The organism is Thalassotalea eurytherma, assembly GCF_030161415.1.
Taxonomy (GTDB): Bacteria; Pseudomonadota; Gammaproteobacteria; order Enterobacterales; family Alteromonadaceae; genus Thalassotalea_G; species Thalassotalea_G eurytherma.
Genome location: NZ_BSSU01000011.1, coordinates 56,785 through 114,455 on the forward strand (window position 1 = coordinate 56,785; position 57,671 = coordinate 114,455).

A 57,671-nucleotide genomic window follows, 5' to 3' on the forward strand; every position below is an offset into this window, starting at 1 on the left:
AACACTTGTCATGTCTTGTTGAGCAAGTGCTTGTATTTGTTTTATTTCCATTGCAGATGTTAGCGCTTAAAAACAGCAAAATTGAGCAGATAATAGTGATGAAGTTTACACGAAAATTAGTGTAAAAGAACACTCCAAATTGAATCGTAAAAAAAATACACAAAACATGTGATTTATACTTGCGATCATCTAATCCTTCGCGTAGAATTCGCGCCCTATATTTTTAAATTTAAAGCGTCTTTATTGTACAAAGTAAGGCGCAGTACGGAGTAGCTATGTACGCGGTATTCCAAAGTGGTGGTAAACAGCACCGTGTGACTGAAGGCCAAGTGGTTCGCTTAGAAAAGTTAGAACTTGAAGTTGGTTCATCAGTAGATTTTGATAACGTTTTAATGATCGCTGACGGCGAGAACATCAATGTAGGCGCACCTTACATTGCTGGCGGTAAAGTAACAGCTGAAGTTGTTACTCAAGGCCGTGCAGACAAAGTTAAGATTGTTAAATTCAAACGTCGTAAGCATTCACGCAAACAAGCGGGCCATCGCCAATGGTTCACTGAAGTGAAGATTACTGGTATTAACGGCTAATTTTAGGAGCATTTTAAAATGGCACATAAGAAGGCAGCAGGTAGTACCAAAAACGGTCGTGATTCAGAAAGTAAACGCCTAGGTGTTAAGCGCTTCGGTGGTGAGACTGTTTTAGCAGGTAACATTATCGTTCGTCAACGTGGTACTAAATTCCACGCTGGTACTAACATGGGTATCGGTAAAGACCACACTTTATTCGCTTTATCAGATGGTAAAGTTCAGTTTGAAGTTAAAGGTCCTAAAAACCGTAAGTTTGTTAGTATCGTAGCTGAATAAGTTTCGAAACTGTATGAAAAACCCCGCAGTTGAGCGGGGTTTTTTTTTACCAGTAAAAAATGAAACTGGCAGTTGAATACAAAAGCCTACAAAGATCTTTTAGCTAAGTTATTAAGATCGCTTATAATAGGTGAGTACAAACAATTTTGGAGTGTCTTAAAAGACCATGAAATTTGTAGATGAAGTAGAAATCAGAGCAGAAGCTGGCGATGGCGGTAACGGTATCGTAAGTTTTCGTCGTGAAAAATATATTGAGTTTGGTGGTCCAAACGGCGGCGACGGCGGCGACGGCGGTGATGTATATCTCATTGCTGATGAAGGCTTGAATACGTTAATTGATTATCGATTCGAGCGTTTCCATCGAGCAAAACGTGGTGAAAATGGCCAAAGTCGAGATTGTACTGGTAAAAGTGCAGATCCTTTATACCTCAAAGTACCTGTTGGTACGCGTGCGATTGATGTTGATACTGGTGAGCAAATTGGTGACTTGACTAAACATAAGCAAACCTTAATGGTTGCTAAAGGTGGTTGGCACGGTCTTGGTAATACGCGTTTTAAAAGTTCAACAAACCGCGCACCACGTCAATGTACAAAAGGCACCCCAGGTGAAATTCGTAATATACGCTTAGAATTATTATTGCTTGCTGATGTTGGCTTACTTGGTTTGCCAAATGCAGGTAAATCAACGCTTATTCGCAGTGTCTCTGCAGCCAAACCGAAAGTCGCTGATTACCCATTTACAACGCTAGTGCCTAATTTGGGTGTTGTGCGTTTAGACTCTCAGCGTAGTTTCGTTATCGCTGATATCCCCGGTCTTATTGAAGGTGCGGCTGATGGTGCAGGTTTAGGGACTAAATTCCTTCGTCACTTAGAGCGTTGTCGTATTTTACTTCATGTTGTTGATGTATTACCTGTCGATGGCAGCGATCCTGTCGACAATGCAAAAACGATCATCAATGAACTAGAAGAGCATTCACCAAAGCTTGCAGCTAAACCTCGTTGGTTAGTGCTTAATAAACTTGATTTGTTACTTGAAGAAGAAGCACAAGAAATAACTGAGCGCATTATTAAAGAGCTAGATTGGCAAGGCGAAGTTCGTTCTATTTCGGCATTTGGTAAAATGGGTACAGATGATTTGTGCCAAAGCTTAATGACCTTCATTGAAACATTGCCGACGGTTGTCGAAGAAGAGCAAGACGAAGAGTCTGTTGAGTTTAAGTGGGATACTTACCACGAAGAAACAATTGCAGATTTCGACGATGATCTCGATGATGATGATTGGGATGAAGACGAATACGACGTAGAAGTTGAATATCGTAAGTAATTAATTAAACTTTCGATATAAAGTATTAAGGCGCAATTACTTTGGTAATCGCGCCTTTTTGATCGTGTCTGCTTTTGTTAAGATGCGTGCAGTTTTTATTTATTTTAGCTTTTATATGACAACTCTATCTATGATCGTTGCGCATGCCAGCAACCGCATAATTGGTAAAGATAACGATATGCCATGGCACTTGCCAGCCGATCTGGCGTATTTCAAACAAACGACTTTAGGTAAGCCTATCATCATGGGGCGTAAAACCTATGACTCTATAGGTAGGCCATTACCAGGTCGAAAAAACATCGTCATTTCACGCGATACTGCATTAACTATTGAAGGTGTTGACGTTGTACAAAGTGTTGAGCAAGCACTGGCATTAGTTCAAGATGTTGAAGAGATAATGGTGATTGGTGGTGGTGCTATTTATGCGCATTGTATGCCTAAAGCTGACCGACTTTATATTACTCATATTGATGCAGATATCGATGGTGATACACAATTTCCTGCCTATGATCTTGCTCATGATTGGCAACAACTCAGCACCGAATTGCGCACAGCAGATGAGCGCAATGCCTACGATTTACGTTTTAACGTTTACCAACGAAAATAAGCAGTTAAGTTAGTATATAAGGCATAACCTTAGGGGTTATGCCATTCTCTTCTTATATCGCCATTCATGACCTTGCTCAGGTGTTTTTGGGATAAGTATCGAAAGCATTAGTGAGCAAGCGGCAAAACCGGCACCGACATAAAAGACGAGTGAACTGTCTACCATCCAAACGGCGCCTAATATCGCAGGAATAACAACTGCAGCAATATGATTAATTGAAAAGCTGACGCCGGCTGTTGCGGCGATATCTTCAGGACGGGCAATTTTCTGGAAGTAGGTTTTTATGGCAATTGCCAAGGCAAAAAATAGATGGTCGACAACATACAGTATAGCCGCCGCCATACCCGTTTCGACCAGGCCGTAAGCAATAAACAAAATAATTAAACCGACATACTCAAAAATCAATATGTTGCGTTCACCAACCTTGCCAATTAACTTTCCTATGCGGGCTGCAAATATCCAGTTAAATACATAGTTAATTAAAAATAACGCACTGATATCAGCAACAGAATAATGAAACTTTTCAACCATTAAGAAGCCTGCGAACACAACAAAAATTTGTCTTCTAGCACCGCTGAAAAAGGTTAACGCGTAAAATAACCAATAATCTTTTCGAAGAATGAGCTTTTTAGATTGGCTGTGCGGTTGTTCAAATGACGAGAATGCAAAGTACATTAATAACGCCATAACGAGCGCGAAAAAGCCAAATAATGCATAGGTTGACTGATAACTCCAGCCGGCATAATCCATGAGTATCCAAACACTGCCATAAGCTAGCAATGACCCAACAGACTTGGCCGAAAGTAAACGCCCCATAAAGTGAGCCGTTTTTTCTTTGTCGATCCATTGAAGTGTTAGGGATTGATTGACTGTTTCAAAGTAGTGAAAACCCGTCGACATTAATAAGGTTGTTAAATACAAGCCATAAGTTGAAGGAAAAAAACCTGTTAAGCCAACGCCTAATGCTGTGACAGCTAAAGAAATAATTGCTAACTTTTGTTCTTTTAAAAACAATAATAAATAAACTGCGGTAAACGCTAAAAATCCTGGTATTTCACGAATACTTTGTAAAATACCTATTTCTTCGCCGGTAAAACTTGCTTGCTCTATAACGAAGTTATTAAGCAATACCATCCACACAGAAAAAACTAACGGCATCGTAAAGGCCATTGCCATGAGTAAGACTTCAGGTTGATCGTATTTTTTGGCTAGTTTCATTGATATTAGCTTTGAGAAGAAAAGATTATTATGACAATAAAAAAGGCTGGTGAATACCAGCCTTTTATGAATTTACGTTTAGCGTTATAACTTAAATTCTTGTACCGACTGTTGAAGTTCTTCAGATAAGCGAGCTACCTCAGAACTTGATGAAGCGGTTTGTTTCGAACCCGCCGTTGTTTGTTCAGCAATCGCCACAATTGATTCTAAGTTTTCACTGATTTCGTGAGCAACAACACTTTGCTCTTCTGCTGCGGTCGCAATCTGGCTAGAGCGGTCGTAAGCTTCATGCACTGCATGCGTAATAGTTTCAAGGGCTTTATCGGCCATTTCTGATTGCTCTACACAGTTAACAGCTTGTGCTTTACCAGTGTCCATAACTGATACCGCTTTCTGTGCACCTGTTTGTAGCGCTTCAATCATGTTTTGAATTTCTTGCGTTGACTCTTGCGTACGACTTGCTAACGTTCGCACTTCGTCGGCAACAACGGCAAAACCACGGCCTTGCTCACCGGCTCGTGCTGCTTCAATTGCTGCGTTTAGTGCAAGTAAGTTCGTTTGCTCAGCAATACCTCGAATAACATCCAATATACCACCGATAGACGCACTATCTTGTTGTAGTTTATTAATAACTTGTGAGGCAGATTCAACTTCGCTCGCCAATGCTTCAATGGTTTCACGGTTTTTATCTGAAATACCTTTAACACGTTCAGCTTCATCATCCGCTTGTTTGATCTCACCTAATGCGTCATTAGCACTTGATAGTACGCTTTGTGAAGTAGAGCTCATTTCGGTTGTTGCAGATGCAGCTTGTTCTACTTGGTTGCGCTGCTCTTCAATCGCTGTTGTACTTTGGGCAGTAACTGCTGAGGTTTGCTCTGCCGCAGCCGCTAGTTGAGTTGAGCGACTCACGATACCTTGAATCAAGCTTCGTAGGCTATCAATTAACATGTTACAGTTGCTAGCTAGCGTTGCAAATTCATCTTGACCACTGTCGTCTAATTTGTGAGATAAATCACCCGATGCAACAATCTTAAGCATGTCATTAACACGGCCTAGTGGGCGTATGATGCTCATTAAGGTGAAAAACGAAATAATGATAGCTAAAGTAATAGAAACAAGCATAATCACGATAGTTTGTGTTGTACCTGAACTTACAGCACCACCAACACTCTTAGCTGCTTGAGACGTTGTTCTGTTTGCTAATTCAACTTGCTTGCCAAGAATACTATTTGCAGCATCAATTAAATTTTCAGATTCAATTAACTGCGCTTTAGCTGAGGCTTCAGTGTTTAACTGGCTATTCTTAACATTGATTAGGCTATTTGAACCGTCAAGTATGTCGACAATCTCGTTAATAAGGTCGTTTAAATCATCAGCAATGTCAGAAACACCCGCATCGACTAAGTTACTTGAAATGTAACGAACTTGAGCTAGCATCTCATTTTTTGAACTACCTAATTCACGCGTAATAAAGTCAGCCGTTTGCGTTGATGCAGTATCACGATATTCGTATGCCGAAGATACGATAGCATTTAATACTGTTTCAAGGTTTTCACCAGCAGAAATTGAAGATGCTAACTTGGTATCGGCAAGGTCATGGTCAGCTAAATCAAGCAAGATAGTCGCTGCGTCATCGGCCTTTTCTTCGAGAATATCGACTTGATCAACTAGAATTGACGTTAAATTGATATTTTCAGTTCGAGAAGCAAACACTTGGCTTGTCGCACTTTTTAACGACATAAATGATGATTCTACACTTTTCACGTTGCTGGCTAGTTGAGGCTCAGATGAAACTGTTGATTTCAAGCGCTTTAGCGTCTTAGTAAAGCGATCTTCAATTGCTTGATACTCTGTCTTGTTAGCATTTATTGATTCAAGATCAGATTGATAAAATGCTTTTAACGTGACGTTACCCATTTTAGCTATCGCGGTTGCTAACTCGTTACTACCTTGAAGCGTAGGGGTTGCAAGTTCATTTTGTTGTTTTGCTGAATCACTAATTGTATCGAGATTCATAATCGACATTAAACTTGTGATGACAAGTAGGAGAGATAAAATGGTAAAGCCACCAATTATTTTCATCGCTACAGTTAATTTCATAGATACCACCAATTTTAAACGCTAACTCAATGAAGGATATTATAATTCTCTAAAATTACTTATCGGTCCATTTGAAAAAATATTTAGAGCTTTTTGCAGATTATAACAACTGTTGTGAGTTTTACACCTTTAGTTACAAATTGCCGAAGGAAAATGTGTGTTTAGTTTAGAGATATGAATTTTGTGTTAATAACTTGCCTGATTTCACTTTGATCATCGTAAGATGGTTTCCCCAGACACAGCCAGTGTCGAGTGCGATAATATTCTTGAGTCCTGTTTCACCCATTAAGGCAGCCCAATGACCAAAATACCATGTGATGTTTTTCTGCTCTTCGGTCAATAACGTAAACCAAGGCTTAACATCTTTTGGAGCATCTTCAGGGGATGACTTGCAATCAAACTCTAAACTGCCATCTTGATAACAAAATCGCATGCGGGTAAAGGCATTGACAGTAAACCTAAAGCGCTCTGTTTTCGTCGCTACTTGGTGCCAACTATTTGGCGTGTTGCCGTACATCCGAGTCAACCACTTTTCTCTGTCTTTTGCACGCAGTCGCTTTTCAACAAACTGAGCGTTTTCGATGGCTTGGGTTAGTGTCCACTGTGGTGAAATGCCGGCATGAGATAAATATGATTTACCATCGGGTAATGGCAGCATTAAAGGGAATTGGGCTAGCCACTCGATAATACTATTAATGTTTTTGCTTGCTAGTAGGTTGTCTAATTTGTCAGATTTTTTAGCTTTTTTTATGCCATAATAAATCGACATTAAATGTAAGTCATGGTTGCCCAAAACACTATTAAAGCTATCGCCTAAACTTTGTAGGAATTCAATAGTGGCTAGCGAATCACTTCCTCTGGCAACAATATCGCCAGCTGACCAGAGCTGATCCTTATTTTTATCAAATTTTGCTTTTTCAAGCAGCGCTTTTAATTCTTTATGGCAACCTTGAATATCGCCAACGATATAAAGCGCCATAAGTTAATTGATAATGTTAGGCATCGCTAAGGTAAACACCTTGATAGGTGCTTTAACTTTTGTGCCGTCTTCTTGAATAAAAACGTAAAAGCCTTCCATTGTGCCAAGTGGGCTCTTTAATATACAGCCGCTGGTATAGGTATAGCTTTGATTAGGTTGAAGAATGGGTTGTTGTCCTACAACGCCGTCACCTTCAACCGTATTGGTTTCGCCTATTGAATCGGTGATGAGCCAAGAACGAGATAATAATTGGCTGCTATGCTCACCACGATTAGTGATAGTAATGGTATATTGAAACATATACCTATCTTCACTTGTCAGCGACTGTTCAGGTAAAAATTCAGCGTCTACCTGAACGTCGATCCATGTTGTCGTTTCCATATCTAGCATAAGATTAAGCTTGCTGTTTTTGTTTGGTGACGATATTAGCTAACGTAATAAATTGATCAATGGTCAAGTTTTCAGGACGTAATGTTGGATCAATATCATGGTCAATAAGTATTTGAGCATCAATTAGCTTTTTAAAGCTATTACGAATCGTCTTGCGACGTTGATTAAATGCTGTCAAACACACTTGATTTAAGTCTTCCAATGCCTCTACTGGATTCGCTATTTCTTTATGAGGAATTAAGCGAACAATGGCTGAATCAACTTTGGGTGCAGGCGTAAATGCCTCTGGACCAATTTCCATGACCGGGATAACCTGACATTGATACTGAGTCATGATAGATAGTCGACCAAAGGCTTTCGTGTTAGGTGCCGCAGCCATGCGATCAACCACTTCTTTTTGCAACATAAAGTGCATGTCTTGCACACTATCTTTAAAGCTCAGTAAATGAAAAATAAGCGGTGTTGAAATGTTATAAGGCAAATTACCAAAAATTCTTAGGGGCTTTTCTTCGGTCGCTAATTCTCTAAAATCAAATTTTAATGCGTCTATTTCATGAATGGTTAGTTTCGAAGCCAAAAATGGGTGGTGACGTAAACGATGAGCTAAGTCTCTATCTAATTCTACAACGGATAACTTGCCTGCACGGTCGACCACGGGCTCTGTTAATGCACCTAAACCTGGGCCAATCTCTACTAGATTTTCACCTGGTTCAGGGTTAATAGCATCGACGATGCTTGAAATAATGGCATCATTATTCAGGAAGTTTTGGCCAAAGCGCTTTTTAGCTTGATGACCTAAGTGACTATTTTTACTCATGATTTGTTTTGACTTAATAATATGGCGCTATCGATTGCAGCTATGAAACTGCCATTATCTGCTTGGTTAGTGCCGGCTAAATCAAGAGCAGTACCATGATCCACAGAGGTGCGAATAAATGGTAAGCCAAGTGTGATATTTACCGATTGTCCAAAGCCTTTGTATTTTAACACAGGTAAGCCTTGATCATGGAACATTGATAAAATCGCATCGGCATCTTCTAAATATTTTTCTTGGAAAATGGTATCGGCAGGTAAAGGACCTATGATGTTAATGCCTTCTGCACGCAAAATATCAAAGGTTGGATTCATTACTTCAATTTCTTCTTTACCTAAGTGACCGTCTTCTCCCGCGTGCGGATTAATGCCACAGGCATAAATTTTAGGGGATTGAATGCCAAACTTAGTTTGTAAATCATGGTGAAGTATTCTAGTGACTTTACTTAAGCGCTCTGGCGTAATCGCTCTAGAAACATAAGCTAAAGGAATATGCGTTGTCACTAATGCAACACGTAAACCTTCAGTTGCCAACATCATGACAACATCAGTGCAGTTTGCTTGCATCGCAAAGTATTCAGTGTGGCCACTAAATGCAATACCTGCTTGGTTAATTAACCCTTTATGCACTGGGCCTGTGACAACCGCTGCAAACTCACCAGACATATTTTTTTCACTAGCAATGCGTAGTGTTTCGACGACGTATTGGCCGTTATTGGGGTTTAATTCGCCAGCTCGGCAAGTATCACCTAAAGGCACATCTAAAACAGTAATGACGCCGGCAGAAACGGCGTCACTGTTGTCTGGATCATAATCAACCAAAGAGATAGGCAGGTTAAGTAGCGCTGCGCGCTCAATAAGTAACTGCTTTGATGCAACTACAACTAGCTGGATAGGCCATGCTTGTTGAGCAATATTGATGATTAAATCGGGGCCAATACCTGCTGGTTCGCCAGGTGTAATTGCAATTCTAAGGCTCATTCGTTATTCCTGATCGAAAATTTCTATATAAGCTTCGTCACGTGTTTCTTTAATCCAACGCGCACTTTCCATACCGAATTTACGGTTGTAAAGCATTTGATAAGCCTTGTTTTCATTCATTTGTGCTGTAGCATCAAGCATTCTTCTGCCTGTTAATTGGGTAATATGCCAACCAAATGAACTTCGAAACGGCTTACTGTATTCGTCAATGTCTAAACTTGCTAAGGTGTCTCTAAATGCTGGATCGTATTTATTTGGATCCGACCACCCTAAATCACCACCACGCACAGATGTAGGGCCTTCAGAGTGCTCTTTTGCTAGCTCAGCGAAATCAGCTTCACCCGCTGCAATTTGATCTAAGAAGCCTTGTAGCATCTCTTCTGCTTTTGCTTCACTTAAAATGATAGTTGGTTTGATAAGAATATGACGAGCCTTAACTTCTTCCACTTCTACAACTTCACGGCCACGAACATCAAGAATTTTTACAATACTAAAACCTAACCCTGTGCGGATTGGCCCGAATACCTCACCTTTTTTCTTACCGTCGATAACTTCTGCAAATAATGTAGGTAATTCATTGATTGTTTTCCAACCTATACTACCACCGTCAAGTGCATTCGCATCACCTGATGACGCAATAGCAATTTTACGGAATTCAGAACCGTTATTGAGTAACTCAATAACTTTATCAGCACGTTTTTTCGCCGCATCTAAATCAGCTTGCTTTGGCTCAGGTGGAAACTCAATTAAAATGTGACCGATATTGTATTCTTCATTTTGGCTCGTTTGCTGTTTCATTGTTTCTAGCAAATTCGCTACTTCTTGGGGTGAGATATAAATACGACGACGAACACTTGCTCGTCTTACTTCACCAAGCACTAATTCGTTACGTACACTTTCTCGGTATGCTTCATAGCTCATACCGTCATTGACGATAATTTGGCGAAACTGCTCTAAAGACATGTTATTTGATTTTGCTAAATTCAGAATTGTTTCATCTAGCTGCGCATCACTAATTTGAACACCCATACGGTCACCTAATTCAAGAATAAGTGCTTCGTTAATGAGTTTGTCCATGACTTGTACGCGAATAGCCGTATCAGAAGGTAAGGTCTGGCTCTTCGCTTTAGCTTGCGCTTTAACGTTTTTAATCATGTCTTGTACTTCTGATTCAAGTACTACCGTTGAGTTAACAATCGCAGCAACGCGGTCAACTTCTTGCTCGGCACTATGACTTAAAGACGGGCTTAATGCACCAATACTCAGCAGTGCAACTACTAATAAGCTTTTTAAAGATAATATTGTTTTCATTAATTTTCGTTCTAGTTAATTTTTAAGAAAATACGGTTTTTTATAGCCAAAGATGCTCGAATTTAACATATCTTGAGCTGATAATGATGACTTATTGCCACTTAGGCCTGTTATCACTAACTGTAACACAAACCCGCTGTCGAATTCATCGCGGTTTTGGTTGTTAATGTCATTATCATCAATCGTTGTATTAATATGCCTATGATAAGCAAATCTAACAGCCCAACAACAACTTTGATATTGCACACCTAAGTAACTTTCTAAGCTTCGGTTTTTACGCATATCTTGCGTAACACGGCCAACTAATTGCCAGTTTTCTGAAACTTTGGTCGTGCCAAGCAAAGAAAGTTGTTCGAGTGTTTCTGTTGAGACATTGCGAATGTAACGATGGTTCAATTGAATTGAATGTTTTCTGCTAGGCAGGTAATCAACGCTAAACTGACTTTTATTGGTTTTTTGATCATGGGTGTCGTATTGAAGGTCGCCACTAAACTGCCATTTTCTATGTAGTTGGAAGTAAACATCTGCTGCTAAGGCTGATGTTTCATCGTCGACAATTAAGCCATTTGCAGTTACGCTTTCCTGAGCATCAAAATAGTTAATTTGACCTATACTTGCGCGAAATACTTCATTAGAGCTTGGATCTAAAATACGTGATGTTACACCCCAAGATAACTGGTTAGCAGCGGCTATTCTGTCTAAACCACTCCAGCGTCTATCTCTAAATAATCCGTCATAATCGTCTTGTAGTGGTGCTGAATCGTATATGCCAATCGTACTTTGGTCTTCATCGCCAACATACAGATATTGTAATTGCGGTTCTAAAGTTTGGGTGTAACCGGCTTTGCTCATAGCGCGATCAAAGTTAATACCACCGTGAATACGCGCTTTGGGTAAAGTTCGAGTCACTGACTCACTCAAGGTGCTATCAGGCGTTAAGTTGTCTTGTTCGTAATGGGTTTGCAATAACTTAAATTCAGAATTTAAAAAGTAAGCAGGGGTCGCGATAGGGAATGTCATACCCGCTTCAATATGATAACGATCAGCTTCAGGTAGTGAGCTATCTCGATTAGTAAATCGAGAATATTCAGAGTAGAGCTCAAATACTCCGCCAACACTATCCATGTCGAAGGCGCCATCAAATTCTATTTGAGGTAAGGTTTTGTAGCTTTGAATATAATTACCTAAAACCTCAAAGTCTTGGGTTTTAGCTGTTAGTTGCCAGTCTTTGGCAAAATAAGAGATTTCACCAATTTGATATAAGTAGGCGTCAGACGAATTGTAATGTTCGCTGCCAATATCAACTAAATAATTGTCATCACTGATCGATGTGTAATCTACGTAAACGCGAAAGTTATCGTTAAATGTCCCGAAGTGTTGAAAACGCCCTAAATAACGCGCTTCTTCGCCGGCAGCGCCTGTTAACTCTTTATCTTTATTTAAGTATTCAAAATTAATAGCACCTTGCTGCTCACCTTGAAGGTAACGAAATTCTGAATTCAATAATAAGCCACGCTTAGACATATAATGAGGCGTAATCGTCGCATCCATATTGGGTGCTATGTTCCAATAAAATGGCGCTTCAACTTCAAAACCAACGTTGCTTGATGAACCAATTTTAGGGTAGAGGAAACCAGTTTTTCGTTTGTTAGTTACAGGAAAGTTAAAGTAAGGTACGTATAAAACAGGTACATCAAAAACACGCAAAACGGCATTGTATACTTCACCCACATTATCTTGTTCAGAAATATAAATTTGGCCTGCTGAAATTTGCCAATCGGGTACTTCGCCTAAACAAGTCGTGTAGGTTGAATCAACTAAGCTAAGCGAACCATCAGCATTGACGTATATGATACTTGCGCCACCATGGCCAGGGTTGCTACTTAATTGGTAGGAAGCATCACTTAACGTTGTACTTAAGTTTTGTTTGTCAGCATTTAGATGCTCAGCAAATACATTAACGCCTTCACTTTGAAAGTGAATGCTACCCGATGCGTCTAGGCTTTCGGTTTCGCGGTTAAAGGCTAAGGAATCTGCTTTGATTGACTGACCATTTTGGCTCATCAGAACATTGCCATCAAACTTGGCTAAACGATTCTTTTCAATAAACGCATGATCTGAGCTAATTTGAATGAAGTCTTTGGGTAGCATATCCGATACTTCCATGACTTTTGCGTACGATGGAATTGGGCATGTCAATTCTTCACTTTTTTCGGTAGTGTTTGCTGCGTGTGAGAAACTAGAGAAGAACACACAGCTAAACGCCCATTTTAGGAAACGGTTACAGAGCATCTAATATCCGAAATAATATAAATTCTTGGGTTATTGTTATAATTTTTGCATTATAACACGAGTTTATTCGATTAAGCGTTTATCTTAGAACAATTTTTACCAATTTGTTAACAGAAATTTTATTCGCAATGTAGGAAGAAATCGCACGTGGCGACAGATCGTAGTTTATTGTTTAATGCTTGGCTTTTTAAGCAGTTAAGCCAGTTAAAACAAACCCATATTAGTAAAGAAAACGTAGAAATTGCCTCACTTACAGGCGATGCCGGTTTCAGGCAATACTTTCGTATCGTTTTAGCACCTGATGATTCTTTTATCGCTGTTGATGCGCCACCTGCGTTATCTAATAATTGCGCATTTGTAAATGTCGCCAATGCCTTAGAAAATAATCAAGTGCCTGTGCCATCAGTGCTCGCGTTTGATGAAACTAACGGTTTCATGATGCTTGAAGATCTAGGTGATAGACAATTCTTTGATGTGATTGCACAAGAGGAATTATTACCTTGGTATAAAAAAGCCATTGATGAGTTAGTCAAAATAACCACACTAGATTATCAAGGTGCATCGCTTGAACTCCCCGAATATAACGATGCTTTTGTCTTAACTGAGCTCTCTATTTTCACTCAATGGTTAGTCGGTGAGTATTTAGCGATTGAGTTAACGCCAGAGCAACAACAGCATATTGAGCATACTTTCAATGTGTTAATTCAAAACGTTGCTGATCAGCCTCGGGTGATGATGCATCGAGATTTTCATAGCCGAAATTTAATGGTTCAACATGATCAAATTGCAATAATTGATTTCCAAGATGCAGTGCAAGGCTCAATAACCTATGACATTGTTTCTCTTTTGCGTGATTGTTACAAACAGCTTTCTTGTGAGGAAATCTCAGCTTTATTCGATTATTATTTATCGAAAATCAGAATAAATGAGCAACTTGCGGTACAGACCAAAGATGTCGACAAATCAAGATGGCAACGCTGGTTTGATTTGATGGGAATGCAACGCCACATAAAAGCCAGTGGTATTTTTGCCCGCTTGTCACTTCGCGATAACAAACATGGCTATTTGAATGATATCCCACTAACCCTTAGATACATTATTGAAGTAAGTAGTCACTATCCAGAGCTGGTTTGGTTTGGCCGTTTTGTTGAAAAAGACATTTTACCTCAAGTGTTGAGGAAGCTTTCATGAAGGCCATGATTTTAGCGGCGGGAAAAGGTGAGCGTATGCGCCCTTTAACCAATCAATGCCCAAAGCCTATGTTGAAAGTTTTTGGCAAGCCTTTACTTGAACATCACCTTATTCAACTAAAAAAAGCAGGTGTTACAGACGTTGTCATCAACCATGCATGGTACGGTGAAAAAATTGTCGAGTACTTTGGTGATGGCAGCCAGTGGCAAATGAATATCCGTTATAGCAAAGAAGAGGTGGGAGCATTAGAAACAGCAGGTGGCATTATTAATGTTTTATCGACATTTAATGACGAACCTTTCTTATTAGTTAACGGAGATGTTTTCTGTTTACTTGATTATACCAAGTTGAGTTTTAACGTTAATGCTTCAGCCCATATCGGTTTAGTGAAAAATCCCGAGCATAATCTCACCGGTGATTTTCAGTTAGTTGAAGGGCAAGTCGTTTTGCCTAAAAATACTGATGATGAAACCTATACTTATTCAGGAATTGCGGTGTTACGAGCTAAACTCTTTACACCATACTTGCATCATCAAGGGCCATTGTCTTTAGGGACAGTATTAAAGTCGGCCTGTCAGGAAGGGCTGGTTAGTGGACAAGTGATTGAAACACCGTGGACCGATGTTGGCACGCCTGAGCGACTAGAACAACTTAATCAACAAGCCCAAGAAAACGGCTTTAAGGAAATTTAAACAGTATCATGAGAGTTTGGGGCAAGGTTTTTGGCTTTTTATTTGGCTTTATGCTGTCTAAGAATATCTTTGGCGCATTATTGGGCTTGTGGTTAGGGCATAGTTTTGATCGTCGCCGCCATTTAAATTTTAATTTTCAGTCAACTGATGGTGATTTAAATGCGCAAGCAGCTTTTCTTTATACAACCTTTTCAGTGATGGGTTACGTTGCTAAAGCAAAAGGGCGTGTAAACGAGCATGAAATAAAGTTTGCTAGCCAATATATGGATAAAATTGGCTTAAAAGGCGAGTTGAAGCAACAAGCGCAAGATGCCTTTAGAGAAGGTAAATTGGCTGGCTTTCCGTTAGAGCAGCGCATCGCAAAATTTATGGAAAGTGCCAAAGGTCGTCATGATTTGATCTTAATGTTTCTTGAAATTCAAATTCAGCTAGCACTTGCTGATGGTGTGCTGGTTACAGAAGAAAAAGATGCACTGCGCCAAATAGCAACATTACTCGGCGTTTCGGCTCAAGAGCTTGATCGATTGCTTGATATGATTAGCGCTGGGGCTCAGTTTCACGGTCATCAAAGTGGCCGTTCATCGCAGCCTTCGCCGAAGCACCAGTTGGCTAGTGCTTACAAGCTATTAGGTGTTGAAAAAGGAGACGATAAGAAAACCATTAAGAAAGCTCATCGTAAACTCATGTCTCAACATCACCCAGATAAACTTGTCGCGAAAGGTCTGCCGCCTGAAATGATGAACGATGCCAAGCAAAAAGCGCAAGATATACAAGCGGCGTATGATTTGATTATGGCAAATGTTGATTAACGAGAGCATGAATAAGGAAGGGCTATGGAAGTTTCTTTATATACCGAAAATGAGCTAAATGACGTTGTTGCTGTATATGTTGAGGCCTTTAGCAAATCTGAAGGTGAGAACGAAGGTCTGGTTATTGGTGAGTTAGCCAAAGCGCTATTAGAAACAACGCCTAGCCAAGATATTTATTGCTTTGTAGCTAAGCAGCATCAACAAATTATTGGTGTCATTATTTTTAGTCGTATGATATTCGAAGAGCCACTTCAAAGCTTTATTTTGTCACCGGTAGCCGTTAATTCACTGTCCCAAAAACAAGGTGTCGGGCAGCAGTTAATTACCGAAGGCATTGAGTATTTAAAAAAACAGGGGGTTACGCTCGTGTTTACTTATGGTGATCCTGCCTATTACAGCAAGGTGGGTTTTGACGTGATCACGGAAAGGCAAATTAAGGCGCCACAGCCTTTATCTTTTCCTCATGGTTGGTTGGCTCAAAGCCTCTCAGGTGATGATATTCCAATATTAACAGGCGACAGTATTTGTGTCGCTGCGCTAAATAAAGCGCAATATTGGTAAAGCCTACCAGCCCATTGATGCGAGCCAGCCTTCAATCGCCTTACGCGTATTCTCTTGTGGATAGTAGCCGGTAGCAAAGTTATTCAGTTTGTATTGACGGTATTCAACTTTGAGATTTCGCGTACTTTCTTTTTGTCTCATCTTAACGCTTGGCTCTACTCTCATATTGTCATGCTTGAGGTATAGATCTAAGGTCGGCAGTTCACTCTCACTGACGGCTTTAGCAAAGGCTAAATCTTGTTGGTCGGTTAGTTGATAAGCACTCAACATAATGAATGCTTGTGGCACTGGGATAGCCGCTTCTTGATAAAGAGACATTAAGAAGCCTGCGTTACTGCCTGCAGTCGCAACCAAAATAGCGCCTTGTTGTTGTTGCGCTTTTTCCATGACATTTACCATCAACGCCTGTAACTGACGAAGGTAATCATCCAATAATGCTTTATTCTGTGTTGCTCTTTCTTCTTCAGTAATAGCGGTTGAAGGGTAATTCTCAGGCATGGCCGGCGGTTGAATACTGATCGTGGTATAACCCATATCAGGCAATGTTTTTGCTAGATACGCTAAATGTTGTGCAGGTGCGATAAAGTCATGCCAATCAGGCAGCAACAATACCGTCCCTTTATTGATTGGCGTATTACTTTTTTGCTCAAGTAGCGCATGTGATTGAGTACCAATTAAAGTTTCTGTGACTTGATTTAAATAGTGTTTAATATCATCTTGCTGTTGGCTGAAGTAGTCGGCAGGTGGCACTAAAACACGTTGTGATTCATTCTTATTTGCTTCTGAGTCTTGCGCCACTGCAGGCAACATAAAAAACAATGTAACGCTTAATAGAAAAGCTAAATAGATCAAAGATTGGTTTTTATATTTTGTCATCACAGGTGCCTAATTGTGCTTCAATACTACATCGGTATACTTGTCAAAAACTTGAGTGATAGTTAACGAAATTTAAAAAGGACAAGGTGCTTCTAACGATAGTTTTTCATTAGTAACGGGGTGATGAAAACTAATTGTATAAGCATGCAATTGCAGTCGTTCACTTAGTGCTAATGCACTATCATGTGCATATAGGCGATCGCCAATAATAGGGTGTCCTAGTGATAACATATGTACGCGTAATTGGTGCGAGCGCCCGGTAATTGGTGTTAATTCGACTAAGCTGGTTTCTTCTTCAATTGCCAGTACCTGAAATTTGGTTATTGAAGGCTTACCATGTTCATGGTCAACTTTTTGTTTAGGACGGTTCGGCCAATCACAAATAAGCGGCAAATTCACTTCACCTTCAGTTTTATCAAGGTGCCCATACACGCGGGCACGATACTTCTTACTGACTTTGCGTTGTTCAAATTGTCTTGATACATGAACATGGGCAGGCTTATTCAACGCCATGATCAGTAAACCTGACGTTGCCATGTCGAGTCGATGTACTATGGTAGCTGTTGGTAATACTGACTTTACTCTATTTTCTAAGCAATCTTGGTGCTCAGGCAAACGCCCAGGCACTGAAAGCAAACCGCTCGTCTTGTTTAATACGACGATGTCATTATCTTGATAAACGATATCAAGGTAAGGCGACATTGGCGGTCGATAAATAAAGTCAGGATTAGCTACCATAATATTATTGACCCGCTACGATTAAACGAATAGCTTCGAATTTCAACATCGCATGATCAATAAAGTGACTCAGTTGCTCTTGTTGCTCTTTGATAAAGGCTAATTCAGATGCACGAACATTTGGGTTAATTTTTGATAATGCAAATAAACGGTCATATTCTTCATTAAGTGATTCGTTCATTTGCGCTAACGCTTTTTTCTGAATCGCATTTACTTGCTGCTGTGCGTGCTCTTCAGCTGATGACACTAAAGGCGATACTTGAGATTTAAGCGCCTTCACTAACTGTAAAGCGACTTGTTTTTTAACTGGTGATAATTGCTTATCAAACACCTTAGATGGCACTTTGTCAGCCAAATCATTACCGTTTTTATCCACTAAAATGCGAATAGGTGTTGTTGGTAAATACCGTGGTAATTGCAATTGGCTTGGCGCGGTAGCTTCAACGGTAAATATGCACTCTAAGAAAAAGGTACCCGCTGGGATCGCTGGGTTCTTTAATATACCTATGCTTGAGTTACCAATGTCGTCAGATAGAATTAAATCCATTGAGCCTCGAACCATTGGGTGATCCCAAGTGAGCAGCTGATAATCTTCACATGCTAGTGCAGTGTGACGGTTGAAGGTCACGGTTGTACCGTCTTCTGGCAAATTAGGAAAGTTCGAGTTCAACATGTGCTCTGTTGGGTGCAAAGCAATGGCGTTATCGGCTTTGTCATCTTGCTGTACATTAAATACGTCGAAAACATTAAACATAAAGCTAGGTAACTCAATGCCTTGATCTTGCTCATCAATTAATGAAACAAGTTGTTGCGCACGACCTTGGCCTGAAGAATTAAGCTCTAGCAATTTATCTCGGCCTGATTCTAAATCGGCTTTTATTTCTAAGTGTTTTTCATGGCTGTCAGCAATGAATTGATCTGCTTGAGCCGATTGCCAATTTGCTGTTAATGCTAATTGGACAAGCGTTGCCCCATATTGCTCATAAACAGCGCGGCCGGTAATACAAGTATGTTCAAAGGCATTAAGGCCTTTATGGTACCAATTGAACAATAGTGACTGCGCTGATTGTTCAAAATATGGGACATGTAATTTAATTGTTTGCGTTTGACCAATGCGGTCTAAACGGCCAATACGTTGTTCGAGTAGATCAGGGTTACTTGGTAAATCAAATAACACGAGATGATGCGCAAATTGGAAATTTCGGCCTTCACTGCCGATTTCAGAACACAATAATACTTGGGCAGAGTCTTCGTCTTGCGCAAAATAGGCAGCAGCTCTGTCGCGTTCAATAATTGACAAACCTTCGTGGAATACAGCTGCGCGCATACCTTCTTTTGTTCTTAAGGCATTTTCTATATCAATTGCTGTTTGCGCATGAGCACAAATGACTAATACTTTTTCTTTATCAAGTGATTTTAATAAATCAATTAAGAAGTCAACGCGTGGATCAATGTCGTACCAAGGGTAATCATGATGGTCGAGTTCAAATAGTCGCTCTGGCGTATTGAGCCACTGGCTTTGTTGTGCTGTTTTTAGCGTTTCAATGTCGTTTGATTGAATGTACTCAACAATTTTATCCTGATAATCGTCAGGCATTGTTAATGGCGCAGCCTTTAGCTGTCGCTCAGGGAAACCTTTAATCGTGTTTCGAGAGTTTCTAAACAAGATACGGCCTGTACCATGGCGATCAAGCAACTGTTTCACTAAGCTTTGGCGGGCTTCATCACGCTCTTCATCATCACTATTTGCTAGTAAAAGTAAATCTGATACGTCGCTTTCTTTTAATAGGCTCGCTAAGGTGCTGATGTCGTCAGCAAAGAGTTCATCGTCACTGAGAAGTTTGTTGGCACTTTGGGCGACGTCTTGGTAATGGCTTTCTTCTTCTACGAATTTTGCATAGTTAAAGAAACGGTCAGGATCGAGTAATCGTAAGCGAGCGAAATGACTTTCATGACCTAACTGATCCGGCGTAGCAGTTAATAGCAAAACGCCTGGAATTGTTTGTGCAAGTTGTTCAATGCATTGATACTCAAGGCTCGGTTTTTCTGGCTGCCAATTCAAATGGTGTGCTTCATCAACGACCATTAAATCCCATTCTTCGGCAATAATCGCTTCATACCATTGTGGGTTTTGGCAAACAAAATCTAAATTAACGAGTACTAATTGCTCGGTACTAAATGGGTTTTCTTCGCCAGATTCAAGGCATCGCTCTTCATCAAATATACTAAATGCCAAATTAAAGCGACGTAGCATTTCAACCAACCACTGATGCATTAAAGGCTCAGGCACGATGATCAGAATTCGGCTTGCTCGTCCACTAACGAGTTGTTGGTGAATAATAAGACCAGCTTCAATGGTTTTACCTAAACCCACTTCATCGGCAAGTAAAACACGTGGAGCGAAACGTTTACCGACTTCTTCTGCAATATACAATTGATGAGGGATCAGACTAACACGTCCGCCAACTAAGCCTGATAAATCTGACTGTTGCTGCTCGAATTGCTTACTCAAACAGTTTTTACGCAGTTGAAACCAATCAAGGCGATCTATTTGACCATTTAGCAGGCGATCATGAGGCTTATTGAATTTGATAAAATGATCAATCATCACCTCTTTCAAACTTGTCGGCTCTTGCGTATCGACACGAATACCATGATAAGTGAGTAATTGATTTTGCTCTTCAATTGATTCTATTTGCAACTGCCAGCCTTCGTGGCTAGGAATAATGTCGCCTTCATTAAAGATAACTCGGGTTAGCGGTGCATCAGCTTTGGCATACTGCCTTGAGTCGCCTGTTGCGGTAAAAACTATGGTAACAAAGCGGTTTTCTAGTGCTGTAACTGTACCTAAACCTTGTTCAGATTCGCTATCGCTTATCCAGCGTTGGCCGAGTTGAAATGACATTAACGTGTGTCTCCTAGTCGCTAGCTCAAAAATGGCGCGCTATATTACCGTTAATCATAGTTGTAATCATTAAAAAAATCTTATTATTGGCAATTTGTCAGCGATTTTCGACAGAAAGGAATAAAGTGGCGGGGCAAAGTGAATATTGAATTAAGAATGCCTGACCTAATTGGCCAGTTTGCCATCAAATTATGACAAGTCAATGACCTTTTTATAGCGTAAAAAAATTCATTAAAAAACGACATTTTTTGCTTGTTTTGGTGATCACTTAGTGAGACAGTGGAAGTGTCAATACTGACTTTACATTTGTCCGTTCGCTAACTTAGATGGGACATTTCTTTCACCAGTAAGACCATCTGTTTAGCGTTCTATCGTAGAAGGATATGCTATGGCAGATAACAAAATCACTTACGTACTCGACACAAATATTTTACTGCACGAACCTTTCGCTTTCCTCTCCTTTAAAGAGCACAACGTTGTTATTCCAATGACGGTTTTAGAAGAGCTCGACTCAATAAAAGATAGAAAAAAAGATGTTAGTCGTGACGCCCGTGTTGCCATTCGAGCGCTCGAAGATACTCTCGCTAATGCCACACCTGAAGAAATTGTTGAAGGTGTCTCGCTTGCCCACGTTGGTGGTGAAGGTGAACCAACAGGTACTTTGGCCATTTTTAATGATTACGCGCTAGAAAAAGACAATACTCAAGTATCGACAATGAAGGGGAGTCGTCTGTCATTTAACGACAACGATAACCGCATTATTACCGCTGCCCTGCATTTACAGTCAAAAAGTGACGGTAGGAAAGTTGTATTGGTCACTAAAGATATTAACATGCGCTTGAAAGCCAAAGGCGCGGGATTGAATTTCGTTGAAGACTATAGAACTGACCAATTAATTGATGATATTCAATTCTTAACTAAGGGTTATCAAGCGTTTGAAGGAGACTTTTGGCAGCACGTTAAAGATTGCGATAGTGAGACAAGTGGCCGTGTGACAACCCATTATGTAGAAAAATCGCTATTAAAAAGTACTTATATGAATGAGTACGTGATTGATGAAACAGAACACTTCGCCGGTAAAGTCACTGGATGGGATGATGAAAAAGTTGCCATTCAAGATGTTTCTCGCGAGCGCTTAATGGGAAAAAGTGCCTGGGGTATATCGCCGAAAAATGTCTATCAGGGTATGGCGATGGATGCATTGTTAGACCCAAATATTGATATGGTTGTACTAACAGGTCCTGCGGGTTGTGGTAAAACATTACTGGCGTTAGCTACGGCTTTAGAGCAAGTGGTAGAACGTGGCCTATATGACAAAATTATTGTGACTCGTTCAACACCTGAAATTGCTGAATCGATAGGCTTTTTGCCTGGCACCGAAGAAGAGAAAATGGCCCCATGGTTAGCAGCTATTACTGACTCTTTAGAAGTGTTGCATAAACAAGATGAGAATATGAATGGTAGTCTAAATTACATTATGGAAAAGGCGAATATTCAGTTTAAATCGGTAAACTTTATGCGTGGTAGAAGTATTCAAAATGCTTTTGTTATTTTAGATGAATGTCAAAACCTCACTGCTTCACAGCTTAAAACAATCATTACGCGCTGTGGTGAAGGAACCAAGCTAATCTGTTCTGGTAATTTGGCACAAATTGATAGTAATTATTTAACCGCAGTAACGTCGGGCTTAACGTATATCGTTGAAAGATTTAAAGATTTCCCTGGCAGTAGTACAGTGAACTTAAATGGTGTTGTTAGAAGTCGATTAGCCTCTTTTGCTGAAGAAAACATGTAGTAGACGTTCTTAAGTGATTGAATAAAATAGTTGCCAAAGTTTACTTTTGTGGTGTCAAAAGGCTGGGGCTAATAACAAGGAGTGTTATTAGCTACACAGTCAAAAACCTTGCTGTTAACATTTTTTTTACTTCTTGTTGTGTTTTTTTTACATGGTGTTAGTTTTATCTGAAGTAAATATTAAAGGGATTTTTATGAAGTACATTTCTGTTATCTTAACACTGTTTTTTTCACCATTATCTTTAGCTTTTCTGTTTGATGGAAAGCAAGATGTTCAAGCATATGCTTGTGAAGACTGTAATGAAATAAATGCGAGAAATATAGCTGTGGCTAATGCTCCAGTGAATAACTGTGATATTTTTCGTAATGGAAGCATTGCGAGTTATTGTGAACCAATTTCTAAAGAAATTTTGATTCCTGTTCACAAAACAAAAGACATATATAAGTTTATTGTCACAACAAAAATAGACTCTCAAAATCGCCCATTCGTGAGCGCAAGGGCATTTCCTCTAACATCAAATCAATCTGCAATAATGCACAGTTACCTTGATTTCAATGATGATCTTATTAATGCAATAAGTGAAGCAAGCATAAGCAGTAGTGAATTATTTCCTAAGCCAGATTTTATTATGAGCAAGAGTGCCCAAGGGGCAGGTAATAACGACAGCTCTTGTGATAGCCACCCAACAGCGTTTCTATCTAGCCCTGAAAGCAAGCGTGCAATTAGAAAAGAAATACGGGATAAATTAAGCGATTCTTTCAATGGTGATACTGCCTTAGAGTTAACACATGAAAAATTGGTGAATGGCGGGGGAATATCGCTTGGGCAAGGGCAAGGCGTTATAAATATTAGTTTTTCTTACATTAATAGAAACTTAATAGTTTTTAGAGGCGATGATTTTGACAATAGACTTGCTTTTAATGTTCATTTAGCGAGTGACTCTATGCGCGATAATCAAGTTGTTTTTAACCTTGAGTTAAATAAGGGATGGACAAAAATTGATGGATTTAAATATGGTGAGCTATTCGGTGGCGGTGAAATTGATCTAACTGGTGTTTTAGTATCAAATTGTTTAATTGATTTTTTGACAAATGAAAGTGAATCTGACGGTCAACAACCGACGACGGGAGGAGGTTCAGGATCGCTATCAGACCCATTTTATGGTTTAGACGCCTTCAATAACAACAACTCTATGAATTTCTGCCAGTCTGATAAAACTGTCAAAACATGTTCTACAACTGAAGATGGTAGTACTAAATGTGCATCATCTAGGTTAACTTGGATAAATAAATGTGGCCTTGCCAATTAACAATAATGCACGGGTTGTAAATAATATTTGAAATTGAACAGCAGTGATAAAAATGTTGTCTGCACTTGATAATACGTTATGAGATGCGCAATCTAAAAAAGCGAATACTACAATCTATTTTATTTAATTTAATGAATTAATTGGCGCATGCATAATGATTACCAGTAACAAAAGGAGAGCATTATGAGTACATTAAAAAAACTATTAATTGGTCGTCTAAATAAATCATTACAGCAAGCGGTAAAAGTTTGCAACTATGCTGATAATTATTACGGTGATCGTATTTGCACGCTGGTTGATAAAAAGCAGTAACGGGCAAACTTTAATAAAAACTTCTGTAGACAAAGACTTAATCGAATCAGTCTTTAATGTTATATTCGTCAAAGGCTGATTTATTCGAAAGAGTTGTTGTGCAAAATAAAGATAATAAAACGCGATTGTTTCAACGTTATAACCGATTAGTTTTCTCGGTTTTTATCGTAGTAGGTTTACTCGCCGTTATTATTGCAATTTCACGTTATTACGCTTCTGTAGAGGAGCATCAAACTCGCCGATTTCAGCAGCTTTTAAGCAATACTGATTTACTAGATCAGCGATTAGCTTTAGGTATTAATACCATTAATAACCTTTCTAGTCTTGCTCAATACCATTTAAAAAACCATGCACTTACATTAGCGCCATTACCCAGACTGGTTGATGATAAAGAGGGCTTCTATCTTGATATCATTCACTTTGACGATAAAACATTAATTAATAATGTAACGGGTAACGGCAGCGTTGCTGATTTGTCAGAGCCTACGTTAAATGAAATCAAGATGACGCAGCAAATTGGCCCTGCCTTTGCCAGTGCGGTCAATGTTATCCCTGAAGCGTCTTGGCTTTACTATATTTCTAATCGCCAATTTGTCAGTATTTACCCTTGGGTAGATAAGGAGCAGTGGCGCTTTAATGCGAGTAGTCGTCAAAGCCCTCACTATTTAGCCTTGAGTCGGTTAGGGCAAGATGAACTTTATTGGTCTTCACCTTATATGGATACCGCGGGCACAGGTGCTAGCTTTTCTTTAGGCCAAGGGGTTTATAACCAATCTCGATTTATGGGGGCTTTAGTACTCGATTTCAATTTAACTAAGCTTTCTCAATATTTGACGAAAAGACCAAGTGATAACGCATCTATCGTTGTTGTAAACGCGCAACAAAAACTGATGATTAATTACCCTCATGAAACAACAGAAGAGCAGCAACTGGTGTCATGGCTAGATATTGCTCCCGCTGAATTACAAGAGTTAAGCCTTGCTGATATCAATTCAAGAGGCCCTTTTTTCAAAAAGAATGGTTGGTGGGTTGAAGTGGTTCAGCTCAAGTCGAATGGTTGGTCTATTATTCAATATCAGCCTTACAATTCCTTCATTTCTCCCATTATAAGAGACGCGATAGTTAGTTTTATTTGGATTATGGGGACACTTTTTGTTGTTGTTCTTGTGCTGTACCTTCTTACCTTAGGCAGTTTTATTAAGCCGACCAAGAGCTTTATTCAACATATCGAAAATTCAGCTAAAGGCGATCCAGGCAAAGAGAAACCTCCGCTTGGTTGGCATTATTGGTACCAGTTGGTAGAAAATATATTTGGTCAAAACCGCAGCTTGATGCAGAAATTAAAAGATCATAACTCTGAGCTAGATCAGCGTGTAGCAGAGCAAACCAGTGCACTAAGAGCGAAAAGCGAACAGCATGAGCGAGACTTTGCGCAATTAGTTTCTATCGTTAATGCGATTCCTGAACTAATTATTTTCACTGATCCTAAAGGCTTAACAATTGGGGTTAATCGCGCGTTTAAGAAGTTTATATCTGTCGAAGATGAGAGCTTAATTGGTAAAGACGCGTCAAACTTATTACCTAAAGCCATTGGTCAGGTACTTGAGCACTTTGTTCATTTGACTAAGCAAGGTAATGACAGCTCGTTAAATATTCGCAATGTTGAGGTGAACGACCAGCACTTTGATATTTATTGTGGTTACGTGTTTAGTGATGAAAAAGCCATTCTTGGTAGCGTATTCATTATTCGAGATGTGACTAATCAGCATGCTACCGAACTCGCCATAATGAAAGCTAAAGAGCATGCCGAAGATGCCAACCAAGCAAAAAGTCAGTTCTTGGCAAATATGAGTCACGAGATTCGCACACCGATTAATGCTATTGACGGTATGATGTCAGTACTCGAAAATACAACAATAACACCTTTGCAGATGCAGTATATTACTACAGCTCAATCTGCATCATCATCGTTATTGCGACTTGTTGATGAGCTGCTCGACTTAGCAAAAGTTGAGTCTGGCAATATGCAGTTATATTACGGTAGCTATTCTCTAGATAAAATTATTGAGCAGGCCGTTGAATTCAATTTAAGCAAGGCGAAACAAAAAGGCCTCGATTTTATTATTGAGTTATCGCCTTTATTACCCGCTAAAGTAAAAACAGATGAAGGTCGACTTGTTCAAGTATTAAATAACATCTTAAATAACGCCGTGAAGTTTACTCGCAGTGGTTCTATTAAGTTATATGTGAATACTTACATCAGAGCAAAGCATCAAAACCAAACTAAAATACGCTTTTCTATCACCGATACCGGTATAGGTATCAAGCCTGATGCACAAAAGGATTTGTTTAACGCGTTTACTCAAGTTGATGAGTCTATGACCCGAGAGTACGGTGGTACTGGTTTAGGTTTAGCAATTTGCCAACAAATTGTTAGTTTGATGGGCGGGACAATCAAAATAGACTCAGCTTTAGGCAAAGGCAGTGAATTTAGCTTTGAAGTGCTTTTTGATGACGTGATTTATCATTCACCGTTAAATCACCAAATTGAGATTGCAAGTTTAGCGGCGTCAATTAGTGAAAATGCGGTTGAAGGCATTAATCAATTAGCGGTTAATGTGCGTAAGTTAACAGATATAGCTAACCTATCAGTAGTAGAGCAAGATACTGTGTTAGTGATTGATACGGAACAAGCAAATGATGAAGATTTGTTTAAAAACTTACTCGAATTTAGTCATCAACATTATTGTCATTGGCAACATATTAAAGCTGTTGGTATTTTACTGCCAGAGCGCAAAGAAAAAATAGCAGCTATTGAAAAACAAGCCATGTCGTTGAACTTACCTTATTTGTTTATTGAACAACCTATCTACCGTTCAACGCTATTATCACTTTGCAAAATGGAAATGCAGCAACAAAACCAAGCACTTAAAAACCGCTTGATAGAAAGCCCAGCAAACGACTCGTTATTGCAAAATAAGCGAGTCTTGCTTGTTGAAGATAACTTAGTTAATCAAATGGTTGCCAAACAGCTTTTGTCAGCAATGGGTATTGACGCAAAAATTGCAGAAAACGGTCAGCAGGCGCTAGAAATGGTAAAAAAAGAGGACTTTGAACTTGTCTTGATGGATATTCAAATGCCTGTGATGGATGGATTAACAGCGACCCGAAAAATTAGAGCAATGAAACAATTTGAAAACTTACCCATTATTGCAATGACTGCCCATGCACGAGAAGAAGACCGACAGAACAGTTTTCAAGCCGGCATGAATCTTCACATTGCTAAGCCTGTAACGGCAAAAATCTTGAAACAGGGAATGCTTGAGGTCTTAAATTTGAATCAACAAGTCAGTTGATAAAACGGTTACTATCTTCCTAGCAATATCTATTTGGCCATTATAGGCTTTATTCTTCATCAACCGTTTCATTGACATGAAATTTCTCTACCGTGTATAAACCAGCATCTATAGCCTGCTCTGATTGCAGCGCAATTTTCCCAAGTGGATATTGTGCAGGGCCGGTTGGCTCGCCCAACACATAGGTAATACCTTCATAAGAAATTGTTTTATCACCTGCCTGCAAAGGAGCATTAATACCCATCAACGCATGGCCATCGATAAACACCATTATCATTTCAATGCGTGGCATTAAGCTGCGTAAAAGTGCCGAAGCAAGTGTCACTTTTGAATCGCAATCACCTTGGTTTTGATACAAAAGTTGCATGGGGGGGACAAAGCCAGCACCTGCTGATGTTTGCCTTGAGGCTAATTTAGAGTATGGGATAGACTGGATAAAGTTGAACGTATAGTCGGTAACCAGTCGGATATTTCTTAACTCTACCGTTTCTAAAATAATGGGTTTGAGTGCTTTTAGTAATGGCGCAGATTGTTCTGCAATTTTAACATGATCGGGTTTCACACCTTGTTTGCCATCATGGCGCGTGAAAATATGATAAAAACGTTGGGCGAGATATTGCTCTTTTGCCTCACCTGATAGGCGCTTTAAATGGGCTGATGCATCTTGCAATGCATTTTCACTCGTTGCGGTTAACCCGATACCCAGCTGGCCATTATCTCGAGTAAGCTTTATTGATACACCGTCAATAGGATCAGCTTGCCATGCTTTTAGTGTTTTTTTAACGACAGCCTGTTGCGCGGATAGTGGATTATAAGCACGAAAATTTCTAAACGGTTTAAAAAAGGCACCACTATTTTCAGAGAAGTTGAGTTGTTGCGCGGCATCATTCATATCTTGCCAGGCAAAATTAAGACTTACCGTCCCTTCTTGTTGCTGTTTGCTAAAATGTAATTGTTGAGCGCAAAGCATTAACGGCGTCGCTAGAAACGCGAGACTGAGGGAGAGTTTCACTAAGCTGCGGCAAACTTTATTTTTCATGGTGCTAGGCTTTATAGCTTCTCAAATAGATTACATAACAAGGTTTTAGTGTAATAAAGCGGAACCTGTTTTCTATTGATAGTACGTTCTCATCGCGCTGATTGCCACTTATTGCTTTACATTTTCAAACAATTGTTTATATTTAAACGGTTGTTTTAATCGTATGTTTAATTATTAGGAGTCCCCATGGCTGACTATCAAGCCCCGTTAAAGGATATGAGCTTTTTGCTACATGATGTGTTTGATGTTTCAACTTTATGGCCATCGTTACCACACCTGGCCGATCATGTAGACCCAGAAACCGCAGATGCTATTTTGCAAGAATGTGCAAAAATTGCTGAGCAAGAAATTGCACCACTATCAAGAAATGGTGATGAAACCGGTGTTTCATTTAACAATGGTGTTGTTACGACAGCGCCTGGTTACAAAGAGGCTTTCCAAACTTATGTAGAAGGTGGTTGGACTGCACTCGGTGGTGATGTTGAGTATGGTGGCATGGGCATGCCTAAAATGATTACAGCTTTACATGAAGAAATGTTATGTGGCGCTGATATATCATTCTCTTTATACCCTGGCTTAACAGCAGGCGCAGGCTTATCAATCGCAAAGCATGCTACTGAAGAATTAAAAGAGCGTTACCTAACGCGCATGTATTCAGGTGAATGGACTGGCTCAATGTGTTTAACTGAGTCACATGCAGGTACTGACTTAGGAATGATTCGCACAAAAGCTATTCCTCAAGAAGATGGTAGCTATAAGGTAACGGGCGAAAAGATATTTATTACAGCGGGTGAACACGATCTAGCTGAAAACATTGTCCACTTAGTACTCGCTAAATTACCCGATGCGCCAGCAGGGCCTCGTGGTATTTCATTGTTCTTAGTGCCTAAGATTTTAGTCAATGAAGATGAAACATTAGGCGAGCCAAACAATGTTAAGTGTGGCTCTATCGAACACAAAATGGGTATTCATGCCTCTGCGACTTGTGTGATGAACTTTGACGGTGCAACAGGCTATCTTGTTGGTGAACTTAATAAAGGTTTAGCATGTATGTTCACCATGATGAACTTCGAGCGTATTGGTGTTGGTATCCAAGGCATTGGTGCGGGTGTTCGTTCATATCAAAACGCATTAGAGTACGCTAAAGATCGTCTTCAAAGTCGTGGTTTAAGTGGTGTTAAATCACCTGAAAAGCCAGCTGATTCTATTATGGTTCACGGTGACGTGCGTCGAATGTTGCTCAATATGAAGGCATCAAATGAAGGTTCACGTGCACTATCGACATACATTTCTATGAAATTAGATATTGCGACCTACGGTGAAGGCGAAGAAAAAACGAAAGCTGACGCACTTGTTGCGTTGATGACACCTATTGCAAAAGCATTCTTTACCGACTTAGGTTTTGAAAGCGCGGTTGCTGGTCAGCAAGTATTTGGTGGTCACGGCTTTATTCGCGAATGGGGTCAAGAGCAGTTAGTTCGTGACTGTCGTATCGCGCAAATTTACGAAGGCACGAATGGTATTCAAGCAATGGATTTACTTGCCCGTAAAGTTGCTGGCTCAAAAGGTGAGTTGTTTAGTGTTTTTGCTGATGAAGTAAAAGCCTATATTGCTGAAACGACAGCGCAAAACATGCAGGAATTCATTGCGCCACTTTCAACGGCACTTGCAGATTTAGAAGCGTTAACGCAAGAAGTCTTAGTAAAAGCGGCGGCTAACCCAGAAGAGTTAGGCACGGCAGCAAACGACTACTTGCATGTCTTTGGTTATACGGCAATGGCTTACATTTGGGCAATTATGGCAGAGAAGTCTTTTGCTAAAGCTGACCAAGATGAGTTTTACGTGTCAAAAATTAAAACCGCACGCTACTTCTTTAAACGCATGTTACCTAGGACACAGTCGCTAATTTTAGCGATTCAAGCAGGCAGTGACGTGTTATTTGATATAGAAGATGAATTGTTTTAATTACTAGATAAAAATATTATTTTAAAAAGCTCGCAAACTTGCGGGCTTTTTTATTTACAGACTATAATGAATGAGAATTTATTGTGTTGTAATTTTTTTGAAGACATACAGTAAATCCAAAATGCAGGGAGCATTAATTTGAAAAGGAATAAGCCTTAGGTTACGGGCATTCAATTTATCCCTGCTGATATCACATTAACGTTAGGGATTATTATGAAAAAATTCACGTCTTTTATGAGCGGTTGCTTAGTTGTTATTGCATCAGTGCTTACATTGTCAGTTTATGCTGAAACGGCAGACAACAGCCAAATTTATCAATTGCTCGATCGTTCAGGAACTACACGCGCCATTGAAGGCCTACCTATTCAAATGCAAGCATTAGGTCAGCAACTCGCGTTAACGGCTAAAAATCCGCAAGAGCACCAAGAGTTTATGACGTTGTTTATAGACTCACTTGATACAGACCGTATGCTACAGCAAATGCTGGAAAATATTGGCAACAATATGTCGTCGGAAGATATCGAAGGTGTTTTGCAATGGCTACATACCGATATTGGTGAGCGCATAGTTAATGCTGAATTAAAATCGACTGAACCTGAATTTCAGCAAAATTTTATGTTGTTTATGGCTGAGCTTCAAAGTAGCCCTCCATCAGATGAAAGAAAAGTCGCTATTATGGAGTTTGTTGAAGCTTCTGGCATGGTTGATCAAGGCATGAACTTAATCACGGGTATGGTTAAGAATATGTTTTCGGTTATCAAAACAAAAAATTCCGAAGACGAAGAGCTTACCAAAAACTTAGACGATCAGTTGGCATTGATGACGAAATCTATGCGTCCTGCTTTTGAGCAACAAATGGTATTAAGCTCATATTATTTATATCAAGATATTAGCAATGAAGATTTAGCAACGTATATGACATTTTTTGAACAACCTGCCGGAGAAAAATATCTAGCAACCATGTATGACGCTTTAGGTGAAGCATTGAATACTTGGGGCAGAGAAATGATCAGTCAAGTTGTAGCGCAACATGATAAAACCGCTGAAAATGCTGAGTAGAACTTAAGGCAGTTATTTAGCGTTAAATTGACGTTAACTTTAAAGCAAAGGCCAGCATCATTGCTGGCTTTTTTTACCGTTCAAATTGCGCTTTAGAGAACGGTATTTAACGGGGAAAACGTCAAGTATTAAGCGGTTGTATTGATGATAGAGTCGCCTTCTTCAATATCAAATTTCTCAAAAAGCGAAGACAAAATATCATCTTTATCATGACTGCTAAGCTCTTCACTACCACTTGCAGCAGGCTTTTGAGCGACAACTTCATTCAAGTAATCTGTAATATCACTAATTTCTTCAGTGCTTTGCTTAGTGGGCGGAGGTGGCCTTCTAAATCATTATCTTCGATGAGGAGGTGGACAACTTTCACCTAAATAGTTAGCTACCAGTCTACGTAACCGACTACTGTTATCAACCATTTGATCCCAATTGTTTTCTTGTTGATAGATGTTAATGAGTTCACTGGCTAAAAGCTGTAGGCGTTCAATTTCTTTATTATTAACATATTAGAGCATGCCTTTATCAATGCTACTTTGCACTAATATCATTAATGTGACGATTAATGCGACACTAAAGGCAAACAAAATAAAGAACAGCTTATTTTGAATATTCAGAGAATATAGAGTCTCACGCTTCCTTAATTAAATGACCAGGTATTTCGTTTCAAACAATAACATTAAGGTGATTATATAAATAGAATGTGCAAACAACGTGCACAAATTTAACTATTAGGTTTTTAATCTGATGGGCAGTTGAATGTAATTATTACCCTGACATTAAGATTTCTAGGGCTTCACGGTATAAAGATTTTAATTGACTACACTTATTAGTACGACCGATTTGAGCGCACATTTATACGCTCAATTAAAACACCTGTTTAAAAAATTTGATTTTCGCTTTTAATCAAGGCACACTCAATCAGCTATTATTACACACATAACAAATATTCTGTTTAGAAAGCACCTTAAAGGTGAAGGAGAGGAAGGCATGTTATTTCAAGGCAAAAGCCTTACTGCCGAACTACTTACTGATGGTATTGTTGAAATGCAATTCAACGCTGAAGGCTCAGTAAACAAGTTCGATCAGGCAACATTTAAAGAGTTCACTGCAGTTATCGAGGCGATTAAAAACTGTAGCGAGGCTAAAGGTGTCATCGTTACATCTGGAAAATCAGCATTCATTGTTGGTGCCGATATTACCGAATTTTTAGAAACATTTAAGCGCCCTGAAGAAGAGTTAGTTCCTTGGGTTAAAGGTGCATCAGATGTGTTTGATGCGTTTGAAGACTTAGATATGCCAACCGTTGCTGCGGTAAATGGTTTTGCCCTAGGCGGCGGTTGTGAGATGACATTGGCATGTGATTTCCGTATTGGTGATACAACAGCGTCAATTGGTTTACCGGAAGTGAAACTAGGCCTAATGCCTGGTTTTGGTGGTACTGTTCGTTTACCACGCATCATTGGCGCAGATAACGCTGTTGAATGGATGTCTACGGGCAAGCCTCATAAGCCAGAGCAAGCATTAAAAGTAGGTGTTTTAGACTCAGTAGTTGCACCAGAAATGCTTAAAGAAGGCGCTATTTCGATTGTTAAACAAGCAATTAAAGGTAAGTTAGATTGGCGTGCAAAACGCCAGCCTAAGCTAGAAGCATTAAAACTTAGCCCTGTAGAAAAAATCATGACGTTCAATACCTGTAAAGGCATGATTGCAGCTAAAGCGGGTAAGCATTATCCAGCACCTATGGTGATGGTAAGCTCAATTGAAGCCGCATGTGACTTAGATCGTGCAGGCGCGATGGCTGTTGAAAACCAAGGTTTTGCTAAATTAGCGAAAACCGACGCTGCAACCGCGCAAATTGGCTTGTTTATGGCTGACCAAGTTATCAAGGGCAAAGCGAAAAAAGCTGGCAAGGTTGCGACTAAAGCAATCAACAAAGCTGCTGTGTTAGGTGCAGGTATTATGGGTGGCGGTATCGCGTACCAATCTGCATACAAAGGCACACCTATTATCATGAAAGATATTGCTGATAGCGCGTTAGACTTAGGTTTAACTACGGCTGCCGGTTTACTAACTAAGCAAGTAGAACGTGGTCGTATGAAGCCTGCGAAAATGGCAGGTGTATTAGCGAATATTACGCCATCATTGAGCTACGATAGCGTTAAAGATGTTGACGTAGTTGTTGAAGCTGTTGTTGAAAACCCGAAAGTTAAAGGTATTGTTTTAGCTGAAGTTGAAGGTGTGGTAGCTGATGATGCTATCTTAACATCAAACACATCAACGATTTCAATTGACCTACTTGCTGAAAGTGTAAAACGTAAAGACAAATTCTGTGGTATGCACTTCTTTAATCCTGTGCATAAAATGCCATTGGTCGAAGTTATTCGCGGTAAAGAAACGTCTGACGAAACGGTTGCAGCTGTTGTTGCGTACGCGGCGAAAATGGGTAAATCACCTATCGTCGTAAACGACTGCCCAGGTTTCTATGTAAACCGTGTTTTATTCCCTTACTTTGCAGGCTTTAGTCATTTAGTTAAAGAGGGTGCAGACTTTACTGCCGTTGATAAGGTCATGGAGAAAAAGTACGGCTGGCCAATGGGCCCTGCTTACTTACTTGATGTTGTTGGTATTGATACCGCAGATCACTGTACTGGTGTTATGTCAGCTGGTTTCCCTACTCGTATGCAGAAAATTGGTGACGACCCAGTTAGCAAAATGTACGCGAACGAGCGCTTTGGTCAGAAAAACGGTAAAGGTTTTTACGACTACGGCACAGACAAACGCGGCAAGCCAACAAAGGTTCCTGCACCAGTTGCATATGACCTAATTGGTAATACTGAACATACCGAATTCTCTGCTGATGAAATTATTGCACGTCTTATGATTCCAATGGTGAACGAAGTGGTTCGCTGTTTAGAAGAAGGCATTGTAGATACTGCAGCTGAAGCTGATATGGGCTTAATTTACGGTTTAGGTTTCCCTCCGTTTAGAGGTGGTCCAATTCGTTATTTAGAAACGGTTGGCATTGCTAACTTTATCGAAATGGCAGACAAATATGCGCATTTAGGTGAAATTTACCACGTAACAGACGGTATGCGTGAAATGGCAGCTTCTAGTAAGTCATACTTCACGACAGACGTTAAAACAGCTTAAGCCGAGGAAAGAAAAATGAAAGAAGTCGTAATTGTCGATTGTATTCGTACCCCTATGGGTCGCTCTAAGGCTGGTGTTTTTCGTAACGTGCGCGCCGAAGCCTTATCTGCACACTTAATGCAGCAACTTTTAGTCCGTAACCCGAACTTAGATCCTGCATTAATTGAAGACATTATCTGGGGGAATGTTAAACAAACTAAAGAGCAAGGCTTTAACATTGCTCGTAACGCTCAGTTATTAACTGACATTCCAAAGTCTACGGGTGCTGTTACGGTTAACCGCTTATGTGGTTCATCAATGCAAGCACTTCACGATGCCACAACTAACATCATGGCCGGTCAAGGTGACGTGTTTATGGTTGGTGGTGTTGAGCACATGGGTCACGTACCTATGATGTACGATGTAGATTTTGACCCAGCATTAAGTAAGCACATTTCACGTGCAGCCGGAAACATGGGTTTAACTGCTGAATTATTAGGTATGCAACACGGTATTACACGTGAACAGCAAGATGCCTTTGGTGCGCGTTCTCATCAACGTGCGCATGCTGCTACCGTTGAAGGCCGATGGGCAAATGAAGTCGTGCCAACATTAGGTCATGATGCTAATGGCGTGTTAACTATGATTGAGCACGATGAAGTGATTCGTCCTGAAACAACGATTGAGTCGTTATCAGGTTTACGCCCAGTATTTGATCCAGTAAACGGAACGGTAACGGCAGGTACATCTTCAGCATTATCTGACGGTGCATCGGCCATGTTAGTGATGTCAGCTGATAAAGCAAAAGAGTTAGGCTTAACGCCTCGCGCTAAAATTCGTGGTATTGGTGTTGCAGGTTGCGATCCATCAACTATGGGTTACGGCCCGGTACCAGCGACGAAAAAAGCACTTAAACGTGCAGGCTTATCATTAGCTGATATTGAAATGGCTGAGTTTAACGAAGCGTTTGCTGCTCAAGCATTATCTTGTGTTCGTGCATTAGGCATTGAAGACAAAATGGATGACATGATTAACCTTAACGGTGGTGCCATTGCACTAGGTCATCCATTAGGTTGTTCTGGCACACGTATTACCGGTACCTTATTAAACGTGATGGAAAACAAAGATGTTTCTATCGGTTTAGCTACTATGTGTATTGGTTTAGGCCAAGGTATCGCTACCGTAATCGAAAGAGTATAGTTTTAACTTAGCGTGTCTTTATGACGCTATAAGTTGATTCAAATATAGAAAGCTCGGCATTTGCCGGGCTTTTTTATGCTGGCAATTATTTGATTTTTAGGGCTGAGATTCCGGCCTGCGCCGGAATGACGAGTTTAGTTCGTATGCCGCAACGATCTGATTTGAGCGCTGCCGGAATGACGGTTTGATATCAAGGTGTGCTTCAGTTCGGCTAATAACATTCGATTACGCCCGTCATTGCGGCGCAGACAATTAGACACTTGAGTCTTGTTGTGCAGGCCATTTAATTCTCATTGCGGCACAGGCTATTTAAATTCCATTGTCATTGCGGCGTAGACAATTAGACAATTAGACACTTGAGTCTTGTGGTGCAAGCCATTTAGTTCCCATTGTCATTGCGGCGAAGGCCGCAATCTTTGAGGTTGGTGTTTTTCAGTTCTCGGCCAAGATCTCGCCGAGATGACATAGCTTTTAGCTCGCCGAGATGACATAACTTGTAGGTAGCCGAGATGACATAACTTGAAGGTAACTAGTTTTTAAAATGTAATGCCGAAGCTTGCACCAACCACTAATGATGTTTCACCTTCAACAAAATCTACTGCAACCATAGGTGCAATCTTAAAGTGATCTATATGAAAATCGTAGGCTGCAGACAAACGGTATAAGTCTTCTTTGCCACCGTCGTGACCATGAATTCTTTCTTTTCCGTAACCAGCGCCAACCCATACTTTTTCCATTGGGCTATAAAGTGCTGAGACAACGAATGTCTCTATACCATCACCGTGGTGCGCGCCATCAACTTTTTCCCAGGCAACGCTTGTTGCCCACTTATGATTAAATTCGTAAGCGTACTCTAAACCGTAGCTTGAGTAGGTGTGATGTTCTGTTTGAACACCTCCTAATAAAATCCCTAGTGAATGAGGACTTTCCACTTTTGATTCATGATGTGACGTGTGATGGTTTTCGGTTTCGTGATTATTGGTATCAGATGCCCAACAAGTGTTGCTAATGATGGCTAACATCAAGACAATTAATAATTTTTTAAACATGACATATACCCTTATTACTATCTTATTAGGGTATGTCATAGGTTTGAAGCTTAGTAGCAGGTATATGTTGTTTAGTATGCCAATTTTGTAATCACAAGTTGAATCAAAGCACAGCGCATGACAAGTGTTAAGGCATCGTTATCAACTTGTTTTAAAACGTCTAAATCATGACAAAGATGGCGGCAGTCGCAACAAGAACAAGTGCAAATACATCTTTTTTAGGAGGTATTTCTTTTAAAATGAAGATTGAGATGAGCATCATGAAAAAGATTTCAATTTGGCCAAGGGTTTTTACTAAAGGTACAGTTTGTAGTGACATCGCACTAAACCAACCAAGCGAGCCCAAAAAACTTGCAATTGAGGTGAACGCCACCCGTTTTTTATGAGCGAACATGGCTTTAAATGAAGAAGGATTGGTTATTAACATAAAGCCTATTAGCATGATGGTTTGTAAGCTAATAACCAAAAACAACACCCAAGCGGCTCGATGTGGAAAAGGCAACGAAATGGCAAGCGTAGCTTCTCGTACCCATAGTGACGTTAATGCAAAAGCAGACGAACAAGCTAAACCTAGCAATACTGTTTTAAGTGACAATTCAGTCATTTTTGTCGGTGAGCTGAGCATAAGAATTGCTATCGCACCGATTAACACACCAATCCAACCAAATAAGGTTAATTGTGTACCAAAAAATAACACGCCAAGAAAGGCGGCAACGGGTGCTTCACACTTTGCTAAACCTGCACCAATAGCAAAGTTTTCTTGTTTAAATAAAACAACCATTAACGCTGTTGCGACGATTTGCATGATGGCAGCGCCAACAACGTAGCTTATTGTATTATTTGATAATAAAGGTGCATCGGCGGGCGCTGCAGCGTATAACGATAGCAAATAAACAAAGGCTAAAGGTCCTGCCCAAAGAAAACGAGCAAGCGTAACGGCAGGTACACTTAGGTGCTGACTTAATTGGCTTTGAAGTGCATTTCTGCCCGCTTGGCAAAATGCAGCAAAGCAGGTGAAGAGGATCCACGTCATTGGCGTGCTTAGGTGTTTTCCATTTGATAATGAACTACATCAAGATCACCGAGTGGATCTTTACATATAGCAGACTCGATAAAACGCATACCTAGTTTTTTCATGATATTGATAGAGCCAGCGTTTTCTTTTACTGCTAAGGCGCATAAATACTTAACGTCAGGCAATTTAGCAAGCTCATTACAAATAGCTTGTGCGGCTTCAGTGCCATAACCTTTACCCCAAGTCTTTTGTTTGAAGCGCCAGCCAAGCTCTAAGTTATCAAATTGCGTTGGTTCATCACTGAAAAAGTCGAGCGGGCGAACTAAAACCCAGCCGATAAAATCGTTAGTGTCTTTTTCGAATACCTTCCATAAACCCCAACCTTTTTCTTGATTGGAATAGGCGTTCAAACGAGGCACAAAAATATTATGAACGTCTTCCATGGTTGTGACCTTACCGCCATTGATATAGCGCATCACGTCTGGATCTTGATCAAGTTCAAAGAGTAAGTCGGTATCTTGTTCTGTGATAAACCCATAGGTTAGGCGTTCACTATCGGGAATGGTTACTTTGTCCATAAAGCTTTCTCTTTCTGAAGTAGGGAAATAAAAAGGGGCAGGGTATTAACCCTGCCCCTTATTCTATTGAGCTAAATGTATTTTAGCTAGCAATAATTACGCTAATGAATCTTGTAGAGGCGGTACAACTTGCTTCTTACGACTCATGATACCGTCAATCCATACTTTGCCGTCAACAGTAGCCGAACCGTAAGCTTTTTCAGTAAGGTCATCGTTATTACTAACGACTAAAACTTCAGAGCCTTCTTTCATGATATCAGTAAGTACCAATAAAACACTGTGGTAATCGCCTTCTGTTTTCAATGCGGCGATATCTGCTTGCAAATCAGCCTTCATATCATCGACTAAGTTAAGGTTGATTAACTCTAATTGACCAATACCAATTTTGTTGCCGTGCATGTTGAAGTCTTTAAAATCGCGCATAACAAGTTCACGCACTGGCGTGCCTGCAACGGCTGATTTTACTTCAAACATTTCCATACCAAGCGCTTTATAATCTTCGATGCCCGCAATTTCTGCTAGTGCTTCAACACATTTAATATCAGCCGTAGTACAGGTTGGTGATTTAAAAATAACCGTGTCAGATAAAATCGCACACATCATAGCACCAGCAATATTCTTTGGAATTTCTACGCTGTGAAAGTCATACATCATTTTAATGATAGTATTAGTACAGCCTACCGGGCGAATCCAACATTCTAAAGGCGTTGATGTTGTGATATCACCTAATTTATGGTGATCAATAATGCCTAAAACCGTCGTGTTGTCGATGTCGTCTGGACCTTGAATGCGGTCAGAGTGATCTACCACGTAAATACCATCTGTATCAGCAAAGTTCATTTTAAGTTCTGGTTGTTCGAAACCAAACTTATCTAAAATGAATAATGTTTCAGGTGATAATTCACCTAAACGAGCAGGTTGTACATCTTCACCAATTTGCGTTTTTAAGTACGATAATGCAATTGCTGAACAAATTGAATCTGAGTCAGGAACTTTGTGTCCTACTGCATAAGCTGGCATGTTTTCTTTCTCCAAGCACCAATAATGATTTAATGGCGCGTATTCTAGCAAAATCTATTGGTGTTCGCATAGTATACAAACCGCTAAGAATAACTAGGGTCTGTTGATCTTGCTGTTTGTCACTCTGTTGCCTTGAAAAAGATGAGATTCGCGGCGCTTAAAGTAATGTTTGGTTGTTCCAAATACACTTTAAGCTACAAAGAATATCGCTTTTTCAAGTCAACCCAAAGGGCTATGGCTAATTTTAAACCTAACATCGTTGAAAATCGTTAAGGTAGAACAACTACATTACGCTCTTTTCGCCTTGTTATCTTCAAAATTAGCCTAAAGCAGAGGCTAAAATGAAAGGTCAACAGCCCCTAATAATTCAACTTACTCGTTTTGCCCCAAAACACTTTATAAGCAAAGATTGTGTAACCGATGATCATTGGCAGTACAACAGCTGCTCCCATGAAAATGACCATGAGTGGTTCACGGGCACTTGCGGCCTCAAAAATGGTTAGTTTGGCAGGCACAATATAAGGGTAATAGCTATAAGCGAGCCCCGAAAAACAGAGAAGAAAAATACATGCGCCACAAGCAAATGGATACCAGCAGCCTATATCTCGTTTAAAAGGAACTTGCTTGTTACAAATTACTTATAATAAGACAAACACTTATCAACTTCGTTGCGCGAACCCATAATCACTTCAACACGCTGGTGAATGTCATCAGGTTCAATCTCCATAATGGGTCCTTTGCTGGTCACGGCTTTACCGCCAGCTTGCTCAACGAGGAAACTCATTGGGTTTGCTTCATACATCAACCTTAGTTTGTATGGCTTATCAGGGTTTTTGTTGTCAGCAGGGTAGGTAAAAATGCCGCCACGAGTTAACACGCGGTGAATATCGCCAACCATTGCCGCAATCCAGCGCATATTGAAATACTCACCGCGAGGGCCAGCTTCACCTGCAACTAAATCGGTAATATAGTTTTGCATTGGCTTTTCCCAAAAACGTTGGTTTGACATATTGACAGCGAATTCACGAGTATCTGCAGGCACTTGAACATTTCGTTCTACCAGCAAGTAACCACCATGGGTTCTGTCTAAAACGTAAAAGTGAGTACCACTACCTGTTGTCATCACTAGCATGGTTGATGGACCATATAATACATAGCCAGCACATACTTGTTTGTGACCTGCTTGTTTGAATTGATCTGGGTTATCAGCTGCCATGTCAGGAATGGCTTCATGGATAGAGAAAATCGTACCAATAAGCGAGTTAATATCAATGTTTGAACTACCATCGAGTGGGTCAAACGAAACGATGAATTTACCATCTTCTTCACCAGCAACAGACGTATCTTCTTCTTCTGAAGAAATTGCCTTTACAAAGCCCGACTCTAATAAGATGTCTTTGAATAACTCATTCGCTACTACATCGAGTTGCTTTTGCACTTCACCTTGAATATTTTCATCAAGTGTTGAACCCATCAATCCACCTAAGTGGGCTTGACTAACACGGAAAGAAATTTCTTTGGTTGCTGCAAGAATGGTTTTTATTAAAGAGATCAAATCTAGAGGAACATTATCTTCACGTAACGCTGGGGCTAGTCGTTGCATCTGGGTACCTAATTGCCGTAGAGTGATGTAAATTAGCTTAAGTAATTTTATCGTTTTTATTAACTGATCGACTTTACTCAAAGCTTTCAAAAAAAATCACAAAAAGTATACCGAATTTGGCCGTTGATTTCAGTAAAAAATAATTAGGAAACACATGAAATTTTTTCGACTATTTGCTTTGTTACTCAGTGTCTTGGCGCTTAGTGTTCAGGCAGAATCCTCATTTAATGACTTTGTTAAGGGTAAAACCCACCATCAAGGTTATTTTGACTTTTATTATGACAATGCAAACGGCAAAGTTTATTTAGCCATTGATCAATTAAATCAAGCATTTTTGTTTCAAAGTGGCTTACCGAAAGGCGTAGGTTCGAACGATATTGGTTTAGACCGCGGGCAATTGGGCGATACGCGAATTGTGCAGTTCGAGCGGGTCGGCGACAAAGTCTTTTTGCGTCAACTGAATACTTATTACCGAGCAAATTCGGAAAATGAATTAGAGCGCCAAGCAATTGAAGAAGCGTTTGCTAGCTCTATTCTTTGGGGTTTTAAAGTAGCTCAAGACGGCGAAGGTGTAGTACTTATCGATTATACGCCTTTCCTCATTTCAGATATTCATCAAGTGGCTAACCGTTTATCACAAACTAAACAAGGCAGTTTTAAGGTCGACAAATCTCGCAGTGGTTTTTATGCAAAGCGCTCGAAAGCATTTCCAAAGAACACCGAGTTAGAAGCCACCGTAACGTTTGTTGGTAAAGGCACTGGTCAATATATTCGTTCAGTTTCACCAGAAGCAAATGCGGTGAGTGTGAACATGCACCACTCATTAATTGAGCTGCCAGATGACAACTATCAAACGCGTGCCTTTCATCCCTTTAGCGGTTTTTGGTCGGTGGAATATGCTGACTATGCCTCATCGATTGAAGAGGACATGATTAAGCGCGTAATTCCTCGTCACCGTTTACACAAAAAAGACCCTACATCTGATCTAAGTGAAGCGGTTGAACCCATTGTTTATTATTTAGATGCAGGTGTTCCAGAGCCGGTGAAAAGTGCGTTAATTGATGGTGCTATGTGGTGGGATCAAGCGTTTGCAGCCGCAGGGTATAAAAATGCTTTTCGAGTAAAATTGCTGCCAGCGGATGCTGATCCAATGGATGTGCGCTATAACGTGATTCAGTGGGTTCACCGAGCAACCCGCGGTTGGTCATATGGTGCGTCAGTTATCGACCCTCGTACCGGTGAAATTTTAAAAGGTCATGTAACACTTGGTTCGTTGCGTGTTCGTCAAGATTATTTAATCGCTTTGGGCTTAACTTCACCATTTAAAGGTGAGACTACTGATACCTCATCTATGAAAGAGATGGCACTTGCCCGTATTCGTCAGTTATCGGCTCATGAGGTTGGTCACACATTAGGTATTGCTCATAATTTTGCTGCCAGTGTCAATAACCGAGCATCTGTGATGGATTACCCACATCCACTGGTGATGTTAAATGATGGCAAGGTTGATTTGTCTAAAGCTTACGATGACAAGATTGGCGATTGGGATAAATACGTTATTGCATATGGCTACGGAGATTATGAAAAATCTGAAGAGCCTGTGGTTTTAGCAAACCTTGTCAAGCAAGCCCAAGATAAAGGACTACAGTATATTTCGGATCCTGATGCGCGTCCTAAATCAGGCGGTCACGCAACAGCTCACCTTTGGGATAACGGTGCAAGTGCGGTTGATGAGTTAAATCGTATGATGGAAGTGCGTTCACATGCTTTATCAAACTTAGGGATTAACTCTATTGCTAATGGCACTCCACTATCTGAAATTGAACAGGTGCTAGTCCCTATTTATAACTTTCATCGCTTTCAAGTCGAAGCTGCAGTTAAATTGATTGCCGGGGTTAATTATCACTATGAAGTTAAAGGCGAAGCAAGGATTAAAGGTGTAGAGCAAGTTGATGGTAAGGCACAACAAGCAGCCATTACCGCATTACTCAATACCTTGGACGCGCAAACTTTAACATTACCTGAATCGTTAATTAAGCTTATTCCGCCGAAGGCATATGGTTATAGTCGAAATAGAGAAAGCTTCACGTCAAACACTGGTTTAACGTTTGATCCAGTAACCGCTGCACAAGCTAACGCAAAGCATACTTTAACGCTATTGCTAAACAGTGGTCGTTTAGCCCGCTTAGCTCAACATCATATGTTTGATGATAATGTACCAAGTGTCGCGCAATTATTTGATGAGCTTATCAAGGCAACAATTGCGCAAAAACCTCAATCAGGTATATCGGTATTAGTTCAGCAACGTATTAACCATCAGGTAGTAGAAGCTTTGTTAAACTTATGGCATAGCCCAAACACCGTTGTTGAAGTTAAAGCAGATTTATATACAACGTTGAATGAATTGATTGATTGGCTTGAAGATAAAGAAGGTGATCGTAAATACAAGCAAATGTCATCTCAGTTTAATTTACTAAGTATGATGATTGAATCAAGTTTAGAAACCAATAAACGTGTCCAAGAAGCAGGTAAATTACGTTTACCGCCGGGCTCACCTATAGGTCAGTAGATTTTAAATGAAAAAACGGCATGACGGGAAGGAAAGTCATGCCGTGTGCTTATTTGTTGTTAGCACAAAAGAAGTGTTGTTATGATTGTGTTGTGGCAGGTTTAGCCAAAAGCTTTTCTGAAAACTTAGGTTTAGCCAGCACAACCAAATTTCCTATCATGATGGTGACAAAACCAAAAACCGTATAGCTATTCCATTCAAACCCTTCGACAAATGTTGAAATTACTACCGCTACTGCTGGAAACATAATGGTTGAATAAGACGCTTTATGAGCGCCAATATTGCCGAGTAGTGTTAAGTAACAGCCAAAGCCAATCACTGAACCAAAAAGTGACAAATACAAAAGAGATACGATGTATTCAGGCGTTGTTGACATCGTAAATTCGACGCCTTGAATCATCGCCATTAACGCCATAAACAAGGTACCGTAAAGCATGCCCCATGCGTTAGATTGGACAACGGGTAATTGCTTATTTTTATTAGCGATCGAAATCATATTACCTGCAGAAGCGCACATTGTACCGATCAAGCACAAACCTAAGCCAAGCAGTGTGGTGTCGGTTAATGATAAATGCTCTATTTGTGGCCAAAACAAAGTCACTATGCCGATTAAGCCTAATGCACCACCAAGGTAGGTTTGTTTCGATATTTTAGTGTTAAACCAAATGCGTGTATTGACAATGTTCATCAACATAATGGTAGAAAATGCGATACAGGTTAGCGCTGAATTTATATGGCTTTGTGCTAAATATAGAAAATAGTAATTGGCACCAAATAGCATCACACCAAAACAAATCAATTGAAAATGGCTTTTCATATCGAGCGATAAATCGAGTTTACGCCATTTACAATAGACAAAGAGCACAATGGCCGCTAAGCCAAAACGATAAACCAATGAAACTTCAGGTGCGACATCACCTAGCTGATAATTGATCGCAATCCATGTAGAACCCCATATTAAGACAGTCGTGAGGTATAGAGCAGTATTATTCATCGTTTAGCGCCTCCTTGGAAAATTAAAACACGTTCAACCTAGTAATCGTTTTTACTCAACTAGCAAAAAATCACGTTTTGAGTTTGCATAGGTTATCGCTTTTTTGTTTTAATAACATATACAGAAAAACAAAAATGAGACCTATACAGTTTGCAGCTACTAGATAAAGAAGCCAACGTATTCCTTTATCAACAAGTCATCGATTTTGTTGAACAGCAATACCAACAAGGCTTGCTCAAGGCTGGCGACAAATTACCCAGCTTACGTAAGTTGAGCAGCCAACTGGGGATAAGTGTGCCCACGGTAAAGCAGGCCTACATTGAGCTAGAGCGAAGAGGACAAGTGCAAGCAAGGCCGCAATCTGGCTACTACATGAAAGCCACTGCTGCTAAAACCTTGTTGCCGATGAGAAGCAAGTGGGCGAGTACATCACCTGCTGAAATAAACTGTCGCAGTCTAATAGAGCAAGTTTACGATGCTATTCACCTACCCGACACCGTCGCATTAGGTATTTCCAACCCGATTAAAGTGCAAGCTCCAGATAAAACACTGGCTAGATTAATGCGAAAAGTGCTGTCTCAAGTGTCAGAAAAGGCCGTCAGTTATGGTCCGATAAATGGCGATAAAAAACTGAGGATGCAACTCGCTTATCGTTATCAAGAGCAAGGAGTGCAAGTCGCATATGATGATATTGTGATCACTTGTGGTGCCCAAGAAGCTATTTCTATTGCACTACAATGCGTTGCGCAAAAAGGTGACGTGATCGCCATTGAGTCACCTTGTTATTTCGGCATTATCGAGTTGATCGAAAGCTTAGGTATGAAAGCGGTAGAGATTTATACCTGCCCGGAAGAGGGCGTATGCTTAGAAGATCTGCAGCAAAGTATTGAGCATCACCATATTAAAGCGTGTGTATTTTCAACAGCAATTAATAATCCGCTAGGTTCTAAAATGCCTGACGCAAAGCGAGCATCGTTAGTGGAGTTAATTGAATCATACCAAGTGCCTTTGATTGAAGATGATGTCTATGGTGAGCTCTATTTTACTGGTGATAAACCTAAACCCGCACAACTCTTCTCAAAAGATGGTTTGGTGATGACATGTTCTTCATTTTCTAAAACAGCAGCACCTGGCTACCGAGTCGGCTATTTATTACCGGGTAAATTCGAAGAGCAGGCCAAACGTATAAAACGGGCGCAGTCATGTTCAACGGCTATGCTGCCGCAGTGGACGTTAACCGAATACGTGCTATCAGGCGATTATGATCGACACCTGCATACGCTACGCAAAAAATTGATGTATAATTGCGAGCGTATGCGCTGTGCAATTGCCCATTACTTTCCAAGTGGGGTTTGTATTAGTCAGCCGCAAGGTGGCAGTGTACTGTGGGTGCGTTGCTCGTCTAAAGTCAATACTCGAGATTTTTTCCAACAAGCTATAGATGCTGGCGTTAGCTTTGCGCCGGGCATGATTTTTTCACCCTCAGGAAAATATCAAAACTACCTACGACTCAGTTTTGGTGTTCATTGGGATAACAAAGTCGAACAGGCAATTGAAACGTTAGGTGCGATAATACATCAGCATTACCAAAAGCATCAGTTATTATAAGGGCAATTCATGTCGCAACTTGGCGAACATTCACTCAAGCGTTTAATCATACTCCTGGCAAGTTTAATGGCGATGTCGCCATTAGCTATTGATTTATATTTGCCTGCAATGCCCGTCATGGCACAAGATTTTTCGACAACCATGCCGATGATGCAAAATACGTTAAGTATTTATTTAGCTGGTTACGCGTGTGGCTTGATTTTATTTGGCCCGCTGTCAGACATTAACCCAAGGCGAAAATTGGCGATTATCGGCGTGGCTGGTTTCACGCTATGCAGCTTTGCACAAATATTTTGTCAAAGTATTGAAGCGTTTTTTGCGTTGCGGTTTGCACAAGCATTTATCGTTTCTTCAGCACTTGTCATTATTCCTGCAACCATTCGAGAATATTACGGTAAAAACACAGCGAAAGGTTTGTCGTATGTTTCTATGGTGATGATGTTAGCGCCGATGATCGCGCCAACTATTGGTAGTGTCTTATTATCAATAAGTGGCTGGCCGCTGATATTTATTGCATTGACGAGTTATGCCGTAGTGATGTTAGTGCTGGTAGTTCGCTTTTTGCCAGAAAAAAAACAACGTTCGCCAAAACCTAAATCTCTTGAGTTTTTTTCACGTTATAAGCTTGTATTTACACGCAAGAAAGCGCGGACTGATTTATTGACCTCGATGGTGGTTTCACTGGCCTTCTTTAGTTATATCACTGCTATTCCGTTTGTTTATTTATCGGTTTATCAGCTTAGCGAGTTCCAGTTTAGTGTGTTGTTTGGCGTTGCTGTCTTTGCCTTGATGACAGCGCACTTTATTAATTCTCGCCTAGTGACTAAGGTTGGATCGAGAGCGATGTTAAATGGTGGCTTATTAGTGGCAATGACGTTTTCTATCGCGCTTGTTATTAGCACTGTCACTCATGCGCATATTGCTATTTTTGTCGCATCATTATTGCCGTTGATGGGGAGTTTATCTGTGATAGCGGTGAATGCTGACGCGCTCGTGTTTTCACGTTTTAAAATGCATTTAGGTACGGCTACTGCTGTAATTGGGGTGTTACGGTTCGGTGTTGGCGCGCTAGCTGGGCCAATTTTAGCGTTTTTTCACGATGGCACAGCAACGGTGTTTGCCAGTTTAATGTTTAGTTGTATTGCGTTCATAGCGATTTTACAGTTGCCAACGAATATACGATTAAGAAAATACCGTCAGCAATTAAAGCAGCTTAGCTAGAAAGTAAGTTTTCTTGGCCTTTTAACTTAGCTTGCGCTAAGCGCCATTCACGCAAGCGTGCATTGTAGGCATCCCAAACGCAAGGATTACATGCGCCTCCACCACAGCAGTCATCGTCTGCAGGTGGGGTTGGCTTCTCTACTTTTTCGTCATTTTGCTGGGTCATACGAGATCTTTGTACTGCTTAAATTTTTGCTTAGGATAATAAAAAATGGGGCCAGTGTAAAAGTTTACACTGGCCCCATTTTCCTATTTGCTTTAACGTCTATTCTTGTTCAGCAAGTTTCTTTTCTAAATAGTGAATGTTTGCTCCACCATTTACGAAACCTTCGTCATTAAGAATATCTTTATGAAGCGCAATGTTGGTTTTGATACCGTCAACAACTAACTCATTTAAAGCGTTACGCATACGTGCAATCGCTACGTCACGATTATCACCGTATGTAATTAACTTACCAACCATTGAGTCGTAATGTGGCGGTACTGAATAGTCGGCATAAATATGAGAGTCCCAACGAATACCCATACCACCAGCAGGGTGGAAGCGAGTGATTTTACCCGGTGACGGGATAAAGGTACGTGGATCTTCAGCATTAATACGACACTCAATTGCATGACCTGCAATCTTAATATCATCTTGTGTATAAGATAACGGCTGGCCAGCAGCAACACGAAGTTGTTCTTTAATTAAGTCAACACCTGTAATCATTTCTGTCACTGGGTGCTCTACTTGAATACGTGTATTCATTTCAATGAAATAGAACTCACCGTTTTCATACAAGAATTCAAAGGTACCTGCACCACGGTAATCAATCTCAAGACAGGCGCGACAACAGCGCTCACCAATTTGCTTACGCATCTCTGGTGTAATACCTGGTGCTGGTGCTTCTTCAACAACTTTTTGGTGACGACGTTGCATTGAACAGTCTCGCTCACCTAAGTGAATTGCACCGCCTTGACCATCAGCAATAACTTGAATTTCAACGTGACGTGGGTTCTCTAGGAATTTCTCCATGTAAACCATGTCATTGTTAAATGCTTGGCGAGCTTCTGTTTTCGTTAATTGAATTGATTCTAACAATTCGCTTTCTTCACGAACAACACGCATACCACGACCACCGCCACCACCAGAGGCTTTGATGATTACTGGGTAACCGATACGTTTACCGTGTGCTAAGTTTGCATCATCATCATCAGTTAATGGACCATCTGAACCGGGAACACATGGAACGCCAGCTTGCTTCATTGCCTGAATTGCCGCTACTTTATCACCCATAATGCGGATGCTTTCCGCTTTAGGCCCAATAAAAGTAAAACCTGATTGCTCTACCTGTTCAGCGAAGTCAGCATTTTCTGCTAAGAAGCCGTAACCAGGGTGAATAGCTGTTGCATTCGTTACTTCTGCAGCAGTGATAATGCTTGGGATATCTAAATAACTTTCTGTAGCTGGCGGTTTACCGATACAGATCGTTTCGTCTGCTAATAACACGTGCTTTAAGTTACGGTCAGCAGTTGAGTGAACAGCGACTGTTTTAATGCCTAGCTCTTTACAAGCGCGTAATATACGAAGTGCAATTTCACCTCGGTTGGCAATAACGACTTTTTCTAACATGGAATTACCCTCTGTGTTGGGCTTATTCAATGACGAATAGCGGTTGATCGAATTCAATAGCGTCTTCGTTCTTCGCTAAAATTTCTTTGATAACACCAGATTTGTCAGCTTCAATTTGGTTCATCATTTTCATTGCTTCAACGATACATAATGTATCGCCAGCGTTTACGTGCTGACCTACTTCTACAAATGCAGCTGCATCTGGAGAAGCTGATGAATAGAATGTACCAACCATTGGAGAACGCACAATGTGACCAGACGGCGCAGCAGATGCTACTGGCGCTTCGGCAACGGGTGCTGCTGTAGGAGCTGTAGGCGCAGCTGCTGGCGCTTGCATCATTGGTGCAGCTTGCATCATTGGCTGTGCTAGTGCTGTGCCACCTTTATTAATACGAATTGATTCTTCACCTTCAGAAATCTCGATTTCACTGATACCAGACTCTTCAACCAGTTCGATCAATTTCTTAATTTTACGAATATCCATTGGAACACCTTTGTTAGTTTTGTTTGTTTTTCTGCGCTGATAAGGAGTCGATAGCATAATCTAATGCAAACTCGTAGCCTTTTGGTCCTAAGCCACATATCACTCCCTGAGCAACGTCAGATAAATATGACTGATGCCTAAACGATTCTCTTACATGCACGTTTGATAAGTGAACTTCTACAAACGGTATGTTAACCGCTAATAGTGCGTCTCTTAGTGCAACACTGGTATGCGTATAAGCAGCAGGATTAATAATTATGTAATCAATTTTGTTCAAACTTTGATGGATGGCATCAATCAATTCATGCTCAGCATTAGACTGCAAATGACTAAGCGCGACGTTTTGTTGGCTGGCTTTTTCGTTTAAACCTGTAACGATCTCGTCGAGATTTTGTGCCCCATATATAGTTGGTTCACGTTTACCTAGCATGTTTAGGTTAGGGCCATTTAGCACTAAAATATTGAATCTTGCGTCCATCTTCTTAAATTTGTCGTTAAATTGTTGGTAAATCCATCATTGCATAGTTTTTGATGTTTTTACAGTTTGTTTCAGGGTGGAAATTTTCATTCCTTACTTTTAGCAACATATTATAGGGTTTTCGCAGAAATTAGCAGTAAAATACTGGTCTGATGACGTAGAGCCAATAATTTAAAGCTTTTTTTTAAATTTCAGCTAGACTATAAAGTGTTGAGCAAGTAGGGTAAGCCGCTTAAAGATCAGCGAGTTACCATGTTTCCGGCCTTATAGGAACAGGTGCTAATAGCACTAAGATTAGTAAGGGAATAACTATCAAATATTTAAGCTTTTTATTTTTGCTAGTAGGGTTGGTGTATGTTGGGCGTGTAGATGCTGCAGTCATCATTAGTCATTCCTCAATTGAAACTAAGCAATTATCAACATCTCAACTTCGTCGCATTTACACCATGCGACAAACAACATGGGCCAATGGTCAGGCTATTGTTGTTTATACACTTCCGAGCTCACATCCTGTTCATCAAGAATTTACTAAAAAAGAGCTCAAAATCTTTCCATATCAACTCGACAAAATGTGGATCAAGTTGACGTTTTCTGGTTTGGCAAAACCACCTATTAAGGTCAATACCATGGAGGAGTTAATAGACGCGGTTAAGTCAACACCGGGCGCAATCGGTTATGTAAATCAAAATGCCTCATTAGATGGTCTGAATGTTATTGCAATGGAGGCAAAGTAACAGTGAAAAAATTATTCCCAACGATAAGTATTTTAGCGCTTAGTCTGTTTTCAACAGTTGTTAGTGCATCAGAAAAATTACAATGGCATGGCTTTATTGCACAAGGCCTTATTCAAGCTAAAGATACTAATTATATAAACGACGATGGTGATGTCTCTACAGAGCTTACCGAAGTAGGTTTAAACCTTTCTTACCAAATTAACCAGCAATTACGTTTCGCAGCTCAAGCGGTATACATCAATGGCGGTAATCGGTATAACGAAGGTGGTCGAGTCGATTACTTTATGTTGGATTGGCACGCTTATAGTGATGAAAACGACAACACGCATATTTATGTTGGCCGTATCAAAAACTACACCTATTTATATTCGAGCGTTCGCGATGTGCCGATGGCACGACCTAGTATCATTCTTCCACAGGGGATGTATTTTGACGCCACCCGTGATTTAAGTGTTGGTGGTGACGGGGTGTATATTAATCACAAACATGATTCGGAAAATTACGGACATTTTGATTTCAATATTTCCTCAAGCCAGTCTGAAATCTCTGATAAGCAAAAGCAGATTATGCTTGGAGACTTCGCCACCGGCGATTTAGATCACAAATTAGATGTTCAATCGAGTGTTTACTGGCAACCTTCTGATTTCTCACCTTGGCGTTTTGGTCTTGGTGCATTAACCGCCGAATTTGATTATGAAAAGGGTACTGGCGACGCTTTTTCTGATGGTAAATTAGTGCTGCAACGATATACGGCTAACTTCAACTATGAAGGGGAGTATTGGGAGTTTAGCGGTGAAGTGATGCAAGAACGTTTTCGTTTAGAAAATTTATATTTTGATGGTTCTCTTGTCGATCGCTTTAGCCAAGGTATCTATGGTCAAGCACGTTATAATTTTACTGATAAATTAAGTGTGCTAGGACGAGCAGAGCGTTTTTACGGTAATAAAGATGATCGTGATGGCAAAACGTTAGAAGCTAGTTCAGGTGGTTTGATTCCTCGTTATTTTGCCTATCAACATACCTTAACCTTAGGGATGAGTTATGATTTTCAGCCCAATCTTCGATTACAATTAGAAAATCACTGGATTAAAGGTGCAGCCCGCCTGACGCCAATTATCTTGCCTGACCCTGTTACGAATAATAAAGAAGATTGGCAAGTGTGGGCATTGCAATTGATGTATTGGTTCTAATATGAAAAAGTTTTTTGTTAGTGTTTCATTTAAGCTTGTTTCCATCTTAGTTGGCACCTTGTTATGTATCAGTGTGTTTTACTCATGGTTATCATTCGTTAAGTTAGAGTCTGAATATGCCAAACTTCAACAAGAAGCGTTGGAGCAGGGGCGTTATTTTTTCCAATTGCAAACGAAGCAGCTTGTTACGGAGCTTCAAACGTTAGTGGAGTGGTACGCAGATCCCGATCAAGGGCGGGCGAATCACGATTTCAACGCGCTAGGTCAGGTGTTTAATCAACAATTTGAAAAGATGCAGCTACATCTTGATATTGAGGATATTTGGCTACTACAACGCAATAATGTGGCATTTAGTACATCACCATTAACCAATGAAGTTAGGCAAATTAGCCAACAAGTGCAGTTCAAACAGCAACCTATTTCAAAAATTGTTTGTGAAGATAAGTGTTTTCAGGCTGTTGGTTTGCCTATTATGAATGCGCAAGGTGACGAAGCCGCCATTATTTTAAAAGCAAATATGAGTGACAATCTAATGTCATTCAATGAGCTGTTTGGTGGCGATGTTGCTGTATTTCGAGTGCCTCATAAAGCAGGTATTGCAAATGCTGAAGTATTACTAAGTACTGACAACAGGCTAATTGATCATATAAAAACGTTAAAAGTCGATAATGAAAATATTGATAGCATCATGGAAAACGGGTTGAACTTTACTTTTCAAGAGCGCTATTACTTAGTTAACTTTCTTCCATTAACCCTTAATGAAAATGGTTTTTTCAATTTAATATTGATTGAAGATTTAACCCAATACACGCAAGAAAACCAACTGTACCGAAATAAGTTCTTGGCCGCAGTGATTGCTTTTTTATTGCTGGTGAGCTTTATCGTTTATGTACTTTCTCGTTCATTTACCGATCGCTTAGTAACCCTTGCAGACTTTTTACCATTGTTGGCTAAAAAGCAATTTACTGATTTTCGAAAAGCTGAATTCAAGCGTAAAAACTGGTTTAGTGATGAGTTAGATACGGTAATAGAGTCGGCGACGATGCTGAGCTACCAGCTTGAAAAACTTAATTTAAAAGTGAATTTGAAAACCAATGAGTTAGAAAATATTGCAATGTATGATCTGCTTACCGGTTTACCAAATCGCAATATGCTTAATTTCGAATTAAAGAAAAGCCTAGCTAAATTGCAATATAGTACGCATGGGTTTGCACTATTATTTTTAGATTTAGATGACTTTAAAAAAGTTAACGATAGTTATGGTCATAGTGAAGGTGACAAATTGCTCGTTGAAGCCGCTCAACGACTTAATGCCTGTGCTCGAAATATTGATGTTGTTTGTCGTTTTGGTGGTGATGAATTTGTCATTATTTTGAGTCAGTTAAGTACTGAAAGTGAAGGTAAAGCGCTTGCTGATGAGTTTTTGAAACAGTTTAAATCAGGTATCAAACTTGAGGAAAACACCTTCTACGTATCTTCAAGTTTAGGCATGGTTTATTGTGCTGATCCTGATGCATCGCCAGACGATTTAATCTCTTCTGCAGATATTGCGATGTACGAAGCGAAAATGAATGGCGGTGACCAATGTTTTGTCTACGATCCTAAAATGTATCAGCGTGTGGCACACCGTGTCATGATGGAAGGCGATGTGAGAACTGCATTGCTTGAGCATCAGTTTAGCCTAGCATTACAACCTCAAATCGAAGCAAATACTAATCGCTTTATCGGTTTTGAAGCATTGCTTCGTTGGAAACATCCTGAACGCGGTATGATTTCACCAGACGACTTCATACCTGTTTTAGAGAACTCAGAGCAAATGATTGAGTTAGGATACTGGGTTGTTCGTCGCTGTTTTGAATTAGTACGTAACTTTATACAGCTTGGCTATTCAGATATTAAAGTGGCAATCAACTTGTCAGCAAATCAATTCTTAGATCCTAATTTATCGCCATTTTTGACTAATTTACTGCAAGCCTATGAATTAGACGCTAAGCATTTTGAGTTAGAACTTACTGAACAAACCTTAGTGGAAGATATTGATAAAGCAATTGCCGTAATGGTTACGCTTAGAGAATATGGTTTTAGTTTTGCCATCGATGATTTTGGAACAGGCTACTCGTCACTAGCCTATTTAAAAAGAATGCCGGTCGATATTATTAAAATAGATAAGAGTTTTGTTTTCGGTATGCTAGAAAATAATGCCGATTATCAGATTATTATGTCGACCATTGCCATGGTGAAAAGTTTAGATCTGAAAGTGGTCGCAGAAGGGGTTGAGACCGGCGCTCAAATGCGTAGCCTTGAAGAGAATGGTTGTGATTATTTCCAAGGGTATTATTTTGCTAAGCCTGTACCTGAAGACGAAATAATAGAATACATTCAAGAGCAATTTCGCCATGGCGTTTGGAGTAATACCGAAGTCTACCAATAGCAATGAAAACACTAAAGTTATTGAGGCATGCTAAGTCTGATTGGCACACACCATATGATGATGACAAATTGCGTGGCCTCAATAGCAGAGGCCATCGCGATATTGCACGTATTGCACCTTTACTGAGTAGCTATTTAATCTCATCACAGTCGATCCTTGTCAGTGCTGCGCATCGAGCACAGTTAACGATTCAGGGTATCGCTGATATGCCCTCACCAGAGAACGAAGCGCCACTCAATTGGACGGTTGATGAGTCTCTTTACACCTTTTCAATGACTCACTTATTGTCGTTGTTAGGCAACATATCAAATGATTTTACTGATATCTGCTTTGTGGGGCATAACCCTGCTTTTATAGAGCTCATTAACTACCTTGTTATGCCGCCGCTCGATAACTTTCCTACATGTGGTTTTATCGAGATGAAACTTCAGATTCATTCATGGCAGGATATCAAGGAAGGTTGTGGCAAAGTGTCTTTTTATCTAACACCTAAGCAAATAAAAAAAGGGTCAGTGTAATGATATACACTGACCCTTTTTATGTCTATTGATATACGTTCGATTAGGGGCTGTTGATCTTTAATTTTAGCCAAAGCCCTTTGGGTTGACTTGAAAAAGCGATATTCTTTGTTGCTTAAAGTGTATTTGGAACAACCAAACATTACTTTAAGCGCCGCGAATCTCATCTTTTTCAAGGTAACAGAGTTACAAACTGAAAGATCAACAGACCCTAATATCTATCGAGACAGTTTAAATCATCGAAACAAGTGACAAGTCGTTTTGTCATACTTTGTTCAGCATGCTTTAACCACGCACGCGGATCATAAAACTTTTTGTTCGGTTTATCGTCGCCGTCTGGGTTACCAATTTGGCCTTGTAGGTAATCTTTGTTATCAGTGTAGTAGTTTTTCACACCTTCCCAAGTAGCCCATTGTGTATCCGTATCAATGTTCATCTTAATGACGCCATAATCAATTGCGTCACGGATATCTGATAATTCAGAGCCAGAACCGCCATGAAAAACAAAATTTAATGGCTTAGCATGTAAACCAAACTTTTCCTCAACATACTTTTGTGAGTTATGCAAGATTAACGGTGTGAGCTGAACGTTGCCTGGCTTGTATACACCATGAACATTGCCGAAAGATGCTGCAATGGTAAAGTCTTCAGAAACCGCATTGAGTATCTCGTAAGCATAGGCTACATCTTCAGGTTGTGTGTATAACGCACTGCTATCTAGGTGTGAGTTATCTACGCCATCTTCTTCACCACCAGTACAGCCTAACTCAATTTCAAGCGTCATACCCATTTTAGTCATGCGCGTTAAGTATTGCTTGCAGGTTGTAATGTTATCTTCAAGTGACTCAACTGATAAATCTATCATATGTGAGCTAAATAATGGTTTACCTGTTTGCTCAAAATGGCTTTCGCTTGCTTCGAGCATGCCATCAATCCAAGGCAATAGTTCACGACTAGCATGGTCGGTATGCAAAATAACAGGTATGCCATAAAATTTGGCAACTTGATGCACATAGTGAGCAGCTGCAATACCACCTGCTACGGCAGAATCGTTACTTGATAATCCCACGCTCTTCCCTAAGAAAAAGCTTGCACCACCATGTGATAATTGAATGATTATTGGTGAGTTGACTTCTTTTGCTGCAGCGAGTGCAGCATTAATTGAGTGGCTACCAATAATATTAACGGCTGGATAGGCAAAGTTATTTGCCTTCGCGTAGTCGAGTAAAGTTTTAACACCTTTTTGTGTTGCAACACCTGGTGCAACTAAGTTAGATAAACGCTCCATGAAAATCCCTATGAGTTAGCATGTTTGCAGGCTTCAGTAATATTATGCCATTGTTTTTGCTCAACCCAAACTTTTGTTGAAATCCATGTGCCACCAACAGCAAAACAGTTTGAAAGCGATAAATGATTTTCTTTGTTTTGTTGCTTAACACCGCCCGTTGGGCAAAAGCTTACTTGCGGGAACAAGCTGCTCATTGCTTGAATGAAGCTAGGTCCACCAGATAACGATGCTGGGAAAAGCTTAACTTCAGTATAACCATGCTCTGTGGCTAATAACAAATCGGAAGTCGTCGAAATACCGGGTAAGACAGGAATTGTTAAACCAGATAAGTGTTTAATAAGACTTTCTGAAATAGCAGGTGTCACAATGCAGTCAGCTTTTGCATCCAGTGCCTGTTTTAATGTTTCTGGCGACGTAATCGTGCCTGCACCTACCTTCATTTCAGGTAGTGCTTTTTTGATAGCGATTAATGCATCAATAGATGCTTGCGTGCGCAGTACCACCGCCACTACATCAATATCAGCATCAGCCATTGCTTTAGCAATAGCGACACCTTCCTCTGCAGTATCAGCTTAAGTGTGCGCCTAAATAGCAACCGTTAAATCAATCGCCGGCTGAAGTCGTATCAACTGCGTTATCGATCGGAGCAATTGGATGAATTTGTTTTAAGTTGTTTGCCATTGAAGTGATATTTTAGACTCAGTACCTCAGTCATCAACCATCTGTAAAAAGTACCCTAAATCTTTATTTGCAAGTTTTCGACCATGTTACCGCCCATAAGGCCCAGGCCGATAAATCAATTAGTGGCTTTGTCGTATTCATTCCTAAAAAATTTTCAGTTCACTCTACCCGAATTGAACAAATAAAAATGTCGGTAAATTAACTATTCTTACTATTCAATATTTACGACTCGCGGCCTTCGGTTAGTAAAACAACGAGCAACAGCGATATGCGAATTTTTTAGCGAAGGTTAGCGCTTTGAGGGGGCTTTATTTCTATGTGTTGGGTTGCAAGCCAATTTGTGTTTTTTGATAATACAATGTTGTAATTCCTCTTGTTTGGCTTTAGGGAGTGGATGCGTGCTTGGGAAAATCTAAAATGAATGGGATAATAATGTTTTAAATGACCTAACGAAGCGACAGATGAATACTTGGGCAGAGCTAATATCTTGTGAAAAACAAAAAACATATTTAGTTGATACGTATAGCTACATACAGAAAAGAACGGCGCAAGGCATAGAGGTTTTCCCGCAGGAAAGGGACATATTTACGGCATTTGAGCTTACCCCCTTAGAGCACGTCAAAGTCGTTATCTTAGGCCAAGATCCCTATCACGGCGCGGGGCAAGCTCACGGGCTATGCTTTTCGGTAAATGAAGGTATTACTGTACCGCCGTCACTACGTAATATATATAAAGAATTAGCGGTTGATATCGATGACTTTGTTATACCAATGCATGGCAACTT

50 protein-coding genes and 1 pseudogene (2 of these 51 only partly in view) are annotated in these 57,671 nt (G+C 40.1%); 24 read left to right on the forward strand and 27 right to left on the reverse strand.

Going from position 1 to position 57,671, the window contains the following annotated elements; genetic code table 11:
* On the reverse strand, nt 1–51 hold the beginning of the coding sequence (gene ispB / locus QQK02_RS11665; RefSeq protein ID WP_284208218.1) for an octaprenyl diphosphate synthase. 921 nt of this gene lie to the left of the window's left edge; 51 of the gene's 972 nt are visible here — the first part of the coding sequence; it begins with the start codon at nt 49–51; the stop codon falls past the left edge of the window.
* Nucleotides 52–275: 224 nt separating this feature from the next.
* Here ispB and rplU point away from each other — a divergent pair, with 224 nt between their 5' ends.
* The 4 genes from rplU (at nt 276) to folA (ending at nt 2,794) form a co-directional block, all read left to right on the forward strand.
* On the forward strand, nt 276–587 hold the full coding sequence (gene rplU / locus QQK02_RS11670) for a 50S ribosomal protein L21 (protein WP_284208219.1): 312 nt from the start codon (nt 276–278) through the stop codon (nt 585–587).
* A gap of 18 nt (nt 588–605) precedes the next feature.
* Entirely contained in the window at nt 606–863 is a 258-nt protein-coding gene (gene rpmA / locus QQK02_RS11675) for a 50S ribosomal protein L27 (RefSeq protein WP_284208220.1), read from the forward strand.
* A gap of 166 nt (nt 864–1,029) precedes the next feature.
* Complete coding sequence (cgtA, locus tag QQK02_RS11680) at nt 1,030–2,187, forward strand: Obg family GTPase CgtA (RefSeq protein ID WP_284208221.1); 1,158 nt, start codon at nt 1,030–1,032, stop codon at nt 2,185–2,187.
* 115 nt (nt 2,188–2,302) lie between these two features.
* Nucleotides 2,303–2,794 (forward strand): type 3 dihydrofolate reductase, encoded by a 492-nt coding sequence (folA, locus tag QQK02_RS11685; RefSeq protein WP_284208222.1) that lies wholly within the window; start codon nt 2,303–2,305, stop codon nt 2,792–2,794.
* Nucleotides 2,795–2,830: 36 nt separating this feature from the next.
* Here folA and QQK02_RS11690 read toward each other — a convergent pair whose 3' ends face one another.
* The 8 genes from QQK02_RS11690 to lptD all read right to left on the reverse strand — a co-directional run bounded on the left by QQK02_RS11690 (nt 2,831) and on the right by lptD (nt 12,881).
* Nucleotides 2,831–4,012, reverse strand: coding sequence for an MFS transporter (locus QQK02_RS11690; RefSeq protein WP_284208223.1), 1,182 nt, complete (start codon nt 4,010–4,012; stop codon nt 2,831–2,833).
* Between the two features lie 84 nt (nt 4,013–4,096).
* A complete protein-coding gene (locus QQK02_RS11695) occupies nt 4,097–6,115 on the reverse strand; it encodes a methyl-accepting chemotaxis protein (RefSeq protein WP_284208224.1) in 2,019 nt (672 codons plus the stop codon).
* 166 nt (nt 6,116–6,281) lie between these two features.
* Nucleotides 6,282–7,094 carry a symmetrical bis(5'-nucleosyl)-tetraphosphatase gene (locus QQK02_RS11700; protein WP_284208225.1) on the reverse strand — a complete coding sequence of 271 codons (813 nt, stop codon included), beginning with the start codon at nt 7,092–7,094 and terminating at the stop codon, nt 6,282–6,284.
* Between the two features lie 3 nt (nt 7,095–7,097).
* Nucleotides 7,098–7,475 (reverse strand): Co2+/Mg2+ efflux protein ApaG, encoded by a 378-nt coding sequence (gene apaG / locus QQK02_RS11705; RefSeq protein ID WP_284208226.1) that lies wholly within the window; start codon nt 7,473–7,475, stop codon nt 7,098–7,100.
* 13 nt (nt 7,476–7,488) lie between these two features.
* On the reverse strand, nt 7,489–8,301 hold the full coding sequence (rsmA, locus tag QQK02_RS11710; protein WP_284208227.1) for a 16S rRNA (adenine(1518)-N(6)/adenine(1519)-N(6))-dimethyltransferase RsmA: 813 nt from the start codon (nt 8,299–8,301) through the stop codon (nt 7,489–7,491).
* Nucleotides 8,298–9,278, reverse strand: a complete 981-nt coding sequence (gene pdxA, locus QQK02_RS11715; RefSeq protein WP_284208228.1) for a 4-hydroxythreonine-4-phosphate dehydrogenase PdxA — start codon at nt 9,276–9,278, stop codon at nt 8,298–8,300. Before pdxA ends, rsmA begins: the two co-directional genes overlap by 4 nt.
* A gap of 3 nt (nt 9,279–9,281) precedes the next feature.
* Complete coding sequence (gene surA, locus QQK02_RS11720; RefSeq protein ID WP_284208229.1) at nt 9,282–10,589, reverse strand: peptidylprolyl isomerase SurA; 1,308 nt, start codon at nt 10,587–10,589, stop codon at nt 9,282–9,284.
* A 15-nt stretch (nt 10,590–10,604) separates the two neighbouring features.
* The gene (gene lptD, locus QQK02_RS11725) at nt 10,605–12,881 is read right to left on the reverse strand and encodes an LPS assembly protein LptD (protein ID WP_284208230.1); all 2,277 of its coding nucleotides are present in this window, start codon (nt 12,879–12,881) and stop codon (nt 10,605–10,607) included.
* A gap of 147 nt (nt 12,882–13,028) precedes the next feature.
* Between lptD and QQK02_RS11730 the strand changes: the two genes are divergently transcribed.
* The 4 genes from QQK02_RS11730 to QQK02_RS11745 are packed head-to-tail and all read left to right on the forward strand — an operon-like array spanning nt 13,029 to nt 16,134.
* Nucleotides 13,029–14,072 (forward strand): aminoglycoside phosphotransferase family protein, encoded by a 1,044-nt coding sequence (locus tag QQK02_RS11730; RefSeq protein WP_284208232.1) that lies wholly within the window; start codon nt 13,029–13,031, stop codon nt 14,070–14,072.
* Entirely contained in the window at nt 14,069–14,764 is a 696-nt protein-coding gene (gene murU, locus QQK02_RS11735) for an N-acetylmuramate alpha-1-phosphate uridylyltransferase MurU (RefSeq protein ID WP_284208233.1), read from the forward strand. The genes QQK02_RS11730 and murU overlap by 4 nt, the downstream gene beginning before the upstream one ends.
* Nucleotides 14,765–14,772: 8 nt before the next feature.
* Nucleotides 14,773–15,573 carry a co-chaperone DjlA gene (gene djlA, locus QQK02_RS11740; protein WP_284208234.1) on the forward strand — a complete coding sequence of 267 codons (801 nt, stop codon included), beginning with the start codon at nt 14,773–14,775 and terminating at the stop codon, nt 15,571–15,573.
* A gap of 24 nt (nt 15,574–15,597) precedes the next feature.
* On the forward strand, nt 15,598–16,134 hold the full coding sequence (locus QQK02_RS11745) for a GNAT family N-acetyltransferase (protein WP_284208235.1): 537 nt from the start codon (nt 15,598–15,600) through the stop codon (nt 16,132–16,134).
* A gap of 3 nt (nt 16,135–16,137) precedes the next feature.
* Here the strand turns inward: QQK02_RS11745 and QQK02_RS11750 are convergent, their stop codons facing one another.
* The 3 genes from QQK02_RS11750 to rapA all read right to left on the reverse strand — a co-directional run bounded on the left by QQK02_RS11750 (nt 16,138) and on the right by rapA (nt 20,653).
* Nucleotides 16,138–17,010 (reverse strand): DUF3530 family protein, encoded by an 873-nt coding sequence (locus QQK02_RS11750; RefSeq protein WP_284208236.1) that lies wholly within the window; start codon nt 17,008–17,010, stop codon nt 16,138–16,140.
* A 72-nt stretch (nt 17,011–17,082) separates the two neighbouring features.
* Entirely contained in the window at nt 17,083–17,748 is a 666-nt protein-coding gene (locus QQK02_RS11755; RefSeq protein ID WP_284208237.1) for an RluA family pseudouridine synthase, read from the reverse strand.
* Nucleotides 17,749–17,752: 4 nt separating this feature from the next.
* Nucleotides 17,753–20,653, reverse strand: a complete 2,901-nt coding sequence (gene rapA / locus QQK02_RS11760) for an RNA polymerase-associated protein RapA (protein WP_284208238.1) — start codon at nt 20,651–20,653, stop codon at nt 17,753–17,755.
* Nucleotides 20,654–21,041: 388 nt separating this feature from the next.
* Between rapA and QQK02_RS11765 the strand changes: the two genes are divergently transcribed.
* The 4 genes from QQK02_RS11765 to QQK02_RS11780 all read left to right on the forward strand — a co-directional run bounded on the left by QQK02_RS11765 (nt 21,042) and on the right by QQK02_RS11780 (nt 27,425).
* Nucleotides 21,042–22,448, forward strand: coding sequence for a PhoH family protein (locus tag QQK02_RS11765; RefSeq protein ID WP_284208239.1), 1,407 nt, complete (start codon nt 21,042–21,044; stop codon nt 22,446–22,448).
* Between the two features lie 151 nt (nt 22,449–22,599).
* Nucleotides 22,600–23,757 (forward strand): hypothetical protein, encoded by a 1,158-nt coding sequence (locus tag QQK02_RS11770; RefSeq protein WP_284208241.1) that lies wholly within the window; start codon nt 22,600–22,602, stop codon nt 23,755–23,757.
* 183 nt (nt 23,758–23,940) lie between these two features.
* Entirely contained in the window at nt 23,941–24,069 is a 129-nt protein-coding gene (locus QQK02_RS11775; protein WP_284208242.1) for a hypothetical protein, read from the forward strand.
* Between the two features lie 98 nt (nt 24,070–24,167).
* On the forward strand, nt 24,168–27,425 hold the full coding sequence (locus QQK02_RS11780; RefSeq protein WP_284208243.1) for a PAS domain-containing hybrid sensor histidine kinase/response regulator: 3,258 nt from the start codon (nt 24,168–24,170) through the stop codon (nt 27,423–27,425).
* A 49-nt stretch (nt 27,426–27,474) separates the two neighbouring features.
* Here the strand turns inward: QQK02_RS11780 and QQK02_RS11785 are convergent, their stop codons facing one another.
* The gene (locus tag QQK02_RS11785) at nt 27,475–28,464 is read right to left on the reverse strand and encodes a hypothetical protein (RefSeq protein WP_284208244.1); all 990 of its coding nucleotides are present in this window, start codon (nt 28,462–28,464) and stop codon (nt 27,475–27,477) included.
* Nucleotides 28,465–28,650: 186 nt separating this feature from the next.
* Between QQK02_RS11785 and QQK02_RS11790 the strand changes: the two genes are divergently transcribed.
* A complete protein-coding gene (locus QQK02_RS11790) occupies nt 28,651–30,429 on the forward strand; it encodes an acyl-CoA dehydrogenase C-terminal domain-containing protein (RefSeq protein WP_284208246.1) in 1,779 nt (592 codons plus the stop codon).
* Between the two features lie 213 nt (nt 30,430–30,642).
* Complete coding sequence (locus QQK02_RS11795) at nt 30,643–31,488, forward strand: DUF2059 domain-containing protein (protein WP_284208247.1); 846 nt, start codon at nt 30,643–30,645, stop codon at nt 31,486–31,488.
* A 128-nt stretch (nt 31,489–31,616) separates the two neighbouring features.
* Here QQK02_RS11795 and QQK02_RS11800 read toward each other — a convergent pair whose 3' ends face one another.
* Complete coding sequence (locus tag QQK02_RS11800; protein ID WP_284208248.1) at nt 31,617–31,757, reverse strand: hypothetical protein; 141 nt, start codon at nt 31,755–31,757, stop codon at nt 31,617–31,619.
* Between the two features lie 715 nt (nt 31,758–32,472).
* On the opposite strand from QQK02_RS11800, the gene fadB reads away from it, so the two are divergent.
* On the forward strand, nt 32,473–34,635 hold the full coding sequence (gene fadB, locus QQK02_RS11805; RefSeq protein ID WP_284208250.1) for a fatty acid oxidation complex subunit alpha FadB: 2,163 nt from the start codon (nt 32,473–32,475) through the stop codon (nt 34,633–34,635).
* Nucleotides 34,636–34,650: 15 nt separating this feature from the next.
* Nucleotides 34,651–35,814, forward strand: coding sequence for an acetyl-CoA C-acyltransferase FadA (gene fadA, locus QQK02_RS11810; protein WP_284208251.1), 1,164 nt, complete (start codon nt 34,651–34,653; stop codon nt 35,812–35,814).
* Between the two features lie 536 nt (nt 35,815–36,350).
* On the opposite strand, the gene QQK02_RS11815 is transcribed toward fadA, so the two are convergent.
* The 6 genes from QQK02_RS11815 to QQK02_RS11840 form a co-directional block, all read right to left on the reverse strand.
* Entirely contained in the window at nt 36,351–36,863 is a 513-nt protein-coding gene (locus QQK02_RS11815) for a hypothetical protein (RefSeq protein ID WP_284208252.1), read from the reverse strand.
* Nucleotides 36,864–37,023: 160 nt separating this feature from the next.
* Entirely contained in the window at nt 37,024–37,896 is an 873-nt protein-coding gene (locus QQK02_RS11820; protein ID WP_284208253.1) for a DMT family transporter, read from the reverse strand.
* Nucleotides 37,897–37,904: 8 nt separating this feature from the next.
* Nucleotides 37,905–38,456 carry a GNAT family N-acetyltransferase gene (locus QQK02_RS11825; RefSeq protein WP_284208254.1) on the reverse strand — a complete coding sequence of 184 codons (552 nt, stop codon included), beginning with the start codon at nt 38,454–38,456 and terminating at the stop codon, nt 37,905–37,907.
* A 96-nt stretch (nt 38,457–38,552) separates the two neighbouring features.
* Entirely contained in the window at nt 38,553–39,476 is a 924-nt protein-coding gene (locus QQK02_RS11830) for a manganese-dependent inorganic pyrophosphatase (protein ID WP_284208256.1), read from the reverse strand.
* A gap of 359 nt (nt 39,477–39,835) precedes the next feature.
* Nucleotides 39,836–40,111: a cytochrome d ubiquinol oxidase subunit II gene (locus QQK02_RS11835; protein WP_322790610.1), complete on the reverse strand. Its 276-nt coding sequence runs from the start codon at nt 40,109–40,111 to the stop codon at nt 39,836–39,838.
* On the reverse strand, nt 40,111–41,079 hold the full coding sequence (locus QQK02_RS11840) for a class 1 fructose-bisphosphatase (protein ID WP_284208257.1): 969 nt from the start codon (nt 41,077–41,079) through the stop codon (nt 40,111–40,113). The genes QQK02_RS11835 and QQK02_RS11840 overlap by 1 nt, the downstream gene beginning before the upstream one ends.
* A gap of 154 nt (nt 41,080–41,233) precedes the next feature.
* On the opposite strand from QQK02_RS11840, the gene QQK02_RS11845 reads away from it, so the two are divergent.
* Nucleotides 41,234–43,648, forward strand: a complete 2,415-nt coding sequence (locus QQK02_RS11845) for a zinc-dependent metalloprotease (RefSeq protein ID WP_284208258.1) — start codon at nt 41,234–41,236, stop codon at nt 43,646–43,648.
* A gap of 79 nt (nt 43,649–43,727) precedes the next feature.
* On the opposite strand, the gene QQK02_RS11850 is transcribed toward QQK02_RS11845, so the two are convergent.
* The gene (locus QQK02_RS11850; protein WP_284208260.1) at nt 43,728–44,642 is read right to left on the reverse strand and encodes a DMT family transporter; all 915 of its coding nucleotides are present in this window, start codon (nt 44,640–44,642) and stop codon (nt 43,728–43,730) included.
* 150 nt (nt 44,643–44,792) lie between these two features.
* Between QQK02_RS11850 and QQK02_RS11855 the strand changes: the two genes are divergently transcribed.
* Entirely contained in the window at nt 44,793–46,250 is a 1,458-nt protein-coding gene (locus tag QQK02_RS11855) for an aminotransferase-like domain-containing protein (RefSeq protein ID WP_284208261.1), read from the forward strand.
* Nucleotides 46,251–46,259: 9 nt separating this feature from the next.
* Nucleotides 46,260–47,471, forward strand: a complete 1,212-nt coding sequence (locus QQK02_RS11860; protein ID WP_284208262.1) for a multidrug effflux MFS transporter — start codon at nt 46,260–46,262, stop codon at nt 47,469–47,471.
* Here the strand turns inward: QQK02_RS11860 and QQK02_RS11865 are convergent.
* The 4 genes from QQK02_RS11865 to aroQ all read right to left on the reverse strand — a co-directional run bounded on the left by QQK02_RS11865 (nt 47,464) and on the right by aroQ (nt 50,045).
* The gene (locus tag QQK02_RS11865; RefSeq protein ID WP_284208263.1) at nt 47,464–47,637 is read right to left on the reverse strand and encodes an oxidoreductase-like domain-containing protein; all 174 of its coding nucleotides are present in this window, start codon (nt 47,635–47,637) and stop codon (nt 47,464–47,466) included. The genes QQK02_RS11860 and QQK02_RS11865 overlap by 8 nt on opposite strands.
* 99 nt (nt 47,638–47,736) lie before the next feature.
* Nucleotides 47,737–49,083: an acetyl-CoA carboxylase biotin carboxylase subunit gene (accC, locus tag QQK02_RS11870; protein ID WP_284208264.1), complete on the reverse strand. Its 1,347-nt coding sequence runs from the start codon at nt 49,081–49,083 to the stop codon at nt 47,737–47,739.
* Nucleotides 49,084–49,105: 22 nt separating this feature from the next.
* Nucleotides 49,106–49,567 carry an acetyl-CoA carboxylase biotin carboxyl carrier protein gene (gene accB, locus QQK02_RS11875; protein WP_284208265.1) on the reverse strand — a complete coding sequence of 154 codons (462 nt, stop codon included), beginning with the start codon at nt 49,565–49,567 and terminating at the stop codon, nt 49,106–49,108.
* A 13-nt stretch (nt 49,568–49,580) separates the two neighbouring features.
* Nucleotides 49,581–50,045 carry a type II 3-dehydroquinate dehydratase gene (gene aroQ, locus QQK02_RS11880; protein WP_284208266.1) on the reverse strand — a complete coding sequence of 155 codons (465 nt, stop codon included), beginning with the start codon at nt 50,043–50,045 and terminating at the stop codon, nt 49,581–49,583.
* 335 nt (nt 50,046–50,380) lie between these two features.
* Here aroQ and QQK02_RS11885 point away from each other — a divergent pair, with 335 nt between their 5' ends.
* The 4 genes from QQK02_RS11885 to QQK02_RS11900 are packed head-to-tail and all read left to right on the forward strand — an operon-like array spanning nt 50,381 to nt 54,918.
* Nucleotides 50,381–50,779, forward strand: a complete 399-nt coding sequence (locus QQK02_RS11885; protein ID WP_284208267.1) for a substrate-binding domain-containing protein — start codon at nt 50,381–50,383, stop codon at nt 50,777–50,779.
* A 2-nt stretch (nt 50,780–50,781) separates the two neighbouring features.
* Nucleotides 50,782–51,969 carry a TonB-dependent receptor gene (locus QQK02_RS11890; protein WP_284208268.1) on the forward strand — a complete coding sequence of 396 codons (1,188 nt, stop codon included), beginning with the start codon at nt 50,782–50,784 and terminating at the stop codon, nt 51,967–51,969.
* A 1-nt stretch (nt 51,970) separates the two neighbouring features.
* Nucleotides 51,971–54,400, forward strand: a complete 2,430-nt coding sequence (locus QQK02_RS11895; RefSeq protein ID WP_284208269.1) for a bifunctional diguanylate cyclase/phosphodiesterase — start codon at nt 51,971–51,973, stop codon at nt 54,398–54,400.
* Between the two features lie 2 nt (nt 54,401–54,402).
* Nucleotides 54,403–54,918, forward strand: coding sequence for a SixA phosphatase family protein (locus tag QQK02_RS11900; protein ID WP_284208270.1), 516 nt, complete (start codon nt 54,403–54,405; stop codon nt 54,916–54,918).
* A 211-nt stretch (nt 54,919–55,129) separates the two neighbouring features.
* Here the strand turns inward: QQK02_RS11900 and fbaA are convergent, their stop codons facing one another.
* Both fbaA and eda read right to left on the reverse strand, forming a co-directional pair.
* Nucleotides 55,130–56,206, reverse strand: a complete 1,077-nt coding sequence (fbaA, locus tag QQK02_RS11905) for a class II fructose-bisphosphate aldolase (protein WP_284208271.1) — start codon at nt 56,204–56,206, stop codon at nt 55,130–55,132.
* Nucleotides 56,207–56,214: 8 nt separating this feature from the next.
* A pseudogene (eda, locus tag QQK02_RS11910) lies at nt 56,215–56,778 on the reverse strand (bifunctional 4-hydroxy-2-oxoglutarate aldolase/2-dehydro-3-deoxy-phosphogluconate aldolase); the annotation flags it as partial.
* Nucleotides 56,779–57,348: 570 nt separating this feature from the next.
* Here eda and ung point away from each other — a divergent pair.
* Nucleotides 57,349–57,671, forward strand: the start of a protein-coding gene (ung, locus tag QQK02_RS11915) for a uracil-DNA glycosylase (protein WP_284208272.1). It continues 340 nt past the right edge of the window; only the first 323 of its 663 coding nucleotides appear in the window; the start codon lies at nt 57,349–57,351; its stop codon lies beyond the right edge, outside the window.

Bases quoted from the DNA above. Each gene is read 5' to 3' on its own strand.
- rplU (WP_284208219.1), top strand. From the start codon at position 276: ATGTACGCGGTATTCCAAAGTGGTGGTAAACAGCACCGTGTGACTGAA.
- rpmA (WP_284208220.1), top strand. From the start codon at position 606: ATGGCACATAAGAAGGCAGCAGGTAGTACCAAAAACGGTCGTGATTCA.
- cgtA (WP_284208221.1), top strand. From the start codon at position 1,030: ATGAAATTTGTAGATGAAGTAGAAATCAGAGCAGAAGCTGGCGATGGC.
- folA (WP_284208222.1), top strand. From the start codon at position 2,303: ATGACAACTCTATCTATGATCGTTGCGCATGCCAGCAACCGCATAATT.
- QQK02_RS11690 (WP_284208223.1), bottom strand. From the start codon at position 4,012: ATGAAACTAGCCAAAAAATACGATCAACCTGAAGTCTTACTCATGGCA.
- QQK02_RS11695 (WP_284208224.1), bottom strand. From the start codon at position 6,115: ATGAAATTAACTGTAGCGATGAAAATAATTGGTGGCTTTACCATTTTA.
- QQK02_RS11700 (WP_284208225.1), bottom strand. From the start codon at position 7,094: ATGGCGCTTTATATCGTTGGCGATATTCAAGGTTGCCATAAAGAATTA.
- apaG (WP_284208226.1), bottom strand. From the start codon at position 7,475: ATGGAAACGACAACATGGATCGACGTTCAGGTAGACGCTGAATTTTTA.
- rsmA (WP_284208227.1), bottom strand. From the start codon at position 8,301: ATGAGTAAAAATAGTCACTTAGGTCATCAAGCTAAAAAGCGCTTTGGC.
- pdxA (WP_284208228.1), bottom strand. From the start codon at position 9,278: ATGAGCCTTAGAATTGCAATTACACCTGGCGAACCAGCAGGTATTGGC.
- surA (WP_284208229.1), bottom strand. From the start codon at position 10,589: ATGAAAACAATATTATCTTTAAAAAGCTTATTAGTAGTTGCACTGCTG.
- lptD (WP_284208230.1), bottom strand. From the start codon at position 12,881: ATGCTCTGTAACCGTTTCCTAAAATGGGCGTTTAGCTGTGTGTTCTTC.
- murU (WP_284208233.1), top strand. From the start codon at position 14,069: ATGAAGGCCATGATTTTAGCGGCGGGAAAAGGTGAGCGTATGCGCCCT.
- djlA (WP_284208234.1), top strand. From the start codon at position 14,773: ATGAGAGTTTGGGGCAAGGTTTTTGGCTTTTTATTTGGCTTTATGCTG.
- QQK02_RS11745 (WP_284208235.1), top strand. From the start codon at position 15,598: ATGGAAGTTTCTTTATATACCGAAAATGAGCTAAATGACGTTGTTGCT.
- QQK02_RS11750 (WP_284208236.1), bottom strand. From the start codon at position 17,010: ATGACAAAATATAAAAACCAATCTTTGATCTATTTAGCTTTTCTATTA.
- QQK02_RS11755 (WP_284208237.1), bottom strand. From the start codon at position 17,748: ATGGTAGCTAATCCTGACTTTATTTATCGACCGCCAATGTCGCCTTAC.
- rapA (WP_284208238.1), bottom strand. From the start codon at position 20,653: ATGTCATTTCAACTCGGCCAACGCTGGATAAGCGATAGCGAATCTGAA.
- QQK02_RS11765 (WP_284208239.1), top strand. From the start codon at position 21,042: ATGGCAGATAACAAAATCACTTACGTACTCGACACAAATATTTTACTG.
- QQK02_RS11770 (WP_284208241.1), top strand. From the start codon at position 22,600: ATGGTGTTAGTTTTATCTGAAGTAAATATTAAAGGGATTTTTATGAAG.
- QQK02_RS11775 (WP_284208242.1), top strand. From the start codon at position 23,941: ATGAGTACATTAAAAAAACTATTAATTGGTCGTCTAAATAAATCATTA.
- QQK02_RS11785 (WP_284208244.1), bottom strand. From the start codon at position 28,464: ATGAAAAATAAAGTTTGCCGCAGCTTAGTGAAACTCTCCCTCAGTCTC.
- QQK02_RS11790 (WP_284208246.1), top strand. From the start codon at position 28,651: ATGGCTGACTATCAAGCCCCGTTAAAGGATATGAGCTTTTTGCTACAT.
- QQK02_RS11795 (WP_284208247.1), top strand. From the start codon at position 30,643: ATGAAAAAATTCACGTCTTTTATGAGCGGTTGCTTAGTTGTTATTGCA.
- fadB (WP_284208250.1), top strand. From the start codon at position 32,473: ATGTTATTTCAAGGCAAAAGCCTTACTGCCGAACTACTTACTGATGGT.
- fadA (WP_284208251.1), top strand. From the start codon at position 34,651: ATGAAAGAAGTCGTAATTGTCGATTGTATTCGTACCCCTATGGGTCGC.
- QQK02_RS11815 (WP_284208252.1), bottom strand. From the start codon at position 36,863: ATGTTTAAAAAATTATTAATTGTCTTGATGTTAGCCATCATTAGCAAC.
- QQK02_RS11820 (WP_284208253.1), bottom strand. From the start codon at position 37,896: ATGACGTGGATCCTCTTCACCTGCTTTGCTGCATTTTGCCAAGCGGGC.
- QQK02_RS11825 (WP_284208254.1), bottom strand. From the start codon at position 38,456: ATGGACAAAGTAACCATTCCCGATAGTGAACGCCTAACCTATGGGTTT.
- QQK02_RS11830 (WP_284208256.1), bottom strand. From the start codon at position 39,476: ATGCCAGCTTATGCAGTAGGACACAAAGTTCCTGACTCAGATTCAATT.
- QQK02_RS11840 (WP_284208257.1), bottom strand. From the start codon at position 41,079: ATGCAACGACTAGCCCCAGCGTTACGTGAAGATAATGTTCCTCTAGAT.
- QQK02_RS11845 (WP_284208258.1), top strand. From the start codon at position 41,234: ATGAAATTTTTTCGACTATTTGCTTTGTTACTCAGTGTCTTGGCGCTT.
- QQK02_RS11850 (WP_284208260.1), bottom strand. From the start codon at position 44,642: ATGAATAATACTGCTCTATACCTCACGACTGTCTTAATATGGGGTTCT.
- QQK02_RS11860 (WP_284208262.1), top strand. From the start codon at position 46,260: ATGTCGCAACTTGGCGAACATTCACTCAAGCGTTTAATCATACTCCTG.
- QQK02_RS11865 (WP_284208263.1), bottom strand. From the start codon at position 47,637: ATGACCCAGCAAAATGACGAAAAAGTAGAGAAGCCAACCCCACCTGCA.
- accC (WP_284208264.1), bottom strand. From the start codon at position 49,083: ATGTTAGAAAAAGTCGTTATTGCCAACCGAGGTGAAATTGCACTTCGT.
- accB (WP_284208265.1), bottom strand. From the start codon at position 49,567: ATGGATATTCGTAAAATTAAGAAATTGATCGAACTGGTTGAAGAGTCT.
- aroQ (WP_284208266.1), bottom strand. From the start codon at position 50,045: ATGGACGCAAGATTCAATATTTTAGTGCTAAATGGCCCTAACCTAAAC.
- QQK02_RS11895 (WP_284208269.1), top strand. From the start codon at position 51,971: ATGAAAAAGTTTTTTGTTAGTGTTTCATTTAAGCTTGTTTCCATCTTA.
- QQK02_RS11900 (WP_284208270.1), top strand. From the start codon at position 54,403: ATGAAAACACTAAAGTTATTGAGGCATGCTAAGTCTGATTGGCACACA.
- fbaA (WP_284208271.1), bottom strand. From the start codon at position 56,206: ATGGAGCGTTTATCTAACTTAGTTGCACCAGGTGTTGCAACACAAAAA.